Source organism: Vineibacter terrae, from assembly GCF_008039615.1.
In the GTDB taxonomy this organism is placed as follows: domain Bacteria; phylum Pseudomonadota; class Alphaproteobacteria; order Reyranellales; family Reyranellaceae; genus Vineibacter; species Vineibacter terrae.
Genome location: NZ_VDUZ01000020.1, coordinates 1 through 57,452, shown reverse-complemented (window position 1 = coordinate 57,452; position 57,452 = coordinate 1). Strand labels below are relative to the sequence as shown.

46 protein-coding genes and 1 pseudogene (1 of these 47 running past the window's edge) are annotated in these 57,452 nt (G+C 67.6%); 21 read left to right on the top strand and 26 right to left on the bottom strand.

The features are described 5' to 3' along the window. Together FHP25_RS18125 and FHP25_RS18120 are read left to right on the top strand one after the other, a co-directional pair. A protein-coding gene (locus FHP25_RS18125) for a glycosyltransferase family 4 protein (protein ID WP_147848358.1) crosses the window boundary here: on the top strand, positions 1 to 273 show its final stretch. 783 nt of this gene lie to the left of the window's left edge; 273 of the gene's 1,056 nt are visible here — the last part of the coding sequence; its start codon lies off the left edge, out of view; it ends in the stop codon at positions 271 to 273. A gap of 204 nt (positions 274 to 477) precedes the next feature. Then, positions 478 to 1,116 carry a PadR family transcriptional regulator gene (locus tag FHP25_RS18120; RefSeq protein WP_147848436.1) on the top strand — a complete coding sequence of 213 codons (639 nt, stop codon included), beginning with the start codon at positions 478 to 480 and terminating at the stop codon, positions 1,114 to 1,116. Between the two features lie 10 nt (positions 1,117 to 1,126). Here the strand turns inward: FHP25_RS18120 and FHP25_RS18115 are convergent, their stop codons facing one another. From FHP25_RS18115 to FHP25_RS18090, 5 genes are all read right to left on the bottom strand, one after another. Then, positions 1,127 to 1,585: a GNAT family N-acetyltransferase gene (locus tag FHP25_RS18115; RefSeq protein WP_178133609.1), complete on the bottom strand. Its 459-nt coding sequence runs from the start codon at positions 1,583 to 1,585 to the stop codon at positions 1,127 to 1,129. 236 nt (positions 1,586 to 1,821) lie between these two features. Beyond that, positions 1,822 to 2,778, bottom strand: coding sequence for a hypothetical protein (locus FHP25_RS18110; RefSeq protein WP_147848356.1), 957 nt, complete (start codon positions 2,776 to 2,778; stop codon positions 1,822 to 1,824). A gap of 36 nt (positions 2,779 to 2,814) precedes the next feature. Beyond that, a complete protein-coding gene (locus tag FHP25_RS18105) occupies positions 2,815 to 3,855 on the bottom strand; it encodes a hypothetical protein (protein WP_147848355.1) in 1,041 nt (346 codons plus the stop codon). Positions 3,856 to 3,957: 102 nt separating this feature from the next. Further along, positions 3,958 to 4,476 carry a UGSC family (seleno)protein gene (locus FHP25_RS42840; RefSeq protein ID WP_422665406.1) on the bottom strand — a complete coding sequence of 173 codons (519 nt, stop codon included), beginning with the start codon at positions 4,474 to 4,476 and terminating at the stop codon, positions 3,958 to 3,960. Positions 4,477 to 4,922: 446 nt separating this feature from the next. Then, the gene (locus tag FHP25_RS18090) at positions 4,923 to 6,200 is read right to left on the bottom strand and encodes an alpha/beta fold hydrolase (RefSeq protein ID WP_218578432.1); all 1,278 of its coding nucleotides are present in this window, start codon (positions 6,198 to 6,200) and stop codon (positions 4,923 to 4,925) included. On the opposite strand from FHP25_RS18090, the gene FHP25_RS40840 reads away from it, so the two are divergent. Beyond that, the gene (locus FHP25_RS40840; RefSeq protein WP_178133608.1) at positions 6,199 to 6,336 is read left to right on the top strand and encodes a hypothetical protein; all 138 of its coding nucleotides are present in this window, start codon (positions 6,199 to 6,201) and stop codon (positions 6,334 to 6,336) included. The genes FHP25_RS18090 and FHP25_RS40840 overlap by 2 nt on opposite strands. 31 nt (positions 6,337 to 6,367) lie before the next feature. After that, positions 6,368 to 7,225, top strand: a complete 858-nt coding sequence (locus FHP25_RS18085; protein ID WP_147848352.1) for an EamA family transporter — start codon at positions 6,368 to 6,370, stop codon at positions 7,223 to 7,225. A 118-nt stretch (positions 7,226 to 7,343) separates the two neighbouring features. Here FHP25_RS18085 and FHP25_RS18080 read toward each other — a convergent pair whose 3' ends face one another. Continuing rightward, positions 7,344 to 8,810, bottom strand: a complete 1,467-nt coding sequence (locus tag FHP25_RS18080) for an amidohydrolase family protein (protein WP_178133607.1) — start codon at positions 8,808 to 8,810, stop codon at positions 7,344 to 7,346. 342 nt (positions 8,811 to 9,152) lie between these two features. Here FHP25_RS18080 and opgC point away from each other — a divergent pair, with 342 nt between their 5' ends. The 3 genes from opgC (at position 9,153) to FHP25_RS18065 (ending at position 16,272) form a co-directional block, all read left to right on the top strand. Next, positions 9,153 to 11,261, top strand: coding sequence for an OpgC domain-containing protein (gene opgC, locus FHP25_RS18075; protein WP_231712378.1), 2,109 nt, complete (start codon positions 9,153 to 9,155; stop codon positions 11,259 to 11,261). A 731-nt stretch (positions 11,262 to 11,992) separates the two neighbouring features. Beyond that, the gene (locus FHP25_RS18070) at positions 11,993 to 14,488 is read left to right on the top strand and encodes a glycoside hydrolase family 2 protein (RefSeq protein WP_147848349.1); all 2,496 of its coding nucleotides are present in this window, start codon (positions 11,993 to 11,995) and stop codon (positions 14,486 to 14,488) included. Beyond that, positions 14,485 to 16,272, top strand: a complete 1,788-nt coding sequence (locus FHP25_RS18065) for an alpha/beta fold hydrolase (protein WP_147848348.1) — start codon at positions 14,485 to 14,487, stop codon at positions 16,270 to 16,272. Before FHP25_RS18070 ends, FHP25_RS18065 begins: the two co-directional genes overlap by 4 nt. A gap of 174 nt (positions 16,273 to 16,446) precedes the next feature. Here FHP25_RS18065 and FHP25_RS18060 read toward each other — a convergent pair whose 3' ends face one another. Beyond that, on the bottom strand, positions 16,447 to 17,328 hold the full coding sequence (locus FHP25_RS18060; RefSeq protein ID WP_147848347.1) for an alpha/beta fold hydrolase: 882 nt from the start codon (positions 17,326 to 17,328) through the stop codon (positions 16,447 to 16,449). 106 nt (positions 17,329 to 17,434) lie between these two features. On the opposite strand from FHP25_RS18060, the gene FHP25_RS18055 reads away from it, so the two are divergent. Beyond that, positions 17,435 to 18,517, top strand: coding sequence for an alpha-hydroxy acid oxidase (locus FHP25_RS18055; RefSeq protein WP_147848346.1), 1,083 nt, complete (start codon positions 17,435 to 17,437; stop codon positions 18,515 to 18,517). A gap of 57 nt (positions 18,518 to 18,574) precedes the next feature. Then, positions 18,575 to 20,254: a thiamine pyrophosphate-binding protein gene (locus tag FHP25_RS18050; RefSeq protein WP_218578431.1), complete on the top strand. Its 1,680-nt coding sequence runs from the start codon at positions 18,575 to 18,577 to the stop codon at positions 20,252 to 20,254. A 167-nt stretch (positions 20,255 to 20,421) separates the two neighbouring features. On the opposite strand, the gene FHP25_RS18045 is transcribed toward FHP25_RS18050, so the two are convergent. After that, positions 20,422 to 21,480, bottom strand: a complete 1,059-nt coding sequence (locus FHP25_RS18045) for a ketopantoate reductase family protein (protein WP_178133606.1) — start codon at positions 21,478 to 21,480, stop codon at positions 20,422 to 20,424. Between the two features lie 90 nt (positions 21,481 to 21,570). Here FHP25_RS18045 and FHP25_RS18040 point away from each other — a divergent pair, with 90 nt between their 5' ends. After that, a complete protein-coding gene (locus tag FHP25_RS18040) occupies positions 21,571 to 22,419 on the top strand; it encodes a TauD/TfdA dioxygenase family protein (protein ID WP_147848344.1) in 849 nt (282 codons plus the stop codon). A 101-nt stretch (positions 22,420 to 22,520) separates the two neighbouring features. On the opposite strand, the gene FHP25_RS18035 is transcribed toward FHP25_RS18040, so the two are convergent. The 5 genes from FHP25_RS18035 to FHP25_RS18015 form a co-directional block, all read right to left on the bottom strand. Further along, positions 22,521 to 24,482 (bottom strand): alpha/beta hydrolase domain-containing protein, encoded by a 1,962-nt coding sequence (locus tag FHP25_RS18035; RefSeq protein ID WP_147848343.1) that lies wholly within the window; start codon positions 24,480 to 24,482, stop codon positions 22,521 to 22,523. Positions 24,483 to 24,486: 4 nt separating this feature from the next. Then, entirely contained in the window at positions 24,487 to 24,900 is a 414-nt protein-coding gene (locus tag FHP25_RS18030; RefSeq protein ID WP_178133605.1) for a VOC family protein, read from the bottom strand. A 261-nt stretch (positions 24,901 to 25,161) separates the two neighbouring features. Beyond that, complete coding sequence (locus FHP25_RS18025; RefSeq protein WP_178133604.1) at positions 25,162 to 26,355, bottom strand: acyl-CoA dehydrogenase family protein; 1,194 nt, start codon at positions 26,353 to 26,355, stop codon at positions 25,162 to 25,164. Then, positions 26,352 to 27,776, bottom strand: a complete 1,425-nt coding sequence (locus FHP25_RS18020) for an MFS transporter (protein WP_147848340.1) — start codon at positions 27,774 to 27,776, stop codon at positions 26,352 to 26,354. Before FHP25_RS18020 ends, FHP25_RS18025 begins: the two co-directional genes overlap by 4 nt. Before the next feature lie 256 nt (positions 27,777 to 28,032). Further along, positions 28,033 to 28,845 carry an alpha/beta fold hydrolase gene (locus FHP25_RS18015; protein WP_147848339.1) on the bottom strand — a complete coding sequence of 271 codons (813 nt, stop codon included), beginning with the start codon at positions 28,843 to 28,845 and terminating at the stop codon, positions 28,033 to 28,035. A gap of 213 nt (positions 28,846 to 29,058) precedes the next feature. Between FHP25_RS18015 and FHP25_RS18010 the strand changes: the two genes are divergently transcribed. Beyond that, on the top strand, positions 29,059 to 29,922 hold the full coding sequence (locus tag FHP25_RS18010; RefSeq protein WP_147848338.1) for an isocitrate lyase/PEP mutase family protein: 864 nt from the start codon (positions 29,059 to 29,061) through the stop codon (positions 29,920 to 29,922). A gap of 161 nt (positions 29,923 to 30,083) precedes the next feature. Here the strand turns inward: FHP25_RS18010 and FHP25_RS40835 are convergent, their stop codons facing one another. After that, positions 30,084 to 30,356, bottom strand: coding sequence for a hypothetical protein (locus FHP25_RS40835; protein ID WP_178133603.1), 273 nt, complete (start codon positions 30,354 to 30,356; stop codon positions 30,084 to 30,086). Positions 30,357 to 30,379: 23 nt separating this feature from the next. Here FHP25_RS40835 and FHP25_RS18000 point away from each other — a divergent pair, with 23 nt between their 5' ends. After that, entirely contained in the window at positions 30,380 to 31,189 is an 810-nt protein-coding gene (locus tag FHP25_RS18000; protein WP_147848336.1) for an SDR family NAD(P)-dependent oxidoreductase, read from the top strand. 90 nt (positions 31,190 to 31,279) lie between these two features. Here the strand turns inward: FHP25_RS18000 and FHP25_RS17995 are convergent, their stop codons facing one another. Beyond that, positions 31,280 to 31,552 carry a hypothetical protein gene (locus FHP25_RS17995; protein ID WP_147848335.1) on the bottom strand — a complete coding sequence of 91 codons (273 nt, stop codon included), beginning with the start codon at positions 31,550 to 31,552 and terminating at the stop codon, positions 31,280 to 31,282. A 434-nt stretch (positions 31,553 to 31,986) separates the two neighbouring features. Between FHP25_RS17995 and FHP25_RS17990 the strand changes: the two genes are divergently transcribed. Beyond that, positions 31,987 to 32,499 (top strand): hypothetical protein, encoded by a 513-nt coding sequence (locus tag FHP25_RS17990; protein ID WP_147848334.1) that lies wholly within the window; start codon positions 31,987 to 31,989, stop codon positions 32,497 to 32,499. 195 nt (positions 32,500 to 32,694) lie between these two features. After that, on the top strand, positions 32,695 to 33,210 hold the full coding sequence (locus FHP25_RS17985; RefSeq protein ID WP_147848333.1) for a hypothetical protein: 516 nt from the start codon (positions 32,695 to 32,697) through the stop codon (positions 33,208 to 33,210). A 203-nt stretch (positions 33,211 to 33,413) separates the two neighbouring features. On the opposite strand, the gene FHP25_RS17980 is transcribed toward FHP25_RS17985, so the two are convergent. Next, entirely contained in the window at positions 33,414 to 33,746 is a 333-nt protein-coding gene (locus FHP25_RS17980) for a type II toxin-antitoxin system PemK/MazF family toxin (RefSeq protein WP_231712377.1), read from the bottom strand. 346 nt (positions 33,747 to 34,092) lie between these two features. On the opposite strand from FHP25_RS17980, the gene FHP25_RS17970 reads away from it, so the two are divergent. Further along, the gene (locus FHP25_RS17970) at positions 34,093 to 34,491 is read left to right on the top strand and encodes a type II toxin-antitoxin system VapC family toxin (protein ID WP_147848432.1); all 399 of its coding nucleotides are present in this window, start codon (positions 34,093 to 34,095) and stop codon (positions 34,489 to 34,491) included. A gap of 130 nt (positions 34,492 to 34,621) precedes the next feature. Here FHP25_RS17970 and FHP25_RS17965 read toward each other — a convergent pair whose 3' ends face one another. The 7 genes and pseudogenes from FHP25_RS17965 to FHP25_RS17935 form a co-directional block, all read right to left on the bottom strand. Then, positions 34,622 to 35,806, bottom strand: coding sequence for an ATP-binding protein (locus FHP25_RS17965; RefSeq protein ID WP_147848331.1), 1,185 nt, complete (start codon positions 35,804 to 35,806; stop codon positions 34,622 to 34,624). 89 nt (positions 35,807 to 35,895) lie between these two features. Further along, on the bottom strand, positions 35,896 to 38,151 hold the full coding sequence (locus FHP25_RS17960) for a GmrSD restriction endonuclease domain-containing protein (RefSeq protein WP_147848330.1): 2,256 nt from the start codon (positions 38,149 to 38,151) through the stop codon (positions 35,896 to 35,898). 73 nt (positions 38,152 to 38,224) lie between these two features. Continuing rightward, entirely contained in the window at positions 38,225 to 40,123 is a 1,899-nt protein-coding gene (locus tag FHP25_RS17955) for a UvrD-helicase domain-containing protein (RefSeq protein ID WP_231712376.1), read from the bottom strand. A 194-nt stretch (positions 40,124 to 40,317) separates the two neighbouring features. Next, the gene (locus FHP25_RS17950; protein ID WP_147848328.1) at positions 40,318 to 41,658 is read right to left on the bottom strand and encodes a hypothetical protein; all 1,341 of its coding nucleotides are present in this window, start codon (positions 41,656 to 41,658) and stop codon (positions 40,318 to 40,320) included. Positions 41,659 to 41,676: 18 nt separating this feature from the next. After that, positions 41,677 to 44,463 (bottom strand): site-specific DNA-methyltransferase, encoded by a 2,787-nt coding sequence (locus FHP25_RS17945; RefSeq protein ID WP_147848327.1) that lies wholly within the window; start codon positions 44,461 to 44,463, stop codon positions 41,677 to 41,679. A 2-nt stretch (positions 44,464 to 44,465) separates the two neighbouring features. Further along, positions 44,466 to 47,544: pseudogene (locus FHP25_RS17940) on the bottom strand (BPTD_3080 family restriction endonuclease). A gap of 185 nt (positions 47,545 to 47,729) precedes the next feature. Beyond that, positions 47,730 to 48,152 carry a hypothetical protein gene (locus FHP25_RS17935; RefSeq protein ID WP_147848326.1) on the bottom strand — a complete coding sequence of 141 codons (423 nt, stop codon included), beginning with the start codon at positions 48,150 to 48,152 and terminating at the stop codon, positions 47,730 to 47,732. Positions 48,153 to 48,428: 276 nt separating this feature from the next. On the opposite strand from FHP25_RS17935, the gene FHP25_RS17930 reads away from it, so the two are divergent. From FHP25_RS17930 to FHP25_RS17925, 3 genes are read left to right on the top strand one after another with little or no spacing between them, the layout of a single operon-like run. After that, the gene (locus FHP25_RS17930) at positions 48,429 to 49,436 is read left to right on the top strand and encodes a helix-turn-helix transcriptional regulator (RefSeq protein ID WP_147848325.1); all 1,008 of its coding nucleotides are present in this window, start codon (positions 48,429 to 48,431) and stop codon (positions 49,434 to 49,436) included. Then, on the top strand, positions 49,414 to 49,614 hold the full coding sequence (locus FHP25_RS40830; RefSeq protein ID WP_178133602.1) for a hypothetical protein: 201 nt from the start codon (positions 49,414 to 49,416) through the stop codon (positions 49,612 to 49,614). Before FHP25_RS17930 ends, FHP25_RS40830 begins: the two co-directional genes overlap by 23 nt. A gap of 38 nt (positions 49,615 to 49,652) precedes the next feature. Further along, on the top strand, positions 49,653 to 50,957 hold the full coding sequence (locus FHP25_RS17925) for an MFS transporter (protein WP_147848324.1): 1,305 nt from the start codon (positions 49,653 to 49,655) through the stop codon (positions 50,955 to 50,957). Positions 50,958 to 51,402: 445 nt separating this feature from the next. Here the strand turns inward: FHP25_RS17925 and FHP25_RS17920 are convergent, their stop codons facing one another. Then, on the bottom strand, positions 51,403 to 51,936 hold the full coding sequence (locus tag FHP25_RS17920) for a hypothetical protein (protein ID WP_147848323.1): 534 nt from the start codon (positions 51,934 to 51,936) through the stop codon (positions 51,403 to 51,405). Positions 51,937 to 52,382: 446 nt separating this feature from the next. On the opposite strand from FHP25_RS17920, the gene FHP25_RS17915 reads away from it, so the two are divergent. Beyond that, positions 52,383 to 52,742, top strand: coding sequence for a DOPA 4,5-dioxygenase family protein (locus FHP25_RS17915; RefSeq protein WP_147848322.1), 360 nt, complete (start codon positions 52,383 to 52,385; stop codon positions 52,740 to 52,742). A 160-nt stretch (positions 52,743 to 52,902) separates the two neighbouring features. Continuing rightward, entirely contained in the window at positions 52,903 to 53,418 is a 516-nt protein-coding gene (locus tag FHP25_RS17910; protein ID WP_147848321.1) for a CinA family protein, read from the top strand. Positions 53,419 to 53,565: 147 nt separating this feature from the next. Here FHP25_RS17910 and FHP25_RS17905 read toward each other — a convergent pair whose 3' ends face one another. Further along, positions 53,566 to 54,789 (bottom strand): acyl-CoA dehydrogenase family protein, encoded by a 1,224-nt coding sequence (locus tag FHP25_RS17905; RefSeq protein WP_147848320.1) that lies wholly within the window; start codon positions 54,787 to 54,789, stop codon positions 53,566 to 53,568. A gap of 120 nt (positions 54,790 to 54,909) precedes the next feature. Continuing rightward, entirely contained in the window at positions 54,910 to 56,034 is a 1,125-nt protein-coding gene (locus FHP25_RS17900) for an acyl-CoA dehydrogenase family protein (protein ID WP_147848319.1), read from the bottom strand. Between the two features lie 361 nt (positions 56,035 to 56,395). Between FHP25_RS17900 and FHP25_RS17895 the strand changes: the two genes are divergently transcribed. Then, positions 56,396 to 57,397, top strand: coding sequence for a DUF7064 domain-containing protein (locus tag FHP25_RS17895; protein ID WP_218578429.1), 1,002 nt, complete (start codon positions 56,396 to 56,398; stop codon positions 57,395 to 57,397). Positions 57,398 to 57,452: the final 55 nt, after the last annotated feature.

The window sequence follows — 57,452 nt, the reverse complement described above, 5'->3', positions numbered from 1 at the left end:
ATGATCGAGGCGATGGCCTGTGGCGCGCCGGTGATCGCATTCAACCGCGGCTCGGTGCCGGAGATCATCGACGATGGCGTCACCGGCTTCGTGGTCGAGGACGAGGTCGGCGCCGTCGCCGCCGTGCAGCGCCTGCCCACGCTGTCGCGCACCGGCATCAGGCGCCAGTTCGAGCGGCGCTTCACGGCCCGGCGCATGGCCGAGGACTACCTGCATGTCTACGGCGCGCTGGCGCGGCGCGACCATCATCATCTGCGCGTCGTGAAGACCTGAGCTCGGAGCGCGGGCGTCCCCGCCCCTTTCGGACCGCGGGCGTCCTCGCCCGCATTCACGCGCAGCGCGAACCCCGGCAGTCTCGAACCCACCAAGCCCCGCATCGGCGCGACCCGCGCCGATGCGCGCTTCGCACGCGCGCTTCTTGACAGACCCATCGAATGATATATCTTAAGACTTATGTTCTACGAAAGAATCACGATCATGCACCGTCATTGCGACCCCGCCTATGGCGATTTCCACGAACGGTGGCGCGGCTTCGTCGGCCGGCACCGGCACGGCCGCGGCTTTCGCATGTTCGCCGCCGGCTTCGGCGACGACGGCGGCCTGGGCGGCCGCAATTTCCGTACGGGCCGCAAGCTGGGCTCGGGCGACCTGCAGCTGCTGCTCTTGAGCCTGCTGGCCGACCAGCCGCGGCACGGCTACGAGCTCATCAAGGCGCTGGAGGAACGCTCGGCCGGCTTCTACAGCCCCAGCCCCGGCATGGTGTACCCGGCGCTGACCTACCTGGAGGAGGTCGGCCACGTCACGGCCAAAGCCGACGGCACGCGCAAGCGCTACAGCATCACCGACGGCGGTCGCGCCTATCTTGACGACAATCGCGGCCTGGTCGATGCCCTGCTCGGCCAGCTGGCGCATATCGGCAGCCGCATGGAGCGGGTGCGCCGGGCCTTCGCCGGCGACGATGTCGAGGAGGATCCGCGCGGCACCACCAGCGAGCTGCGCAGCGCCCGCCACGACCTGCGCGCGCTGTTGCGCGAGAAGCGCAACGCTCCCGCTGATGAACAGCGTCGCATCGCCGCCATCCTGCGCCGCGCCGCAGACGAGATCAGGGGGCAGTAGCCGCCGTTCGCTATCGCGCCAGCCGCTTGCTCATCAGCTTGCGCGCCGTGGCGCGGTAGCCGCGTCGGCGATAGAGCGCTTCGGCCCGCGCGTTGCCACCTTCGACTTCGAGGTGCAGAGCCTGCACGCCGTGCACGGCGGCGACAGCCTCGAGCAGCGCCATGGCCGCGGTACCCAGCCCCTGGCCGCGTGCCTGCGGCAGCACGTAGAGATCGTCGATGAAGCCATCACGGCCGCCGTGCTCGATGCTGAAGCCGAATGTCAGCACGGCGTAGCCAACGCGCACGGTGCCGAAGCGCAGGAAGAACCCGGCGGCCATCGGATCACCACGGCAAACCGCGCGCACCGCGTCGACGCCGGCATCGCTCAGGCGATGGCCATCCTCGGCGTGAAAGGCGTGCGCCATCACCAGCAGCGCCTCACCGTCATCCGGCGTCACCGGTTCAAGCGTGAGAGCGCTGTGCGTCATGAGCCTCCGGCGAGCATGCCATGGCGCCGCGCGGACGATTGTCATCCCGCGCGCCGGCATGGCGATCATATGGCTGTCATCTCAAGCGCAGCGAGGGCAATCATATGGCTGTCATCCCGAGCGCAGCGAGGGATCTCCTGCGGCAAGGCGCACGGTGTGCCATTCGCGGGAGATCCCTCGCTGCGCTCGGGATGACACACACTTTCGGGATGCCACTCTACGAGCCAAACGCGCGATCACACGAGGCGTGTCGTCGTGCGCGTGCCGCCGGCCCATAGCGGCAGGTAGGTCATCTTGATGCCCGGACCGCCGGTGACGATCACATGGATGTCCTCAGGCGCACGCGCCACCGGGTGCGCGGCGAACAGGTAGCGCTGCATCGCCGCCAGGTCCCAGCCGTGGCGGGTGATCAGCCGCGCCAGTTCGGGCGGCAGCAGCAGCACCTGCTCGCCGCGCGTCGGCTTGCGTGCCGCGCCCGATACGGTGATCGCGGCGTGCATTGCCGTCGCCACCGGCTGCAGGATCGCCTCGGGTGAGGCGCCGTCGCCGGAGGGCAGCACTTCCGCCGTCCCCGACACGCCCAGCACAGTCACCGCGTCGCCGTCGGCCGCGAAGCCGCGGCGCACCGGCAGCGCCGGCACGATCGCATCGTCGTTCTCGGCAAAGCAGAACGTGTACTTGCCTGGCTGGCCCATCGTGGCCATGTCGCCGATCTCCGGCCGGGCACCGCCGACATTGCGCAGCATCAGCGCCAAGGCACGGCCGATCGCGGCATTGGCGCGGTTGCCCGGTCCGAGGCAGTTCGTGCCGGCATTGATGCCGAGCCGGCGCGCGATCGGTCCGTGCACGAGGACGGCAACGGCGGTCGTGCCGGTGGTGGTGAGGACGCCCAGCAGGTTGAAGTCCGGCTCGAGGCACGCCGCGGCAGCGGCCAGCACCACCGGCAGCTCGGCCGGCCGCGCGCCGGCCAGCACGCAGCTGTAGGCCACGGCCGCCGGGGTGAGCTCGCCGAATAGCGGCGGCATCTGCCCGAGGCTTCGCTCAGGCTCGTCGATACCGGCCAGCATGGCCTCGAGCCGGCGGCGCGTGGGGATCACCAGCGGCAGGCCATCGCCCAGGCCCTGCTCCTCCAGCGCCGCCTGCGCCGCGTCCCACGGCGCCGACTCCTCGAACAGCGGCAGTTCGTCGGTCACGTCGCTGGCTCCGTCAGGCGTGGCGGGAAGATCTCCTCAACCGCCGGCGACCCGCACCGATGGCACCGCCGTGCCGCCGAAGGACGGGATCCAGGCCGAATGCTTGCCGGGACCGCCCGCGACCAGGATGTGGATGTCGTCGGGGGTCGGCGCGATCTTGTAGTGGTCGTTCACCGGCACGTGACCGGCTTCGGCGTAGCTCTGCTGGTTCTCCTTCGACACGCGCGAGACGTGCACGCGCGCCTGCTCGAACAGGCGGTCGCGCATGCTCTCGATGGTCCAGCCGTCGCGATGCAGCGTGCCGGCATGTTCGGGGCCCAGCACCACGACATAGGGCCCCTTGCCGTAGATCGTGTTGGCGCCCGACTGCGCGATCGTGTTCTCGATCGTGGTCATGATGCCGTCGCCCGACGTGCTGCCGTGGTCGTTGATGTTGTGCGGCGCCTCGCCCGCCATCGCCGTCACCACGCTGTCGCCCGTCGCGAAGCCGCGGCGCACATGGTACGGAGTCCACGGGCTCTCCTCCTCGTTCTCGCCGAAGCAATAGGCGTACTTCGCCGGCGAGCCGTGCGTGGCGCGGTCCATCTCGCCCGGCCGCGCGCCGCCGACATTGAGCAGGATCAGCTGCAGGGCGCGGCCGATCGTGGCGTTGGCGCGCCAGCCCTGCCCGAAGCAGTTGCTGGAGCAGTTGATGTCCAGCGCCTTGCGGATCGGGCCGCTCACCAGCAGCATCGGCGCGCAGGGATGGGTGGTCGCCAGCGTGCCGTGCAGGTTGTAGTCGGGCGTCAGCACGGCGCGCAGCGCGGCCAGCACGACCGGAAGGTATTCCGGCTTGCAGCCCGCCATCACCGCGTTGGCGGCCAGGCTCTTGAGCGTCGGCACCACCTGGCGTGGCGATATCGGCGCGAACGGCTGGTTGTCGCCGCGGCAGACCGCGACGAACTTCTCGACCGCAGCCTCGGTCGGGACGGCCAGCGGCATGCCGTCGCCCCAGCCCTGCTTCAGCGCATACTCGTTCCAGGCTTCGCCATCGCCGTCGGGAATGTCGAGCAGCTCGGTCTCGGGCGTATCGGTCATGTCAAGGTTCCGCGGATTCATCGCTGTGGATGCGTCTTCGAATGAGCCAAGGCATGGCTCATTCGACAGTGTGTCGTGCCACCGATGTCACGGCGAAGGCGCTCACAGGCTTGTGGCTTCGGTCAGACCGGCCGTCGCGGTGGCGATGCGCTCGGCCAGCTCCTGTGCGTTCAGCCCGCCGATCGGGTGCTTCACCACGATCAGACGCGGCTCGATCTTGCGGGCCTTGGCCTGGGCCAGCACCAGCGGACGGAATGTCTCGGTGGCGATCACGTAGGCCGCCACGCCGCGCTTCTGCAATTCAACGAAGTCGTGGAAACTCCACGATGAGCAGGACCCTCAATCGGCTATCGCCAGGAGGGCACCCTTGTACTTGCCGGCGACCGCGTCGATCAGCTCGGCCGGCGCCGGCTGGCTGGCGCTGTTCTTATGCACGAACTCGATATTGTCGACGCTGCGGATATCGGCCAGCCGGGCGCGGATGCCTTCCAGCAGCTCGCGCGCATTGGGCTTGGAGTTCGAGAACATGGCGACCGCATCGGTGCGCCAGTCGACCGGCTTGACGGCGACGGCCTCGCCGCCCGCTGCGGACACGCCGAATGTCGGATTGACGATGCGCATGAGCACCTCCTGGCTTGCCTTCAATCCCTCCGCCGCGGCGCGCCCGCCGTCGGCGATCTGCGACGAGGCCCCGCCCGCACGTCGCCCGCGGCGCAGCCGGGCAGCCCCGGATCTTCAATCCACCATGATCTGACCATCGCCGTCGAGGTCAAGCAACCCGCGCGCAGGGCTGACCGCCGGAATCCGCTGCGCATGGACGCGCACGGCACGCGCCGACGGGACATCACGGCCGCCGTCGCGCCCGCTCCCGCTCGCCGAACCGCAGGTCGCCCGACCCGAGCCGGTCGATGCACAGACACGTTCTACCGATAGCTGATGCTAGCGCGGGGAACCGCAGGTCGCTGATACATCCGTCATCCCGAGCGCAGCGAGGGATCTCCCGCGTGGGAAGCACAGTGCGCCACTCGCAGGAGATCCCTCGCTACGCTCGGGATGACAGTCGCGACTCACCTTCCACCGATAGCCGGTACTGGGCGCGCCTTGATGGCTTCGAGGATGGGCAACAGATGGCGCACGAAGGCGTCGGGGTTCTCCGACATCGGGAAATGTCCGACGCCTTGCATCCCCGTCCATGTCGATCCAGCGATCGCCGCATGCGCGGCCTGGCCATGCTCCATCGAGCCGCTCCAGTCGTATTCGCCGTTGAGGATGTGCACGGCGGTCCGGCCGGTATCGATGCTCGCCGCCTCGGCACGCAGGTCATAGTCGACCAGGTAGTAGTGCAGATCCCCGAGGAAGGCCGGCGGCCACCCGGCCGCATAGACGTGGCTGGTTTCCTTGCGGTAGGCCTCGGGCGACGTCGGACTCATCAGCGAGTCCATCATGCGCGCCTTGTACTCGTTGCTGACCTGCGGATGCCACAGCGCGCTGAGCGCCTCGACGTCGGCGTCGACCTTCAAGGCGCCTTCCACCGCGATCACGGCGCGGAACACGTCGGGGTGATGCCGCGCCAGGTCCAGCGCCAGAAGGCCGCCGACCGAGCACCCCATGAAGACGGGACGATCGAGCTTGAGAGCCGACGCCAGCGTGACCGGCACGGCGCGCAGAAACGCGGCTGTCAGGCGGTACTCGGTTGCCCACCATTTGGGGCCGACGGGCGGCAGCGACTTGCCGTGGAACGGCAGGTCGTAGGCGATGAGCCGGAAGTGATCGGTGACCTCGGGCCGCTCGAACAGGTGGCGCCACTGCGAGCCGTGACAGCCGGCCGTATGCTGCAGCAGGAGCGGGATGCCGGCGCCTGCCTCCTCGAAGTAGACGCGGTGGTCCATGCCGTCGAGCTGCAGGTGGATGTAACGCCCGACCGGACTGTCGAAGCGGCCGGCAGCAGCCGGCGGCGGCATCGCTTGCGACGGCGCCGGGGGCCGCAGCAGCTCAATGGCGCGCATCACCGCCGGGTAGTATTGCGCATACACGACCGGGTCGCCCTCTAGCGCCATCTGGCCCGCCATGACCAGGGGTGCGATGTCATTGCCGAAGCGCGGCGGTGTAGCCGCCAGCAGCGCGTCCCACGTCTGCTGCGGCGCGGCGAGGCCGATCACGCCTGCCGCGTCCTGGTCGGGATCGGCAGCGCGCGGCATGCCGTTGGCAAGCGTCATGCCGAGCAGCGTCCCGCCCATGCGCAGCCGCATGCCGCCGTTCCAGAAGCGGGCGGCGAGACGGAACTCCCCGTCGGCAGCACACAGAGTCGCAAGATGCTCAGATGTTCGAGCCGGATGCGCGGACATGAATGTCTCCCGTGTCACTGGCCAAGTCGCCATCGACTCGACGATAGTGCATCGCGCACGGCGCTACGAGCAGCGCCCCGGATTCATCACATACGTGATCGCCGGCGCCAGGCGCGGTCGCGAGCGCGCGCGGTAGCGCGCAACCGGCAGGGTCTGTACGGTGCCTCATGCTCGGCGTGCTGCTCGCGTTGCTCGCCGCCGCCGTTTACGGTGCCGGCGACTTCGTCGGCGGCTTGGCGGCGCGGCGCATCTCCGTTCTTTTCGTGGTCGGGATCGGCCAGGTCGCCGGCCTGGCCGCGTTGCTGCTGCTGGCGCTGCTGCTGCCGGCGCCCGGCATGCGCACCGCCGACATGCTGTGGGGCGCCGCCAGCGGCGTCTCGACGATGGTGGGCATCACGCTGCTCTACCAGGCGCTGGCCACCGGCCGCATGAGCGTGGCGGCGCCGGTCACGGCCCTGTCGGCGCTGTCGCTGCCGGTGCTGTTCGCCTATGCCGGTGGCGACTGGCCCGGCTGGATGCCGACGCTCGGGATCGCATTGGCTGCGATCGCCGTGGCGCTGATCAGCCGCGAGGCGGACCGCGCCGGCGTCGCTTCCGGCTCGGCGCGGCGCGCGCTCGGCCTGGCGCTGGCGGCGGGGCTGGGGATCGGCGTCTTCTACGTCACGATGAAGCAGACCCACAGCGATTCAGGCCTGTGGCCACTGGTGGCGGCGCGAGCTTCGTCGACAGCCCTCTTCGCGATCGTGGCGCTGGGTATGCTCGCGCACATCGGGCGTGCGACGCTGCCGGCCACCACACTGTGGGCCTGGGCGATGCTGTCGGGCCTGCTCGACAGCGCCGCCAACGCGCTCTACCTGCTGTCGAGCCGGGCGGCGCCGCTGGCGGTCGTGGCGACGCTGACGTCGCTCTACCCGGCCAGCACCGTGGTGCTGGCCCGGGTGCTGCTGCACGAGCGCCTGCGGCCGGCGCAGCTTGCCGGCCTGCTGGTCGCAACGGTGGCCGTCGTTCTGATCGTGCAGGGGTGACAAGATTTTCGGACCGCGCGCGTCCACGCGCGCATCGACGCTTTAGCGTCGACAACCTTTCGCTCTCCGCTTCGCTGCGCGCGCGTGCGCGCGTGGACGCGCGCGGTCCAAAGCCAAGCTACTCCGCCGCGGCGCGGGCCGGGGCGACGCTGAGCACCGCTGCCGCCGCGGCGGCCACGACCGTGCCCTCGAAGAAGCGCGGGTTCTGCGTGCCCCACAATCGCACGGCATTGGCGAACGTGAAGTCGCGGAAATCGTCCCGGCTGAAGAGCCCGTCTTCGACCATCTCATAGGCTTGCGGCACAGGATTGAGCATATCCGGCACGTCGAAATGCCCGATATCCGAACTGAAGATCGCGTTGAGACGGGCGCCGAACGGATTGGCCGGTCCAAACGCATTCGCGTTCATCCTGTCGTCGGCCTCGCAACCGAAGTAGTACGGCCTGGCATAGAGCTCGATCCAGTCTTCCTTGCGGGTGATGCCGCAAGCGGCGTAGTCGTCCAGCACGGGAACGCCGCCGGTGAGCTCGTCTTCCTCGCGGCTGGGCCAGCCATCGCGCCGCGCCAGCTCGGCGGCCATGTCTTCGTAGCCGTGCTGATCGACGAGGCTCTTGAGCAGAACGCGATCGAGCTTCGCGGGATCCATATAGGCGAGGCCTTCGCGGCCACGCCGCTCCCAATGCTCGATCAGATCGGCGAAGAGCTGGCAGCCCCAGCCGACGCCGCCTTCGAGAAACGCAAAGCGCAGATCGGGGAAGCGCCGCGTGACGCCGCCGAGGAACAGCGCCTTGGCCAGCGCATGCCCCGCGGAGGCAAAATGGCCGATATGATTGAACGTGAAGTTGCTGGGCGAGTTGCGCAGGCCGAAGCCGCGGCCGCCCGCGTGAAAGGTCGGCGCAATGCCGTGCTCGCGGCATTTCTGCCAAACGGCATCATAGTCGTGATCGCTGTCGAGACCCAGCATCTCATAGGTCACGGTGAAGCGCGCGAGCGCCGGATCGATGCCCTGGGCTGCCGGGAGCTGGCGGGCAAAGGCGCCGCCGAACATGCCGACCTTGGCGCCGAGCTGATTCGTCGCGTAGTCGATCTCGTCGATGGCCTCGTCGGGCGTATGCATCGGGATGATCGCCGCCGCGGTCAGCCGGTCGCCGAGCTTCTCGAAATACTCGGCGGTGACGATGTTGAAGGCCCGGACCACGGCGCGCCTGGTCTCATCGTCGGCGATGCGCGGGATGCCAAGGCCGGCGGTCGGATAGATGACGCCGAAATCGATGCCGATCTCGTCGAGCCGCTCGTGCAGCATGCGCGGCATCATCGCCGTGGCACGATCACGCGTGTTGGTGGACTGGCGGGTCCAATATCCCTCCATTGCCACGCCGCGCCGCTTTCGCTCGACGATGGAGACGCTGAGCGCATCGGAAATCCGCCGCTGCGTCGCCAGGAAGCCGTCCGCCGCCTTGTCGCCGCCAACCTGGCGCATTCTCTCGGCGAAGACCGGGGTGTATTCGACCCAGTGGCCGTCGGCATCGATGATGGGATGATCAAGGCCGGCGCGGATTTCGATGGCACTGCGACGAGGGCTCATGCTCGCCTCCAATTTGCCGATGGCAGGGGTCAGGAGAGGCATCGCGCACGCTACATTTGCGCCGAAGCGTAGCCCTCACGGTACGCGCGCACAACGACTGCGCCCACCGGTCGCGGCGGTGCTGGCCTGCATTTTCCGCGCAGCATCCGTCGCCCGCGCGGCCAACCGGAACACCGATGCCGCCCGGCATCACCACATCGGTGAACAGGCAGATCGATGGGCTGGCTGCCGGCGATCGCGACCGCTTGTGCAGGAGCGGTGAAGGTCGCCACATCGTGTAGCCGCGTCAGGCGAGCGTGACGTATGCTGCGACGATCGAGGCTCGATACGTATGAGGGCGGGTTGACGTGGATCCGTGAATTCCTCGCGGGGCTGACGCGGGTCGACGCGGCGACGGCGGGCGGCGTGCGCCACACGCGCGACCTGCGGCTGGATTTCTTCCGCGGGCTGGCGCTGTGGTTCATCTTCCTCGACCACATCCCCGACAACATCGTGAGCTGGCTGACCGTCCGCAACTACGGCTTCAGCGACGCCACCGAGATCTTCGTCTTCATCTCCGGCTACACCGCGGTGATCGCCTATTCCGGGATCATGCGCCAGGGCGGCTGGGTGCGCGCCGCCGCCCGGATCCTTGGCCGCGTCTGGCAGCTCTATGTCGCGCACATGATGCTGTTCGTGGTGCTGACGGCGTCCGTCGCCTGGACGGCGGTCTCGCACAGCAAGGGTGACACGTTCCTGGAGCACATGAACCTCACCGGGCTGGGGCAGACGCCTTACGAGACCCTGGTGCAGGCGGCGCTGCTGAAGTTCCGGCCCCTCAACCTCGATGTCCTGCCTCTCTACATCGTGCTGCTGTCGAGCTTCCCGCTGATGCTGCCGCTGGTCGTGCGGCGGCCCTGGGCGGCGCTGTCGGCGTCGCTCGCGGTCTATGTCCTGGCCCGGGTGATGGACTGGAACCTGCCGGGCCATCCCGAGGGCAACACCTGGTTCTTCAATCCCTTCGCGTGGCAGCTCGTGTTCTATGCTGGCGCCACCCTCGCCAGCACGGGCCATATCATCGAGCGGCTGCACCCGGCGCGGCACCTGCTCGACGGGCTGGCCATCGCCTATCTCGCGGCGGCCGCCTTCGTGACCCTGGGCTGGTACTATCCGCCGCTGGAGGCCCTGCTGCCCGACGCGATCGGGCGCCTGATCTATCCGATCGACAAGACCAGCGTCGATCCGCTGCGGCTGATCCATTTCCTGGCGGTGGCCTATCTCGTGGCGCGCCTGACTCCGGCCGATTCACCCTTCCTGCAGCGCTGGTACGCATTGCCGCTGCGGCGCTGCGGCGAATTCTCCCTGGCCATCTTCTGCCTCGGGACGTTCCTGTCCTTCGTCGGCTACGTGGTCGTGGCCACCTATGCGGACGTTGTATCCTGGCCCAAGGCGCTCGACATGGCCGTCAGCATCGCCGGACTCGCCATCATGGTGGGAGCAGCGTATTTTGCACATTGGTACAAGAGCAGTGACAAGAGCAGCGCCAAGAGTAGCGTCAAGCGTTCCGACACAATCCGCCGCCCTTCATCCGCTCCGGCGTCCGAAGGCGCTGCACCAGAGACCGTTGCGCCAGAGACCGATGTGCCCAATCTCCGCCCTGCCGAGCCGGCCCAGAGCGATGTGATGGATCTCCCGGCTGCCGCCGGCCGCCGCCGCGGTGTCCTGACCTTGGCCCTGACGCTGGGGCTTGCCGCCCTGCTTCTGGCGCTGGCGGCGCCGGGTCCTGCCCTGGCCGGCCCGGAGAAATGCCCCGCCGCCCGCGAGAACCTGGTGCTCGGCACCACCCTGCCTCGGGTGAAGCTAGCGATCCGGGAGCGCAAGAAGGTGGTGATCGTGGCGCTGGGCTCCTCGTCGACCCAGGGCCATGGCGCGACGGCGGAGGTCAACACCTATCCGCGGCAAATGGAGATCTCGCTGGCACGCCAGTTCGTCGACGTGCGCCTGAAGTTCGCGATCTTCAACAAGGGCATCGGCGGACAGGACGTCACCGAGATGCTCGAGCGCCTGGATCGGGACGTCATCGCGCGCGACCCCGATCTCGTGATCTGGCAGGCCGGCACCAATGCCGCGCTGAAGGGCATGCCGCTGGATGTCTTCAAGCTCAAGCTCTCCGCCGGCGTGGAGCGCGTCAAGAAGGCCGGCGCCGACGTGGTGCTGATGACGCCGCAATACGTCCCGGCGGTGATCGCGCTGTCGAACGAGGACGACTACATCGGCGCCATGGAAACGATCGCGCGCGACCAGGGCGTCGGCGTCTTCAAGCGCTTCCAGATCATGCGCGACTGGGTGACCGGCGAGCACATGCCCTACGCCCAGTTCATGATCTCCGACGGCCTGCACCTCAACGATTTCGGCCAGCGCTGCATGGGCAAGCTGCTGGCCAAGGCGATCGAGGAAACGATTCGCGACTGAGCAGGCATCCATGACTGCGTCATACTGACGCAGAACCGACGCCCGAGCCTGCCAGCGGCTGCTGCTGAGCGCAGACTCCAGTCTGGTCGGGCCGGCGGCGCTACTTCCTTTTTTTCCAAGCCGTTTTACGCGGCCTTCTTAAACCGCGAAGGCGGTGCTGCCGTATGCATGGAGCGATTGATCGCTCTAGGGCTAGCCTGACGGCCGTCGGATCTTGGAGTTGCCCGATTGCGAGCATTCATTCGGAAAATCAGTGCCCTAGGGCCGATCAGATCACTATGCCTGCGCATATAAAATTCTCAATATGTAGTGAACGGCCAAATTTTGACTCTTTTTCACGCTTAACGTAGGAAATGATTTGCGTTCAGAAACAACGGGTAAGGAGGCTCTATGGGGATGGTGCCTTCTGTATCCGCTGAACGTGAACAAGGCCTGTGCCCCGAATGCGGCACGTGTCTAACGGGGTCAACCGGGAAGGAATAGCTGTCCGTTTCGAGCGCGGAGGGGCCTGTCCGCCTTGGCCGCGCATGAGGGATTTCAAGCACAGTCGGTCACTGTCCAACCGCTGAGTGCCTGTCGGTGCCGCGGTGTGAGGTCGATATGCTTGTCCCGACCATCGAAACTCAGGATTCCGTCCGGGAAGGTGAGGTAAGGTGCGTGGAAAGCCTGTTCAGTTGACGGTAGCGGCGGTCCGGGGCACTGCCGACACCGGAGCATGCTGAGGCCGCGCCATGGCGCGGATTCTTTCCGTCACGGGGCAGCGGGTCGCTGCGCTCGACAGCGGCTGGGAGCTGACCGCGACCGCGCCTGGCGCGGTGTCGGCGCCGGCAGACCTGCCGCAGGCTGGTGCCTGGATCCCTGCTCCGGTGCCGGGCACCGCGGCGCAGGCCCTGCGCAACGCCGGCCAGTGGACGTTTGCCGCGCCACAGCCTCTGCATGACCGCGATTTCTGGTATCGCACCCGCTTCAGCGCCGAAGGCGCGCACACGCTGCGACTGCATGGACTGGCGACCCTGGCCGAGGTCTGGCTCAACGGCGAGCAGCTCCTGTGCTCCGACAACATGTTCCATGCCCATGACGTCGCGGCCCGGCTGCGCGGCGACAACGAGCTGTGCCTGTCCTTCCGGGCCCTGCACCCGGCGCTGGCGAAGAAGAAGGGCCGTGCCCGCTGGCGTCCCCGCCTGATCGAGCCCGGCACCCTGCGCTTCGCCCGCACCACCCTGCTGGGCCACATGGCCGGCTGGTGTCCACCGGTGCATGCCGTCGGCCCCTGGCGGCCGGTCGAGCTGGTGGCTGCCGATGGCCCCCTGCGTGTCGCGCGCGCCGACCTGCGCACCGGGGTGGACGGCACCACCGGCGTCCTGGGCGTGACGCTGAGCGTCGACGGGCCGGGCGCGGCACGCCAGCCGGCATCGTTCGTCACGGTCGGCGACGTGCGCGTGCCGCTGGCCTGGCGCGACGCGAACACCCTGCACGCCGAGGCGCGCCTGGACGATGTCGCGCTCTGGTGGCCGCATACCCATGGCACGCCGGCCAGGCACGCCGTGCGCGCATCGGTGGGCGATGTCGCGATCGACCTGGGCCAGGTCGGCTTCCGCACCATCGCGGTCGACCACGGTCCGGACGGCCAGGGCTTCGCGCTGGTGGTCAACGGCGTGCGCGTCTTCTGCCGCGGCGCCTGCTGGAGCAGCGCCGACCTCGTGTCGCTGCCCGGCACGCGCGAGGCCTACCGGCCGTGGCTGCAGCGCATGCGCGATGCCGGCATGAACATGGTGCGGGTCGGCGGCACCATGGTCTACGAAAGCGACGACTTCTTCGGCTTGTGCGACGAGCTGGGCCTGCTCGTGTGGCAGGATTTCATGTTCGCCAACCTCGACTATCCGGCCAACGATCGGGCGTTTGCCGACAGCGTCGCGCGCGAGGCCGACCAGCTGCTGGACCGCACGCAGGCCAGCCCGTCCCTGGCCGTGCTGTGCGGCGGCAGCGAGGTGGCGCAGCAGGCCGCCATGCTGGGCCTGCCGCGCTCCGCCTGGAGCGGCAAGCTGTTCGACGAGATCCTGCCGGCAGCGGCGCACGCGGCGCGTCCCGACGTGCCCTATGTCGCGAACTCGCCGACCGGCGGGCCGCTGCCTTTCACGGCCAACAGCGGCGTGTCGCACTACTACGGCGTCGGCGCCTACCTGCGGCCGCTCGAGGATGCGCGCCGGGCCGAGGTGCGCTTCACCTCCGAATGCCTGGCGTTCGCCAACGTGCCGGAAGCGGCCACGGTGGCGCATGTGCTGGACGCCGGCGAGGCGCCGCCCACCCATCCTAAATGGAAGGCGCGCGTGCCGCGCGATGCCGGCGCGCCGTGGGACTTCGAGGACGTGCGCGACCACTATCTGCGCCTGCTCTACGGCGTCGATCCGCTGGCGCTGCGCTACGGCGACCCCGACCGCTATCTGCGCCTGTCGCGGGCCGTCACCGGCGAGGTGATGGAAACGGTCTTCGCCGAGTGGCGCCGCGGCCGGTCGAGCTGCGCCGGCGGCCTGGTGTGGATGCTGCAGGATCTGTGGCCGGGCGCCGGCTGGGGCGTGATCGACGCCCTGGGGGTGCCCAAGGCAGCCTGGCATGCCCTGCGGCGCGCCTTCCGGCCGGTCCAGGTGAGCCTCATCGACGAGGGCGTCAACGGGCTTGCCGTGCACGTGCTGAACGAGACCGCGGCCACGCTGTCGGCGACGCTGTCGATCGTCTGCCTGCGCGACGGCGCGGTGCCGGTGCTGAAGGCCGAACGCCGGCTCGACCTGGCGCCGCGGTCGGCGCAGGAGATCGCCGCCGCGGCGCTGGCCGACAGCTTCCTCGACATCACCTATGCCTATCGCTTCGGGCCGCCGTCGCACGACGTGACGGTGGCGGCGCTGGTCGATGACCACGGCGTGCGCCTCGCCGAGGCCTTCCACTTCCCGCAGGGTCGCGGCAGCGCCCGCTTCGAGCTTGGTCTGTCGGCCACGCTCGAGGCGCGCGGCGACGGCGGCTGGGACCTGCGGCTGCGCGCCCAGCGCTGCGCCCAGTCCGTGCATGTCGAGGATGAGCAGTTTCGCGCCGACGACGAGTGGTTCCACCTCGCTCCGGGGATCGAGCGGGTGGTGCGGCTGGTCGCGCGCCAGGCGTCGTCGGGTGCCGTTCCCGACGGCGACGTCCAAGCCTTGAACGGCCTGTCTCCCGTGCGGATCAGGAGATCGTCATGACGCCGATCGTGTTTGGCGGCTGCTTCGGCTGGCTGCACCCCGCGGCGGGGAACCGCGGGGTGGTGCTGTGCGCCGCGCATGGCTACGAGGAGCTGTGCGTGCACCGCCAGTGGGGCGCTTTGGCCGAACGGCTGGCGGCGGCCGGCATGCCGACGCTGCGCTTCGACTATCGCGGCACGGGCGACTCCGCCGGCCACGACGAGGAGCCGCAGCGGCTGCGCGCCTGGATCGACAGCGTGCACGCCGCCGTGCGCTGGATGCGCGAGCAGGTCGGCGTGAGCGAGGTGGCGCTGGTCGGCCTGCGCCTGGGCGGTGCGATCGCGACCCTGGCCGCCAAGGAGCTGGGCGACATCGACATGCTGGCGCTGCTGGCGCCGACGATCTCGGGCCGCGGCTACACCCGCGAGATGAAGGCGCTGGCGGCCTTCTCGCCCATGCCCGAGAACGCGCCGGCCCCCCAATCGCCGGACGATATCGAGGCCGGCGGGTTCGTGCTGACGGCCGAGACGGTCGAGGCCCTCAAGCGGGTCGACCTGCGCCAGCTCGACGGCCGGCCGGCGCAGCGGGTGCTGCTGCTGACGCCGGCGGACGGGCCGTTCGAGAAGCGCCTGGCGCAGCATCTGCGCGAGCAGGGCGCCGAGGTCGAGGCCGGGCCGTTCGACGGCTTCGAGGAGTTCATCTGCGAGGTGCATTACGGCCAGCGCACGCCCGAAGCGGCCTTCGCCACCCTCACGGCATGGCTGCGCTGCGGCGCGCCGGCGGCCGCGGTGGCGCACGAGCCGCGGCCGATCGTGCGCCTGGAGCTGCTGGAGGGGGCCGAGACGCCGACCTTCTTCGGGGATGAGGCACGCCTGTTCGGCATCTGCTGCGAGCCGCGGCCGGAGGTCGCCGACCGGGCGGCGCCGGCGGTGATCTTCATCAACACCGGCCACCACCGCCATATCGGCGCCAACCGCATGGCCGTGACCCTGAGCCGGCGGCTGGCGGCGCACGGCATCACCTCGATGCGCATCGACATCGCCGGCCTGGGCGACAGCCCGGCCTGGCAAGGCCGGCCCGAGAACAAGCTGTACGACAAGGCCGCCTGCGGCGACGTGCGCGCCGCGATGGATTGCCTCGAGGCGCAGGGCCACCGCGAATGCGTGCTGATCGGGCTGTGCTCGGGGGCGTACGTGTCGTTCTACACGGCCGTGCAGGACACCCGCGTCATCAGCCAGGTGATGATCAACCTGCAGCGCTTCATCTGGCGCGAGGGCGAATCGCTCACCGTCGCGACGCGCACCGCCCGCACGCAGGTCCGCGACCTGGGCAACGAGGTCACCGGTGCCCTGCGCCGGCCCGACATCCTGCTGCGCCTGCTCAAGGGCCGCCGGCGGGAATGGAGCATCGTCTGGGGCATGGCGCGGCGCATGACCGACCTGGTGCGCGCCCGCTTCGGCCGCACGACGCACACGCTGTTCGGCGTCGAAGGCGAGGTGGCGCGCTCGTTCCGGCTGCTCTCGCAGCTGGGCACCGACACGCTGCTCGTCTACTGCGAGGGCGACCCCGGCCTGGTCGAGCTCGAGGTGCACAACCTGCACCGCGACGGCAATCGTATCGCCGGCCTCGACAGGGTCGCAGTCGAGATGATCGACGGCGCCGACCACACCCTGACCATGCGCTGGGCCCGCGAGCACCTGGCGGGCATCATCGAGGCCCATCTCGTGAGCCGCCGACGGCCGGCCGCGCTGCCGGCGCCGAGCACCCCGCGGGCGGCGAACTGGAAGGCCGTCGAGGCGGCTTAGTACCGGCTACCGGCGAACGGCAAGGCATGACTGTCATCCCGAGCGCAGCGAGGGATCTCCCGCGAATGGCGCACCGTGCGCCCTGCCGCAGGAGATCCCTCGCTGCGCTCGGGATGACAGGTGTACGACGCCGTCGCGGGCGCGGCGCGGGTGCATCGCGGCGCCTGCGATCCCTCAGATGAACCCGCGCAGCTCCGCGAGGAAGCCGTCGAGCCGGTCGTGGTGCACCCAATGGCCGGCGCCCTCGAACGACACGACCTTGGCGCCGGCCTTGGCGAAGTGCCGGATGCGGCCGTCATCGAGCGGGTTCGACGCCCAGCTCTCCTTGCCGTAGATCAGCAGGGTCGGGCACGAGATGCGCGACCACAGCTGCTCGACATCCTCGTTGGTCATGTCGTAGGGCGCCCAGGCGCGCACATAATTGTCGAACTTCCAGCTGTAGGTGCCGTCCTCGTTCTGGTTCACGCCGTGCTGGGTGAGGTGGCGCGCCTGCTCGGGCGACAGGTGCTTGTTCTCCTCCTGCATGCGCTTGAAGGCATCCTCGATCGAGGCGTAGCGCCGCGGCAGGCGGCCCGACAGCCCGCGCTGCTCGTCGATCCATTGGCGCATGCGGCTGTCGATCGTCTTCTTTGCGCGCTCGGCCTGCATCTTGGGCGACGGGCCCAGCCCCTCGATGGCGACCAGCTTGCGCACCTGCTCGGGATAGATGCCGGCATAGCGCAGCGAAATGTTTCCGCCCAGCGAATGGGCCACGATGGTGACCGGCGCCAGCCCCTGCTGGTGGATGAGCTGGGCCAGATCGTAGATGTAGCCGGCCATCGAGTAGTTGCCGTCCGGCGACCACTGGCTGTCGCCATGGCCGCGCAGGTCGGGGGCGATGACATGCCAGTCGCGACGCAGGTCGGCCGCCACCCAGTCCCAGTTGCGGCAATGGTCGCGGCCGCCATGCACCAGCAGCAGCGGCGGCGCCTCGGGGTTGCCCCAGTCGACATAGTGCAGCCGCAGGCGCTGCGAGAAATAGATGCGCGAGGTGGGGCCCGGGGTCGTCGCTGTCATGCCTGCCGCTCGTCGATGGTCGCTGAACGCCCTTCCATATCAGGATTCCGCGCGCCCGCCATCATGGTAAGGTCCGCCGGTCGCCGGTCAGGAAGGGAAGATCACGATGAGTAGTGGCCTCGATGAGGAGTTCCAGAACCTGCACGAGTTCGTCAAGGCGGCGCGCGGCAGGCTGCCGCCGCGCATCTGGGACTACCTGGTCGGCGCCGCCGAGACCGAGACCACGATGAAGCGCAACCGCCAGAGCCTGGACTCGCTTGCCTTCCGCCCCCGGGTGCTGCGCGACGTCTCGACCTTCGACGCCGCGACCACCTTCCTGGGCAAGACGCTGCGCCTGCCGGTGATGCTGGCGCCCATCGGCTCGCTCGAATCCTTCGACCCCGGCGCCGGCGCCACCGTGGCCCGCGGCGCCGAGCGCTTCGGCGTACCCATGCTGCTGAGCTCGGTGACGACCTTGGAGATCGAGTCGGTGGGCAAGGCGGCCGGCGGCTTCAAGATCTTCCAGCTCTACGTGCGCGGCGACGACGCCTGGATCGACGAGCGCGTGAAGCGCGCGGTGGATTCCGGCTACGACGCCTTCTGCATCACCGTCGACACCGCCGTCTACAGCCGCCGCGAGCGCGACATCGCGCGCCGCTTCGTGAAGCCGTGGCGGCAGAACCTCAGCGGCACCAACCACCAGGCGGCGCTCAGCTGGAAGAACATCGAGCACTTCAAGAAGACGCACCGCATCCCGCTGATGCTCAAGGGCATCGCCACCGCAGAAGACGCCGAGATCGCCTGCCAGCACGGCGTCGACGTGATCTATGTGTCCAATCATGGCGGCCGCCAGCTCGACCATGGCCGCGGCATCATGGAGGTGCTGCCCGAGGTGCTGGCGGCGGTGAAGGGCCGCGCTCGCGTCGTGGTCGACGGCGGCTTCAGCCGCGGCACCGACGTGGTGAAGGCGATCGCGCTGGGCGCCGACGCCGTCGGCATCGGCCGCCTGTTCTGCTACGGCCTGGCCGCCGCCGGCGAAGCAGGCATCGTGCGCGTGCTGGAACTGCTGGAGGACGAGATCCGCAGCTGCCTGGGCCTGCTCGGCGTCACGCGCCTGGCCGAAATCGACAAATCCTACCTGCACGCCGCCGCCCCGGTCGCGCCGCCGCACGTCCACAGCGCCTTCCCGCTGCTGGGCGAGGGATATTGATGGATCTCCTCTCCGCCCGCGCAGCGGGCGGAGAGGGTCTAGAACGGAGGAACACCAGTGCCTGACGCGAGGACTTCCAACACCATCACCGGCCGCAGCGCCTTCCTGTCCCTGATGAAGGACGAGGGTGTCACGCGCATGTTCGGCAACCCCGGCACGACCGAGCTGCCGATCATGCATGCGCTCACCGAGCAGCGCGACATCGGCTACGTGCTGGGCCTGCAGGAGGCGGTGGTGATCGCCATGGCCGACGGCTTCGCGCGCGCCTCCGGCCAGCTGGTGTCGTGCAACGTCCATGTCGCGCCCGGCCTGGGCAACGCCATCGGCTCGATCTACACGGCGCAGATGTCGGGCACGCCGATGATCGTGACCGCCGGCCAGCAGGAGCAGGGCCACGGGCTCACCGAGCCGCTGCTCTACGCGCCGCTGGTGCCGATCGCGCAGCCGGTCGTGAAATGGGCCACCGAGGTCAACCGCATCGAGGACCTGCCGCGCATCCTGCGCCGTGCCGCCAAGGTGGCGCTGACGCCGCCCACCGGCCCGGTGTTCATCTCGCTGCCCGGCGACATCCTCAACAACGAGGCGGCGCTCGACCTCGGCGCGCCGACCCGCGTCGACACCCGCACGCGCCCGTCCGACGCCGCGCTCGAAGCCTGCGCCAGGCGCATGCTGGCGGCCAGGCGCCCGCTGATCATGGCCGGCACCGAGATCGTGACGTCCGATGCGCTGGCCGAGGCGGCGCGGCTGGCCGAAATCCTGGGCGCCCCGGTCTACCAGCAGTCGGTGCAGACCGGCGCGCACTTCCTGTCGGCGCATCCTGCCTTCCTGGGCGCCCTCAGCCGCGACCAGGCGCAGGTGCGGCGCGTGCTGGAGCCCTACGACCTGCTGATCAGCGTCGGCGCCGAGCTGCTGCAGATGTCGGTCTACAGCGAGGTCGAGCCGCTGCCGCCGCATACGCGCGTCATCCAGATCGGCCAGCGCGACTGGGAGATGGGCAAGAACTTCCCGGCCGAGATCGCCCTGCGCGCCGACGTGAAGGAGACCCTGGCGGCGCTGAACCCGCTGCTCGAGCGCCTGGGCGGCCAGGCCCGCGCCACCGCCGCCAAGGCGACGCTGGCCGAGCTGGCCGACCGCAACTGGTCGGCGCAGCGCGCCAAGAAGGCCGAGGCGGCGCGGGCGCGCGGCGGATCGCAGCCCATCGACCCCGACTGGCTGATGCTGCGGCTCAGCGACGGCCTGCCCGACGACGCCATCATCGTCGACGAGGGCCTCACCTCGGCGCGCAGCCTCATCGCCTTCTGGCCGTTCCGCGACCGCTACAGCTATTTCGGCAATGTCAGCGGCGGCATCGGCTGGGGCATCGCGGCCGCGGTCGGCGTGCAGATGGCGCAGAAGCAGCGCCGCGTCGCGGCCGTGATCGGCGATGGCAGCATGATGTACTGCGTGCAGGCGCTGTGGAGCGCGGCGCACTACAAGCTGCCGGTGATCTTCGTGATCGCCAACAACGGCGGCTACCGCATCCTCAAGCAGCGGCTGAAGGCCTTCCACGGCAACGACACGCCCATCGGCATGGATTTCCGCGACCCGCCGATCGACGTCGCCGGCCTGGCCCGCGCCTATGGCGTGACCGCGCACCGCGTCGAGACTGCCGCGCAGTTCGACGCCGCGCTGAAGGCCGCCCTCGCCGACGCGTCAGGCCCGATCCTGCTCGACGTCGTCGTGCAAGGCGGAACGTGATTGAAGCCCTCTCCCGCAGGCGGGAGAGGGAGGGGCCCGTGGCGCGCAGCGCCATGGGAGGGTGAGGGCCCAAGGTCGAGGTCTGCCGATGGGGACCTCGTCCTTGGCCCCTCATCCGGCCGCCGCTTCGCAGCGGCCACCTTCTCCCGCCAGCGGGAGAAGGGAAATCACCCGCCCAGGGTCGCCGGGCCGGGCTTGACCTCGCCGCGCTCGACGCGCTTGACCACGTCGGTGAGCGTCACGTGCGAGGGCGCCGCCACGCCGATGTGCTGCCCGCGCTCGGCGATGTAGCCGTTCATGAACTCGATCTCGGTGCGGCGGCCCTTGATGATGTCCTGCGCCATCGACGGGCGCTGGATGTCGGCGCGCGGGTTCACATTCGAGCCCGGCTGCATCAGCTTCTCGATCTCGTCCAGCGCCGCCTTGTCGCCCTCGGCCGCCAGCGCCAGCCGCTCGGGATCGAACTTGCTGATCTTCTCGATCTGGTAGCCCAACGCCTGGCCGACGCGCACTGCCTCGCCGCCGAGCTTGATCGAGAAGCGGCGGATCGCATCGTTGCGGTCGCAGTCGCCGCTGGAGAGCCCGGTCGCGGCCGAGACGCCGTTGCGCATGCCGTTCTGGCACAGCTTGGACCAGCGCTCGCCCCACAGGTTCGACGTGGTCTTGGCGCTGTCGATCAGCGCGAACATCTCGCGCAATTCCTCGATGCGCCTGGTGATGCGGCCATGCACCTCGCCGACGCGGAACACGGTGTGCTTGTCGCCGCCCTTGGCGATGGTGCGGCGGATGCGGGCGGCCTCGTGCATGTCGACCGAGATCAGCGAGGCGATGGTGCCCACCGTCTTGCCCCAGCCCACCACGCCCGCGATGCGCTCCTCGTTGAGGCAGTTCTGCAGCGACACGACATAGCCGTCAGGCGCCAGGTACGGCCGGATCAGCATGGTCGCCCACTCGGTGTCGTAGGACTTCACCGCCACGAAGGCGATATCGATCGGCTTCTGCTTGCTGAGGTCCTGCACCTCGGTCAGGTGCATGGTGCGCGCCTTGGTGACGGTGAAGCGCTCCTCGGGCGTGACGCCGTCGAGCTCCAGGCCGCGGGCGCGGATGGTCTCGATGTTCTGCGGCCACATGTCGATCAGCGTGACGTCGAGCCCGTTATGGGCGAGGTAGCCGCCGACATAGCCGCCCAGCGCGCCGGCGCCGACCACCGCAATCCGTTTCCGCATGGCTTCCTCCCGCCTCCGGCTGTTCCGTCTGCTTGCGAATCGGCCAACCATAGACAGGAAGCGGGCGCGAGAGAAACGCGGAGACGGCAGATGAGCTACGACAGGATCGAGGTGCGGCCGCTGGCCGGCGCGCTCGGTGCCGAGATCAGGGGCGTCGACCTGCGGCGCATGGACAACCAGACCTGGTCGGAAGTGCACCAGGCGTTCCTCGAGTTCCAGGTCGTGGCCATCCGCGACCAGCAGCTTTCGCCTGACGACATCATGAGCGTGGGCCGCCGCTTCGGCGAGCCCAACCACTATCCCTTCGTGCAGGGCATGGACGGCTACCCCTTCATCTTCGAGGTGATCAAGGAGCCGCAGGAGACGCGCAATTTCGGTGGCGGCTGGCACTCCGACACCACCTACCTGGCGCAGCCGCCGCTGGCCACCCTGCTCTACGCGATCGAGACGCCGGCCAAGGGCGGCGACACGCTGTACTGCAACACCGCGGCCGCCTACGACGCGCTCTCCGACGCGATGAAGGACATGCTGGGCCGCCTCAAGGGCGTCAACAGCGCCGGCCTGAAGCACTCCGGCGGCCGCGCCGCGCACCACAAGAAGATCGGCGGCATGAAGATCCAGGGCACCGACGACGCCGACTCCTACGAGGCCGTGCACCCGATCGTGCGCACCTGTCCCGATACCGGCCGCAAGTCGCTCTATGCCAGCCGCGCCCACACCGTCCGCTTCGAGGGCATGACCGAGGACGAAAGCCGGCCGCTGATCGAGTGGCTGCAGCACCACCAGACGCGGCCCGAGTTCACCTGCCGCGTGCGCTGGGAGCCCGGCACCATGACGGTGTGGGACAACCGCTGCACCCAGCACAGCGCCGTCAACGACTACAACGGCGAGCGCCGCCACATGCGCCGCATCACGGTGGGCCCGCAGACGCCGGCGTAGTGCCGCTGTAAGGAACCTTCATGGTGAGCTTGTCGAACCATGAAGGCCTCACCGCGGTGGTGCGACAGCTTCATGGTTCGACAAGCTCACCATGAAGCGGACTACGGCCCTGGCGCCACCCGCACCTCCGCCTTGGCGCGTGCGATGTAGGCGGCGGCGTCCTCTTCCAGCAGCAGGCGGTCGCGCACCAGCGTCGCCGCGACCTGCTCCACCCGCGCCACATAGGCGGCCCGGTCGCGGTAGCGCTCGGCGATCGCCGGCCGCGGATCGCCGCTCCTGTCGCGCTCGGCCTTCGTCGCGGCGAAGGCGATGAAGCTGCCGTCGCGGTCGGCCAGCTCGCCCTCGGGATAGGGCGCCTTGTACAGGTTCCAGCCGGTATAGGTGCCCAGCGGCACGGCGATGTCGGGCAGGCGGATGCCGCCAACCTCGTTGCCGTCTGAATCGACCTTGGGCACCAGCACGCGATAGGCGTCCGCAGCCGGCTGCGGATCGACCCAGTCGCCCGGCGGGCTCACCGTGTTGGCGGCGCGCGCCACGGCAACGCCGGGGATGTCAGGGAAGCCCGCCGCCCCGGCCGCCACCAGCGTGCCCTCGGCGATCGTGGGCATGCGGCTGGGCGGCGGCAGGCGGCCCGTCACCACCCACGCGTCGAGCGCCACCAGCAGCGCGCGCAGCGCCGGCATCGGGTTGTGCGGGTTGCGCGGGTTGACGGCCGGCCCGCGATCGCTGGCCAGGCCGGCGCGCCCGCCATGCTGCGTGCCGGCGATCAGGTAGACACGCGCGGTGGCGGGCAGCGCCACGTCGCGCGTCCCCATCGGATCCGTGTGCAGCAGCGAGGCGCCCTTCTGCCAGTACTCGGTCGAGGTGTTGGTCTCGATCAGCAGCGGGTCGAAGCCGTCATCGCGCAGCAGCGCGCCCGTGGTCTCGGTGATCGGGTCGGTCAGCGTCGCGGCCGAGAACGGGAAGGCGTTCTCGGGGTAGTCGTGGTCCTCGTGCTGCGTGCTGGTGCGGAAGGGCTGCGCGAAGGGCGCGTTGAAGAACACGCGGCCGATGCCGGCGATATGCGACAGCACACCGTCGAACACGCGCCGCCCCTGCTCGTCCCTGTTGAAGCCCTGGGAAATGTGGTCGCGCAGGTAGCGGCCGGACTGCGAGATCCCGATCGCCAGCGCATGCGTCATCTGCCGCCCGGTGAGCGCCAGCGCCGCCGGGTCATGGCGCAGGAAGCTCACGACATCGCGCGTGGCGGCGAACCCCAGCCCCATCACCTTGGCGTTGGTCGCCCTGTAGCGCAGCTCGTAGAGCGCACCCGGCGCCGGCGTGCTGCCCGCCGGCAGCAGCCGGATGGAACGCGCGTCGACGAACGCCCAGCCCGCCGGCGGCACCGCCTGCCGCGGCTCGGCCTGGCGCTGCCGCACCGTGAGCTGCGCCTGCGCCGGGTCCAGGCTCGCGGCCTGGTGCGACAGGCGCAACGTGTCGACCGGCGCGCCGCGCGTGCCCGACACCAGCTCGTCGCGGATCACGGCGACGATCGGCTGCCCGCCCTCGGCGGCCACGGGCGCGTCGAGCGCCAGCCCGCCATTGGCGCGCGGTGCGTCCGGGTCCCAGCCCGACCACACCAGCGTGAAGCCCAGCCGCAGCGGCAGCGCGTCGCCCAGCTCGGCCGGCGTGTCGGGGTTGTTGTTGCCGGCGGCGCCGTCCATCAGCGTGCCGAACAGCATCTTGCGGCCGCGGTTGTTGACCTCGTAGAGGATGCGGCCGTTGCCCTTGGCCGGATCGGCCGGGCGCAGGATGAAGATGTCGGTCTGGTACGCGACATTGCCGCGGGCATTGCGCGGCGCCTTGTCGATATTGGCGATGCCGCGATTGGCCGGGTCCCGCGGGTCGACCTCGCCGCGGGCGATGCCGACCAGCCGCACATAGCCGCCGGCATCGCCGAACGCCGCGCCGCCGGCCAGCGGCTCGCTGCGCAGGATCTCGATCTCGGTGATCACGGCCGCCGCCGGCGCGACAGCGAGCGACGCGCCCAGCATGCCGGCAAGGACCGCACGGGGCCAGCCCATGGCATCACGTCCCGGTTTCCTCGGGCGGGAAGTTGATCTCGACGCCGACGCCGTCGGGGTCGTGCAGGAAGAGCTGGGTGGCGCCCAGCCGCGGCAGCACCTGCTCGCGGAACGGCACGTCGTGCTGCCTGATGCGCGCGCGCACGCCGGCCAGCCCGGTGGCGGCGAACGCGATGTGGTCCAGCCGGCCGGTATGCTCCAGCTTCATCCCGGGCGGCCGCACGGTGATGCCGGCGCGCGGCGCGCGCGGTCCCAGCAGGTGCACGGTGGCGACGCCGCCCGAGTACAGCCAGTAGCCGGGGAAGCCAAGCGGCGGCCGCTCGCCCACATCAAGCCCCAGCACGTCGACATAGAAGTCCTTGGTCGCCTCGAGGTCGGCCGGCTCGATGGTGTAGTGCTGCAAAATGCCGAGTCCCATGGTCGTGCCTCCGTGTTCGTCCAGCGATGAAGATTCACCACGGAGGCACAGAGGACACAGAGGAACACACCCTTTGCGCGCCGCAGGTGATTGGGTGGCCTTCATGGTGAGCTCGTCGAACCATGAAGGCGCCGCACGGGCAGCAGTGCGACGCTTCATGGTTCGACAAGCTCACCATGAAGCGCATCCTACATTGGGTGCGGCCAACGGCTGCGCTGCGTTCTCTGTGTCCTCCGTGTCTCTGTGGTGAATCTTCTCTTCTCAAACGAACGTCAGGTCCGGATCGCCGCCCAGGATGTAGGCGCCGACGGTCTCGAAATGCGACAGCCGGCCCTGCAGCTGCTGCGTCACGGTGTGGATGTCGCGGAAGCGGCGTTCCATCGGGTGGCTGTCGAAGATCGCCGAGGCGCCGGCGGCGTTGTAGGCGAAGTCGACCGCGTCGCGCGCCTGGTGGATGGCGTGCGTCGAGGCCATGCGCACGGTGATGCGCTGGTCGATCGTGAACCTGCCGCCGGCGCGCAGCGCCTGCCAGATCTCGTCGTAGGCATGCAGCAGGTAGAGCCGTGCCGCGCGCACCCGCACCTCGGCCTGCGCCATGTTGGACTGCACCACGGCGTTGTCACGGATCGGGCTCCTCATGCCGCGCGGCACCTTGTTGCGCGCCATGTCGATGAAGGCGTCGAGCACGGCGCGGGCGATGCCCAGCGCCACGCCGGAGAAGGCGAGCTCGTACATCGCCATCGCCGACAGCCGGAACAGCGGCCCGTCCTCGCGGCACTCGCGCTCGAAATCGCGCGTCACCGAGTGGTCGTGGCGCACGAAATGATCGTCGAGGCTGAAGGCGTCGCTGGCCGTGCCGCGCAGGCCGATCACGTTCCAGATGTCGGTCCAGGCGACCTCGCCGGCCGGCACCAGCATGGTGCGCTCGATCGGCTGCCCGTCGGGGTCGCGCCGGCGCGTGCCGTCCGCTTCGTAGACCGGGCAATGCGCGCCCAGCCATGTGGCGTGCCGGCAGCCGCTGGCGAAGCTCCAGGTGCCGGTGACACGGTAGCCGCCCTCGACCGCGACCGCCTTGACCTTCGGCCCCGGTCCCCAGGCCAGCACCGCCTGCGGATCGCTGCCGAACATCTTCCACGCCACCGGCGGATCGAGATAGGCCGCGTGCATGGCGCAGCCGGCCGCCTGGCCCAGGCACCAGGCGACGCTGGCATCGGCCTTGGCGATGGTCTCGATGACCCGGAAGTAGGTCTGCGGGTCGAGCTCGGCGCCCTTCTGCGACCGGGGCAGCAGCAGGCGGAACATCCCCGCGGCATGCAGGTCGGCCAGCAGCGCCGGCGGCAGCCGCCGGAAGCGCTCGATGTCGTCGGCCAGGGCCTCGATCTTGGGCGCCAGCGCCTCGGCCCGCGCCACGTAGTCGATCCCGGTATCGGCCCGCTCCAGGCTGTCGAGAGTCACCGCTGGATCCTCCCTGCTTCTACCCCCTCGCCCACCCCGGCACGCAGCGGTGTCGGCGCGGTCAGCGAGCGGTCGATGTCCTCGATCGAGCGGCCCTTGGTCTCGATCCCGAGGAAAAGATAGACCGCGCCGGCCATCGCGAACCAGCTCCCCAGATAGATGAACGCCGGCACGATGTTGGCGACCGGCGCGCCCGGCTTCAAGACGTCCGAGGCGCCGATGATCAGCGCCAGGCCCAGCGGCCCGATGATCTTGCCGATGCCGCCGAAGCCGTAGGCCGAGCCCATTCCCGACGTGCGCAGATGCGCCGGCCACACCTCGGCGGCGTAGGGCCCCACGACCGCGAAGCCGCCGTCGGCGAAGAAGGCGGCCACGATCAGCAGCAGCCAGTAGACCGAGATGCCGGCCAGGAACGCATCGTGGAAGACGCCGGCCAGCACCAGCATCGCCGCGGCGCCGAAGCCCAGCAGGCCGCCCGACACCCGCCGGCCCAGCCGCTCGGAGAAGTACGAGAAGCAGATGCGGCCGATCATGCCGCCGACGGTGATGGCGAACACCATCTTCGCCGCCTCGGTGGGCGGGATCTTCAGCAGCGCCACGAACAGCGTCGGCGCCCACAGCGTGACGCCATAGACCCCGGTCTGGGCCCCGAGATTGCCCAGCCACGACACGACCAGGCTGCGCGGGTGCTGGAACAGCTCGAGCCACGAGGTCTGGCGCTCGCCGGCATCCCGGGCGGTGGGCAGCGGCAGGGTTCGCGGCTCGACCTGCAGCGCCCAGGCCAGCGATGCGCGCGCCTCCTCGTAGCGGCCCATGCGCGCCAGCCAGCGCGGCGATTCGGGCACCCAGATGCGCACCAGCAGGGTCAGGAACGCCGGCAGCACGCCGATCGCGAACAGCCCCTGCCAGCCGATCCGCGGTGTCAGGTAGCCCGCCATCAGGGCGCCGATGCCGACGCCGATGGGGATGAACACCGTGACCAGCCCGCTCACGAAGCCGCGCTTGGACGAGGGCACGAACTCCTGCACCAGGGGCAGGTCGACGCAGTACAGCCCGCCGACGCCGAAGCCGACGAAGAAGCGCATCACCGTCAGGTAGACCCAGCCGTTGTCCGGCGTGAAGTAGAGCAGGCCGGTGGCCAGCGAGAAGTTCAGCACCGTGGCGATGAACACCTTGCGCCGGCCGATCTTGTCGGCCACCCAGCCCCAGATCGCGGCGCCCAGCATGGCGCCGATGCCCGACGACAGCAGGATCACCGCCGACTGGCCGTAGGTGAGCTGCCACGGCCCGATGATGAAGGCGAGCACGAAGCCGATCAGGAAGTAGTCGAAGAACTCCAGCGCCCCGCCGATGATGGCGGCGACCACGATCTTCTTCTGGTTGGCGCTGAGATGCGTCTGCCGGTCCAGGACCTCGAACATCGGCCGCTCCCGTCAGGTTTCCTCTGACAGGCGCGCCGGCATCATTCAGCGCGCGCCGATGTCCGCCCGTCGCACCGACGGTAGCGCCGCCGCGCCGCGCCGATCAGCCGCCCCGGCGCAACACAGTCATGCGCGTCATTCCCAGCCTGTCATACCTGCCCCGTCATCCCGAGCGCAGCGAGGGATCTCCCGCGAATGGCGCATCGTGCGTCTTGCCGCAGGAGATCCCTCGCTGCGCTCGGGATGACAGTGGGCGTCACTGATCCGTTTCGGCGCGCCAGCGGGCCTCGACCGGCTTCTCGCCGCCCACCGCCGGCAGCGTCTCCAGGAAGTCCATCACCGCGGCGTTGAAGGCGTTGGGCTTGTGCAGGTTGGCGGCATGGCCGGCGCCCTCGATCACGGCCTTGGTCGACATCGGGATCTTCTTGGCCATGTAGTCGGTGGCGGCGAGGAAGGGCTTGTCCTCCGATCCCACCAGCACCAGCGCCCGCACGTCGATGGTCTCCAGCGAGCGGATCACGCGGTCGTCGGCCTGGGCCAGCATGCCGCGCGCCGCGCCGGCCAGCCCGTCGGCCGAGCGGTGCTTGCCCAGCCGCACCTCGTCGCTGCTGCCCAGCGCCGACAGGCCGCGCGCCTCGAGGTCGCGGGCGCGCTTGTGCGCCGTCTCGTTCCAGCCCTGGCGCGCGGTGTCGCTCTTGAAGCCCGGGCCGGTGTCGAACAGCATCAGCGCCCGGGTCATCCCGGGATGCGTGGCATGGAAGGCGAGCGACATGTAGCCGCCCAGCGACAGGCCCGCGATCACCGCCTTGTCCTCGCCACAGGCCTGCAGGATCGCCGCCATGTCAGCGACCGTCAGCGCCTCGGAATAGGCCGCCGGGTCGGCCGGGTAGTCCGACTCGCCGTGCCCGCGCATATCCCAGACGATGACGCGCCAGCGGTCCTTCAGCGCCGCGATCTGGCCGTCCCACATGCGGCAGGTGGCGCTGTAGCCGTGGCTCAGCAGCACCGCCGGCCCGGCACCATGCACCTCGTAGTGGATCTGAACGCCATCACGGTCGAGCTTGGGCATCGGGGCAGTCCCTCTCTGCTGAATCTTTCGGACCGCGCGCGTCCACGCGCGCTCATGATCCGGCGCGGCGCGCCGATACGGCCTGAACGATAGACGACCGTGCCCGCCGGCGTCACGCCACACCTTCCGCATGGCAGCATGACGAAGCGCAGGTGCATGTCAGGCGCATCCTGGCCTAAGCTCCGCGTCCGCGCACAAGAGGGAGACCCGCCCATGGACTGGACCGACCGCCGCAAGCGCTTCCGCGCCGTCCTGGCGGGCGCGCGCTGCGTGCATCCCGGCTCGGTGTTCGATCCGCTGTCGGCGCGCATCGCCGAGGATCTCGGCTTCGAGGTCGGCATGTTCGCGGGCTCGGTGGCGTCGCTGGCGGTGCTGGGCGCCCCCGACCTGATCGTGCTCACCCTGTCGGAATTCGCCGACCAGGCCTATCGCATCAACCGCGCCGGCAAGCTGCCGCTGCTGGTCGACGCCGACCACGGCTACGGCAACGCGCTCAACGTCAAGCGCACGGTCGAGGAGCTTGAGACCGCGGGCGTCGCGGCGCTGACCATCGAGGACACCGTGCTGCCGCGCCCCTATGGCGAGGACAAGCCGGCGCTGGTGCCGATCGACGAGGGCATCGGCAAGATGAAGGCGGCGCTGGCCGGCCGCCAGGACCCGCACCTCGTCGTCGTCGGCCGCACCAGCGCGCTGGCCGTCACCTCGGTCGAGGACACCATCGCGCGCGCCCGCGCCTACGAGGCCGCCGGCGTCGATGCCATGTTCCTGGTCGGGGCCCGCACCCGGGCGCAGGTCGAGGCCATCTCCGGCGCGATCAGGATCCCGCTGATCCTGGGCGGCGTCGGCCCCGAGCTCACCGACCTCGACTGGCTCGCCGCCCACGATGTGCGCATCAGCCTGCAGGGCCACCAGCCGATCATGGCCGCGGTGCAGGCCGTGCACGACACGCTCAAGGCGCTGCGCGCCGGCACGCCGCCGGCGAAGCTGGCCAACATCGCGTCATCAGACCTGATGAAGCGCGTCACCCGCGACGCGGACTATGCGCGGTGGACGAAAGAGTTCCTCGGAGTGGGCTAAGGCCGTGGAAGAAGAAGAAGATTCACCACAGAGGCACAGCGCAGCCGTTGGCCGCAACCAAATGCGGGGAAAGCGCTTCATGGTGAGCTTGTCGAACCATGAAGCGGCGCACCACTGCCCGTGCGACGCCTTCATGGTTCGACTCGGTGAATGCTTCGCATTCACCTGTGCTCACCATGAAGGCTACAAAAATCACCGCGGCTCGCGAAGATTCTTGAAGTCAGTAGTACAGAGGACACAGAGAGACACAGAGAACAGTCGTTGCGCACGACCGGCGTGCGCCCTCGCCATCCTCTGTGTTCCTCTGTGTCCTCTGTGCCTCTGTGGTGAATCTTCCTCTTCTTCCTCTTCTTCCTCTTCTTCCTCTTCTTCCTCTTCTTCCTCTTCTTCCTCTTCTTCCTCTTCTTCCTCTTCTTCCTCTTTTTCTTCTTCATCATTTCTCTAGGGAGAGAAGCATATGGGACAGCTCGACAACCGCGTGGCCATCGTCACCGGCGGCGCCTCCGGCATCGGCGCCGCCTGCGCCGAGACCCTGGCGCGCGAGGGCGCCAGGGTGGTGGCCACCGACATCGACGATGCGGGCGGCCGCGACCTGGTGGCGCGCATCAGGGCGGCCGGCGGCGAGGCCCTCTTCCTGCACCAGGACGTCACCGACGAGGCGCGCTGGCCCGAGATCATCGCCGAGACCGAGGCCAAGTATGGCCGGCTCGACATCATGGTGGCCAATGCCGGCATCGGCGTCTCGGCCCGCACCATCGTCGACATGACCATGGCCGACTGGCGGCGCCAGACCGCGATCAACATCGACGGCGTCTTCCTGTCGGTGAAGCATTGCATCCCGGCGATGCGCCGCGCCGGCAACGGCGGCTCGATCGTCATGATCTCGTCGGTGGCCGGCCTGCGCGGCTCGCCGACCCTGGCCGGCTATTCCGCCACCAAGGGCGCCGTGCGCCTGTTCGCGAAGTCGATCGCGATGGAATGCGCCGGGGCCGGCGACGGCATCCGCGTGAACTCGGTGCATCCCGGCATCATCGACACGCCGATCTGGGGCAAGATCCCGGTCAACGCCCAGGCCACCGGCCGCAACGCCCCGCCCGACCCGCACGAGCTGGCCAGGACGGGCGCCCCGCTGGGCCGCGCCGGCACGCCCTACGACATCGCCAACGGCGTGCTGTTCCTGGCGTCGGACGCATCGAGCTACATGACCGGCGCCGAGCTGGTGATCGACGGCGGCATCACCGCCGGCACCGTCGCGCGGCGGATCTAGGTCTTGGTTCTCCCTTCCCGCCTGCGGGCGAGGAAGAAGCCCATCGTGCGCCGCACGATGGGCAGGTGAGGGCCCAGGGAAAGCCTCGCATCAGCCGCCGGACGCTTCGCGTCCGGCGATGGCCATCGACACCAGGCACGCGACCCCGAGAGCCGCGATCATGTTGCCGATACCTGCAAGGGCGGGTGCGATCGCGGTCGAGACCCCGCCCGCAATGACGCCGGCGACGAGGGCGCAGATCCAGGCAGTGGCGTCGGGATGCGCTGCGGCTGCCGCGCTCGGGTGCGGCGGCAATGACGGCGGCGACGCGATCGAACCGTGGGATGACTCGGGCACCAGGCGCAACTCGGAAGCGAAGCTCATGGACGCCTCCCGGAGTTAAGTGCACGGCCGCCATGTACATGAGTGGTCGCTCACTGTCAAGAGCGTCAACGCGAAGGGTGATCACGAAACAGCGACGCCGATTTCCAGGCATCACAAGCGCTTGAGAGAACGGCGCGCGGCGGCTCACGAAGAAGCGAGCCGGCACGCGATGCGCGCACGCACGCGCATCGCGATGTGCCGCGCGCCAGGCCGGCGGGGCCGCTGATACGCGGCATCGTCGCGCGAACGCGCCGCGCCGCCGACGGCACGCGCGCGTGAGCGAGATGCCGGCAAAGAATTCCTTATCGAAACGATCAGAAGATGAAATTGGGCGCCGGACCCGCATGCCGTCATTGTGCGCCGCCCGATGCACCCGGTGCGGGCGTGGTGCGATGGGGCAGCAAAGAGATCGATACGCCGCAAGGAGACTGGCTGTGAAGCGCATGGGGATCGCCAGGGCCGTGATGCTGCTGTCGCTGGGCATGAATCTCGGCATCGCCGCGGCCTGGGCCCAGAAATGGATGGCGCATTGGCCGACCGAGTCGGACTCTCGCCTCGAGACGCGCGGCAGCCCCGAGCCGGCCGCGCCGGAAGCGCCGACGCCTCTCGGCATGGTCCGCTACGACGCCGGGCGCGTGACGCTGGACGACACCACCTTCGTGGCGATCACCACGGAGGTGGCCCTTCCCGCCCTGCTGGCGGCGCTCGGCAACGGCTACGGCGGCACGCTGCCGGATGACGGCATCCTGCGCGACGAGCGGCGCCTGGCCGCCGCGGACGCACCGGCAGGCGGCATCGTGCTCGACAAGGACGGCCGCGTCGTCAGCGCGCTGTTCGCCTGGCGCGGCAGCGTGCTGAACCAGCTGCTCTGCATCGGTCCGAAGGGCACCGGCGCGTCGGCCGGCGTGCGCCGCCTGATGTCGTCCTTCGCGCCGGTCGGAGGGTGACACCCGACAGTCCGAGCCGGACCGCGCAGCTCCTGCCGCGCTCTTCCGCCGGCAAGCCCATGAGCGCGCCGGGAGGCGCGCGGTCCATGCGGAACCGTCGTGAGCCCGTCTCACCTTCAGGATTGGAATAACGACGCCCCCTCGCTGTCTGTGCTCGCGATCCGCGCTGTCGGCGCATCAAGAAGGAGAACCGTCATGTCCCGCATCGTCTGCTTCGCCGTCGGGCTGACCGTCGCCCTGGCGACCTGGGCCGGCAGCGCGGCGGCCCAGCAATGGCAGGAGTACAAGCCGGCGGGCGCCGGCTATCGCGTCGAGATGCCGGGCAAGCCGGCGGTGACGGAGCGCGAGCAGCAGACACCGGCCGGGACGGTGAAGTTCTCCTTCGCGCGCCTGGCGCAGGGCCAGCGCGGCCTGCTGGCCAGCCACGCCGTCTACCAGGCCGGCGCCCTGCCCGCCGACCCGGAGCAGGCGCTGGACAACGCCCGCGACGGCGCCACCAAGGGCGGCAAGCTGAGCAGCGAGAAGCGGCTGAAGGTCGACGGCGCCCCGGCGCGCCGCATCGTGCTGGAGAACAGCGGCCAGGTCGTGAACCTGCTGGTCGTGATGAAAGGCAACACGCTCTACCAGCTGCTCTACCATCAGCCGCAAGGCGGCGAGCCCACGCCCGACATGGAGCGCTTCCTGTCGTCGTTCGCGCTGGTGAAAGGTTGAGACCGCGTCCTCCCCACGCAGTCGGGCGAGGCCCGTCTTCAGCGACGTCGAAGGATGGCCAAGGCCGGAGAGAGCCTACGCGGTCTCTGACTCCGAGTGGAGAGGGCCTGTCCTCAGGCTTCTCCCCGAACACCGCATGCGCTACCCGCTACCTGACGCCGCTTTCGATGAAGGCGGCGCACCATTGCCTCGCCCTCGCAATGTCAGTCGGCAAGGCCCATGACGAAGGCGAGCGCGATGTTGAGCCGTCCGATGTCCGCGGCCTCCAGATGCCCGATGACACGCCCGATTCGGCCGCGGCGGACCGTGACGGGCTTGTCGGCCATCACTTGGGAACGCACCCGCAGCCCGTTGGTGTCGCTAGGATCGATCGTGACGCGAAAGTCCACAGCGTCGACGACCTCGGATGTCATCCGGCAAATCACAACCGAAGCATGCGTTTCGGGAAACGCATCGGTCTGAACGATCACCGCTGGTCGAGGCCTGCCGAAGTCGCCCGCCGCCGCGACGGTGACGACGTCACCGCGTCTCATCATTTCCCGGGCTATCGAGCTCGGAAACTGCTTCGATCCAGGTCAGCGCATCATCTTCACTGTCTCTGGTGAGACGCGCGACCTGGGCGGCCAGGCGCCGCCGGACAGACCGCAAACGCGGATCGGGGACCACAAGCCGCAATTCGCGCAGCCCCTGTTCTCGCCGTCGCTGGCGCATCGCCCTCATGCGTTCCGCCGGTGCGGGCACCTCAGCCTCCCTGCGAACCGCAACCGCGCAACTGTAACGCGCTACGCGCTTCCATGCAATGATCCGGCCAGCCGAGGCAGATCGGCCCTGCGGGAGGAGGCAGAACAGGATCATGGCGCTGACCCGCGGTGAGTGATGAGCGTGACGCTCGTCGACACGAATGTCCTGCTGGACCTTGCCACCGACGATCCCGAATGGGCCGACTGGTCGGTGAGGCAGCTGGATGCGGCGGCCATCAGGGGCACGCTGGCCATCAACGATGTGGTCTACGCCGAGCTGTCGGTGCGTTTCGCAACGATCGAAAGCCTCGACGCTCTGCTCGGCGAAGCCGGCATCGCCATGGCGCCGATGCCGCGCCCGGCCCTCTTCCTCGCCGGCAAGGTGTTCCAGCGCTATCGGGCCGACGGCGGCACCCGCACCGGCGTGCTGCCGGATGTCTTCATCGGCGCCCATGCGACCGCTGCCGGCTTCCCGTTGCTGACCCGCGACGCTCGACGGTATCAAAGCTACTTCCCGACGATCGGCCTGGTCACACCGTAGGGCGCGACCACCTGGTCTCTTCCTGGCCGCAGTGAGGGTTCTCCTGCGAGAAGACGCACCATCCGCATCCGGCAATCGCAGGCACATCACGGCCGTCGACACCTACGTCGATCGTCTTCCCCGTCTGCCTCTACCGGCCGAACACCGGCATGACACGGCGCATGAAACCATCGAACAGGGGGACGCTGAACGCCGTGTCGCCGTGCGCCGGGCTGTAGATCATGCCCTTGTTGATCAGGGCGGCGCGTGTCGGGCCAAGAGTCGTCACTTTCTTCCCCAACATGTCAGCGATGTCGCCCGAGCGGTGCGGTCCGGCGCCGAGTTCAGCCATGGCACGCAAATAGCGCTTCTCGGCAGGCGTCAGTCGATCGAAGCGCACCCGGAAGAAGCTGGCGTCGAGTTCTGCCAGGGCCGTGCTGGTCGCCGTTCGTGCATCAGCCAGCGTGATCGGCGTCCTTGCCGCAGCGGTCCACGCGTGCTTGCCCCACTCCTGGAGAAAATACGGATATCCATGGGTCTGCCGCAGGATATCCGCCAGCGCTGCCTCTTCGTAGAACACGCCGCGCGCGTTGGCCGGCACGTTCAAGGCACGGCGTGCCGCGGGGTCGTCCAGCGCGCCCACTTGCGGAAACTCGAACAGCCGTTCCGCGTAGGATTTCGCCTCGCCCATGCGGCCGCGCAGCTGCGGCAGGCCGGCACCGAACAGAGCGACAGGAAGCTGCGACTGCGCGCAGCGATGAAGCGCATGAATCAGGGCCGCCAGTTCCGGCTCCCGTACGTACTGCAGCTCGTCGATAAACAGCACGAATGACGTGCGGCCTGCCTTGGCGGCCATCCCGATCGTCTCGAGAAGATCCGCAAGGTCGGTTTGCAGGTCGCCGGTATCGGCGACCCCCTTCTCGATATCAAGGTCGAGGCCAACTTCGACGTCGCCGTACTTGATCTTCGCCGCCTTGAGAAAGCCCGCAAGCACGCCCAGCAGCCGGTTCCCGGCGGCCGCTGCGGCCTCCAGGCGGTCGAGCCTGACCAGCGCTGCCCGCAACGCCGGCGCCAGCATGGCCGGCAGCGAGCGGTCCTCGGGCGCCTCGATGCGCGTGCACACGGCTTTCTTGGCTTCGGCGTCCTGCCGCATCCGGTTCAGCAGCACCGTTTTCCCGACTCCGCGCAGGCCGACGAGAATCAGGCTCCGTGCATGCAAACCCTTTCCGATGCGGTCGACGGCGATGGATGCCTGTTCCAGGACGTCATCGCGTCCAGCAAGTTCTGGCGGCGGTGAGCCGGCGCCTGGGGCGTAGGGATTTTCCCGTGGGTCCATTTTGATCGATCTTAGAGGACTTTATTGAATTTAGAGCAGTTTATGTGATTACCATAAACCGTCCTAAATTTGATCAAATTCGAGACACCTCAAGCCGCAAACCGCTGCGCCACGAAGTTCTGCGTTTGGCTGGGCGAGAGCTCAGACGTCGCTGCGCCGGTTCGGATGTAGAATCTTTCCACGCTTCCGTCCCTGACGAACACCGGCACCCTGCCCGGAAGGCATTCGACCACCATAACCCGCGTGTCCTGGTAGTCATCAAACCGCGGATGCACGTACAGCATTGACGGCGAGCCGATCCTCTCCTTGACCAGGTTCGTGAGGTGCAGGTTCATCCTGTCTTCGTTCGGGAACTTGTCCGCATCAATCCCGACCGGATTTCCATCGTCCGCGACGCCCACCACGAGCGTCCCTCCCTGGGTATTCAGGAAGGCGGCAATCGTCTTCAGGACGGCGAGCTCCATCTTCGGATCCTTGTCCCCGGTATGCAGGTTCGTCCGCAGCGTGGATTTGAATTCGATGGTCACGCCCTCCCCATCCTTGACGAAGCTTTCTACCGGCGGGACCGCCACCTTCCCGGCCTCGGTGGGCAACTCGCCGGCCAGCCGCTTGTAGGCATCCCGGATCACGCCTGCCATCAGCTCCCGCCGCTTGCGGAGAAAGTCGTGATAGGTCATGGCCTCCCAGCTCTCCGGCAAAGCGTGCCAGTAGTACAGCCGCGCCAGGTCCTTGCCGTTGACCCGTTCACGCAGCACCGGAAGATAAGCTGACGGTGCCGCGTCGCTGATATCGCTATCGTCCCCCCATTCGATCATCGTGAAATTGGCGATCTGATTCACATCGCGCAGATCGACGATACCCAGGGACCTCAGGTGTGCTTTCGGGAAGAGGTGGTGCCGCTCCAGAGCCGATCGGTTCGATCTGGTTGCCGGGTCCATCAGCTCGGCCACCTTCAGCCTGGAGAAGAGCACCCGCGCGTCGTGCAAGTTGAGGGCCGCAAAATAGGCGAACATCGAAGGGCTGTTGGCCGCAGCCGTCGCCAGGTCGCTGGGCAGCGTGATGGACCAGTAGTCGTTGGTCAGCGTGGCGCCACAGATATCCTCCAGAACCGAAACGAACACATCTGCGTCGTTGACCACCCGCAAACGCGCCAGATCGAACTCCATCTTGGATTCCGGGGAGCTGCTGTATCGGCCCGTGAGCGCCGTCATGAAGAACCACTGGGCGATCAGCTGCCGCAGCTTTGGCTCGGCGACACCATACTCCGTCCGCCCCAGCAGATAGAGAATGTAGGCGAACAGGAGGTTGTTCTTCGAGCTGATCATCCTGTCCGAACGGAAGCCGGCCAGGAGGATGGCCTTCAGAAAATCGTGCCAGTACGTCAGGTTCAGGACCCGGCTCTGCGCCTGCTTCAGGACCTCGAACTGCCGCTCGCGGCGCTCGGCGCTGAACTGCCCGCTATCCAGGTCCTTGCCGCGCAGGATCGAGTAGACGTACTGCAGCCGCGCCCTGCGGAACCCCAGACCGACGCATACCCGCAGCAATTGGTCCGGGTCAGGTTGGATGAAGTGGTTGAACGGGGATGGCCCCATGCCGGGTTTCCGGGCCTGGCGGCAGAAATCCTCGAGCTGCGCCCGCCCCTCGTCCCAGAACACCGACATCAGGGTCAGAATGAAGTCCGCCTGGTTGAGCGTCTTGCCTTCGCTGTTGATGCGCACGAAGACTTCAGAGACCTGCTCCTCGTCGATTCCCGCCGACAGCGCCAGGGTCGTGAAGGGGAAGTTCAGCAGGTTCTGCAGCTTCGTGAACGCCTTGCGGATGCGGGTCCGCTCCTCCGGAGTGATGTCCCGAACCGTCTTGAGCCCGTCGAGATACTCGTCGACCAACTCGAAAAGGTCGACGTTCTTGGACCACAGGATCGATATGTTCGAAATGAACGACTTGTCCTTCCTGATCGCTGCGTCCGAAACTTCGAACCGCTCCAGCAGCGGGTTGAAGGCGATCTCGATCAGCTCCGAATCGTAGTTCTCGCGAACCACCGGCACGCCCTTGATGACCGCATAGAGCGACGTCAGCCGCTGCTGCCCGTCGACGATGAGCATCTGCGGGACTTTCTGCTTGCCGTCCGTCCCGATGGTCTTGCTGCCGTCCACGTTGGCGTTCTCCCAGAAGAGCAGGTAGCCCACCGGAAAACCGCGGTACATGGAGTCGAAGAGGTTGCGAACCTTAGCGTTCTTCCAGACGAACGGGCGCTGGATGTCCGGCAGGCCGACCGACCCCAGCTGGATGGAATCCATCAACGCCCCCAGGGTGAAATCCACCTTTGTGAATACCGTCTGGCTCATGCGGTCCCCCAACTTGGCAGTTACAAGTAGCGCGTCACGCCGTTCAACGATGTGCTTCCCGATTCGCGCATCATCACCGGCTCTCGACCAGATCCCCCAAAAACTCCGACGCCGGCTCCACGCCCGTCACCAGCAGATGATCCCGCGCCCGCGTGCACGCGACGTAGAGAAGGTGACGCTCCGTGTCGTAGACCTCCTTCAGGTCGGCGTCGTCGCCGACGGTCTCGACGCGCTCCTGCAGGGGAATGACCTCGTCGTCGCATGCCATCACCACCACGGCGCGGAACTCCAGCCCCTTGGCCAGATGCATGGTGCCGATCGACACGTGACCGCTCGTGGTCTCGACCTCCTCGTCAAGAACCCGGAAAGCCATGGCCGCCGCCTTGACCGCGGCTTGGGCGCGGTCCAGCTCCGCCGCGGAGCGGACGAACACACCGAACTCGTGCGGCAACACGCCGGCCTTTGCCTGCTCGGCCATCCACGCGCCGACAGCCTCGGCTTCCGCGTCTTCGCTCGCCAGCGTGCGAACCGTCGGCATCGGGCCATTGAACACCGATACCGTGTCGCTGCGGTCCTCGGTATTGCCGTCCACATCGGTCATGTCAGGACCCAGCAGTCGGTCGGCATGCGTGCGAATCTGGTGCGAGGTGCGGTAGTTGACGCGCAAGGTGCGCGAACGCCCCCTGATGTCGACGCCCAGCCCCTTCCAGGAGAACGGCTGCTGGAAGATGCGCTGCCCGAGGTCACCCGCAAAGAAGAGGGCGTTGGACCGGCCGCCGCCCAGCGCTGCCAGGAAACGCAGATGCGCGATGCCGACGTCCTGCGCCTCGTCCACGATGGCGAAGTCGAACACCACCTTTTTCGCCCCGGCGAGCGCGATCGCGAGGTTGGTGAACATTTCGGCCTGCGTGACCAGCTGGCGAGCCTTCAGTCCCTCGCGCATCCGCTCGAAGATCGACCACAGCAATCGGCGCTGCGCCTCCGCCAGCCGCGTCTTGCGGCCCAGCCGCGCGACATCGCGATAGGCATCCCAGGTTCCCAGCTGCCGGGCGTCCACCACCTGCTCCCACTCCGTGATCAGGAACTGAGCGCTGAACTTGTGTCCCGCCACCGCGCGCGCCGCCTCCTGCACCAGCTCCCGGATCACCTCGGGGCTGGCCAGCATCACCGCGCCGACATGCGCCTTGTAGAGCCGCAATCCGATGGCGCTCAGCGAATGGACGTCGATGCGTTCCGCTAGGCGTGGCTCGTTGCCGAGCAGCCGCTTCAGCTTGTGCCGCAGCGCGTTTGCCAGCGTGTCTGAGAAAGTCGTCAGCAGCACGCGGGCGTCGGTATGCCTGCGCGCAAGCCAGACGGCCCTGTGCAAGGCCACAATCGTCTTTCCCGTGCCGGCCGAACCGCAGACGCGGGCCGCGCCAGCGAAATCGCGCTCGACGAGCTGACGCTGGTCGGGGTGAAGGAAGACCGTCCACTTGTCCCAGGGGAAGTCAAGCGCGCGCTCCAGCTCCTCCACGTTCTTCATGACACGGAAGCGGCGCTGTGCGTCCGGGTGCTCGAAGGGACTTGCCGCCGCGACGACCAGCTGCGGCGCGCGCGGCCTACCGCCGGTCGCCAACTCGAGCAGCGCTTCGGCCGCTTCGGCGGGCAGGTGGTCCGCAAGGACCAGGAGCGTGTCCTCAGTGGCGGCCTTGACGTCGGCCAGCCATTCGGCGGGGACGCCATAGCCCAGCAGCTCGTCGTCGGAGCGACCCGCGAAGATCGGCTTCGAGATGGCCGCCGGTTTCGATGTGCCGGGAGAGTCCCCCGACACATAGACCGGAACAACGACCTCCTGCACCGTCTCGCGGATCTCGACCATCTGCGCGGCGCCCGTGCGCGGATGCGTCTCCAGCTTGCGGCGCTCGGCCCAGGTATACGCCTTGTCGTGATGATCGACATAGCAGAGCAGGAGGCTGCCCTCGCTGCGGTGCACGATCAGCCTGATGTCGCTGCCGACCCGGACCGACCAGAAGTTCCTGTCCTTCGCCTTGTCGAGCCTGTGGAAACGCAGGCCGGGGCTGGCGGGATTCACCTGCAGGTCGAACGCCGTCGTTTTGACGGCCTTCTGCTCCTCGCCGGTCAGGCGCGCCAGGCTGTCGGTGAAGGTATCGGCGATGCGGAACTCCATCAGCGCGCCTTATTGCTCTTGCCCGACTTGTCCCGGCGCCTCCTCCGCAGGGACACGAGCACAAATGATCCCGAGTCTGGAGCGGCAAGGCTGAGCGCCACTTCATCTTTTTCCCGCGCTGAACCGCCTCGATGGACCAACCCCTTGACCAACCTCCATGCTCGCGGTGCCCTGTCGCCGCCGCGCATCTCTTTCAGCACGACCTCACTGCGGGACTTGCCAGGAAGCTCGAGTAGTCCCGCCGAGACCGAATCCTGTGTTTCATCGGCTCCCGGAATACGAAGTGTCTCCTCTGCGGAGAATTCCGGATCCCACCCCACTCTCTCGCGTTCAAATTGATATTCGAACGCCTCCACGCTGCGTGCTCCCACCTCGGCTCTCACTTGCTGCATACCTTCCGGAGTATCGGGACGAAGGATTCCACCCGGAACGCGCTGAAGAGTGGGTCTCGGCGCTCCGTCGACGCGCCAGTCTGCATCGAGTTCCCGATTCCCCTGCTTGTTCTCTGCTCCAAGTGTCCTGCACAAGTAAGTGGCGTCTGCCTTCAGTGCACCCGTCAATGCCTGCCACGGATCCGCTGGCAAGGTCTCAAACAGGAACAAATGAGTTTCGGTCTTGAGCGTCTCGATCTGTTCGATACCTGCCGGAATCTCGAAATAAAGATGATCACCCTCCTTCGGACGATCATTCTTGGCCGCGGCTACGAAGAGTAGAATGGTTCGGATCGTAGTCCAATCCTGGGGGATGCCAACCTCGGCCCGTAGCCCTTCAAGGAACTCGCGCATCCACCAAGCATAGGCATCCTTCATTCCAGGTGAATAGGTAGCAGCCTCTCTCCGCGCAGCCTCAATGTGCGAGCGCACCTTGTCGAACTCCGGGGCGTTCATTGGACCTTCGAGCATGATGCTCGCCTCACCATTCAGTCCACCCATCGCATAGGCCGTGAGGTTGTGAGAGCCGATCAACGCACAAGCACTCGAATCAGGGAGCTCCATGTAATATATTTTGCTGTGCAACATCGGACGGTAACGGGCAAAAGGGTTCCTCTTGCCCCTGGTCTCTGAAGTATGTCCAAGGTGAACGTAGAGGCGATTGTTCGGGACACCCGCGTTGACCAAGTCGTCCATCACGCCAAAGGCGCCATAAGTTGCCGCGCCGACTACCAGTGTCGTGAGAGTTGAGGGGCGATCTTCAATTGGCTCTGCGATTGCAGCCAAGCCACCCTCCGTCGCAAAGCCGGTGATAATCCTTGTCGATATGGACTTGCTCAACCGATCAACAATAAGCGACGCGATCGCGTGCCGCGGAAGCCTGAAGAGTACTGTCGGCGAGAGTGTCATGTGTGCATCGTTAATTTCTTATACCCTGAATACCTTCATCACCTCGTCGCCGAGGTGGTTGATCACCTTGACGGCGATGCGCCCGTTCTTCGGCCTGTCGAACGGGCGGGAGGTGTCGCTGTTCAGCGTGGCCCAGGCCTCCGGGTCGATCTCGGCCTTGAGCGTCGTCTTGAGCGCGCCGTAGGGGTCATTGGCGCCCAGGAAATAGGCGTGGCGGACGAAGAAGCTTTCCTCGTTGTAGTCGGTGTCGATGAACCAGCAGGCGATGCCGTCGGCGCCGTCGCTGACGACCTCGCCCGTCTGCGGCTTGAACACGTCGACGCCATTCACCTTCACCCGCACGCGGCCATCCTTCTCGGGCAGGATGTCGATGTCCGGCTCGCCGAAGATCACGAACAGGTTGCCCTTGCCGGTGTTCTTCAGGTCCTCGGCCATGTGCAGGTCGGCGTTCATGCGCGCCTTGAGCACCGGCAATCGGCCCAGCTTGTTGAACTCCGTCGTGTGCGCCTCGTAGTTGAAGGCGCAGGCGATCAGCACATCGAACCCGGCATCGCCGGCCTCACGCGCCGCCTTCACCAGGTCGGCGCGCTGTACGGTGCCAAACTCGGGGCCGATGAAGATAGCAGCGCGCTTCTCCGCCTCGCCCTCCATGTAGCGGCCCTCGGCGCAGACCAGGCCGTCGCCGGGCCAGAGCGACAGCGCGGTGAACGTGATGCGGTCCGCCTTGTGCGCCTGCTGCACGCCCGCGGTCTTCAGGTTGTCGAGGATCATCTGCGGGAAGGTCTGCTTGGCGCCGTACTCGGTGCCGGGCTCCCGCATGCCGTCGATCAGCTCGTCGTCCTCGTCGACGCCCAGCACGCGGTGTGGGCTGAGGCTCTCCACGGTGAACGGACCGGCGACCCGCACCTTCCGCCGATCCTCGTAGGGCTTGTCGTAGAGATACTCGAACTCGGCCTTGGCGGCGATGGACGCGTCGATCTCCTTCTGCCGCGCGATGCGCGCCTGCCACCATTCGGTGTGCAGCGCCTTCGCACCTTGCGGCCACGCCTTGTCCGCCTCGCGCGGGATCTCCCATTCACGCAACTGCTGACCAAGCGCGGCATTCAGCTTCTCGCGCAGCGGCTCCAGCGTCTGCTGCCACTTCTCCCAGATGACATCGATCTCAGCGTTGTTGGCGATCGACTTCAGCGTAATGTGCGGCACGCGCTCATAGACGAAGCCCTGGCGGATATCCCCGCGCACAGGCAGGGAACTCGGCGCCGTGCGGGTGACTTCAGCTTCCTTGATCTGGCCGTCTCGGGAATCAGCCAACATGTAGAAGGGATAGCGCGCACCCATGACACGCGCGCGGGCTAATGCCAACGCCACGCGCGACGTATCGACCGTGATCCACCGCCGGCCCCATTGCTCGCTGACGTTGGCGGTGGTGCCGGAACCACACGTTGGGTCGAGCACTAGGTCGCCGGGATCGGTAGTCATGAGAATGCAACGCTCGATGACTCTTGTCGCAGTTTGTACCACGTAGATCTTTGCGTCACCAAAGCCGCTCTGCCTTGTGTCACTCCATACGTCGTTGCGTGGTTTGCAAGGAAAGTCATCGAGATAACGAATGAACGTAAGAGTCCTACCAATGCCCAGGAGACGACTAGCCGCCGCTGCTCTTGTGAGGCCAATATAGTCAGTCCGAAACGTCCCGCCGCCAGGCATGTACGACACACCCTGGAAGTCGAAGACCCTCAAGTCTGCTCCCTGCGCTGGTCGCTGATTCGTTATTGGATTGGGCCGATAGACTCGGCCCCCTTTCGGAAGAGGCTGGCTACCTGAGATTTCCGCTGGTGAAAGCTGTCGAGACAAACCGTCAGGTAAAGCAATGAATCGCAAATTTGAGTCTTCAGCGGGGGTTCGAGTTTCATAGGTGGGGCGATACTTGGCGACATCTCGATTTTTCGCGAACCAGAGCAGGACATCGTATGTGTTGTCGAGAATCTGGCTCGCCTTTCCCGTAGTCTTGTAGAAAATTATTTGGCGGCAGAAATTGTCCTCACCAAACACTTCGTCCATCATCGCCCGGACGCGGTGAACGTTTTCATCTCCAATCTGTACGAAGATCGAACCTGAATCAGTTAGCAAATCTCGGGCAACGGTAAGGCGATCACGCAGATACGTCAGATAGCTATGGATGCCGTCGCGCCAGGTATCGCGAAACGCATTAACCTGCTCTGGCTCGCGCGTAATATGGCCGGCGTTACCGTCTTTGACGTCTCGGCCAGTCGTCGACCACTGAAAATTGCTGTTGAACTTGATCCCATAGGGCGGATCGAAATAGATGCACTGCACCTTGCCGCGCAGGCCCTCGCGCTCGGCGAGACTGGCCATCACCTGCAGTGAATCGCCCAGGATCATGCGGTTCGACCAGTTCTGGTCGTGCTGGTAGAACTCGGTCTTGTCGGCGTTCTTGGGGATGCCGTTGAAATCGGCGAACAGGTCCGGAGCGATTGCGCCGGCCTCGTGCGCGCGTTCCCTCGTGGTGCGCAGCAGATCGTCGATCAGAGCCTTGGGATGGACCTTCTCCTGGATGTAGAGCGGCGGGGCGTGAACGACGAGGTCGCTCCAATCCTGCTGGTCCTTGCCGCGCCAGACGAGCTGCGGGTCGAGGTCGGTGTTACGCGGATACCGCACCGTGCGCGGCGATTCCTGCTCCTTCTGGATCACCGACTGGTACTCGGCCGTGGGGATGTTCTTCCGCCTGGCGTCGTCGTGCCGGAGGGTTTCGACCGTCCGTGATGCTGCGGGCTTTTTCGCCATGTCTATCCGTTCCCGTTCGCCGGCCGTGCGGTCGCGGCGTCGATCATCCTGCCGAAAGCGCCTTCGACCTGGGCCTTGAAATCGGCCTCGATGCTGTAGACCTCGGTGAGCTCGGCGAAGGCCCAGCGGCCGTAGGTGCCAAGATGGTTCACGCCGGGCACCCAGTAGGTGTCCATCGTATCCTTCTTCGCCTTCGCATCGTCGCCGCGATACCCCTTGATCTCCACGACAAGGTTCAGCCGGTCGTCGGAGCCACGTCCGTCATCGACCAGAACGATGAAATCGGGGCGGTACTTCCGCATCTCGGTCCCGTAGCGATAGGGCACCTCGAAGCCGAGATTGTGGTTCTTGGTGTAGGCGATCACCCTGGGGTGACTCTCCGCGACGCGGCAGAACTCCGCCTCCCAGTCGCTGTCGAGGATCACCCAGTTCACATGGTTTTTCGGCGGCGGTCCCATTGTGTCCCAGCGCTCTGTCTTCGACGTGCTGAACCGGACATGCTTCGTGGAGCCGGTCGAATTGTAGGGATCGAGCAGCGCCTTGATAGGGTGCTCGCCGAGGAACTGGCGGGTGATCGCGGCCGTGATGCGGTCGCACGCCAGGTCGGCAAGCTTCTTGTACTTCAGCTGGGCGGGATTAGGTGCCGCCCTTGCAGACGAGGTAGCCGTCCAGCCATTGCTTGGCAACGCGCTTGAGCTGTCCGAACAGGTGCAGCTTCGGCCCTTCACCCGGGTCGCGCCACTTGTGCAGCACCAGATGCGAGGTGAGCTCGTAGAGCACCTGCGAGGGCCGGACGTCGCCGGTGTGGACGAGGTTCAGGTTCACCACCTCGCCGATGATGCCCGAATTCTGCGTCTCCGTGGCGCCGACAAGGTCGGGCGTCAGCTCCAGGATCGAATCCTCGTTGAAATCGGCCGTGATGCGTTCCGTAGGCAATTCGACACGATAGCCCTCGACTCGCGGGAAGCGGATCTCCAGCGCATCACGGTCGGGACGGACGGCCGCCACATGGACGGTTTCGCGTGGCGCTTGCGGCGGCGCGACCACCGGCTTGGCGGTGAAGTCGAACGGGATGCCCAGGATGTCGGCGTACTCGACGTTGAAGCGTTCCTCGGCGTTGAGCTCATAGGACTGGCGCCGTAGGGCGCGGCCGATCACCTGCTCGCACAGCAGCTGGGTGCCGAAGGCGCGCACGCCCAGCACGTGGGTGACGGTGTTGGCGTCCCAGCCTTCGGTGAGCATGGAGACAGAGACGACACAGCGGATGCCGGCGCCCAGCTGCCCCGGCTTGCCGACGGTGTTCATCACCTCGCGCAGCAGCTCCTGGTCGGTGATGGTCTCGCCCGCCGCGCGATCTCCCGTGCGTTCGACGATCTCGCGCCGGAAGCGGTCGATCTCGTCGGCGGCCATGCGCCGGAAATTGTCGTCGAGCGCGTCGCCGGCCTCGAGCTGCTCGCTGTCGATCAGCAGCGTGTTGGGCCGCGGCAGCGGATTGCCGGTCACGTCGTCGAAATTGCGGAACAGCGCGAACCGGCCGTTCTGCAGCGTCGTCGTGCCGTCTTCGTTGATGCGGTGGAATCCGGAGATGAAATCGTAGACCAGCTTCGAGATCGCCGTGTTCTGGCAGACGATGATGAAGCAGGGCGGCACCCCGATGCCGGCATCCCGCCAGAGCTGCCAGGTCTTCTCGTAATGCCCGTACAGCGCTTCCAGGGCGGTCTGCAGCGGCGTGGGCAGGTCCAGGGGATTGAGATTGTCGGATTTGCCGCGACCCTTCCTCGGCATGTGCTTGCCGATATGGTCCCAGAGATTCCGGAACATCGGCATCTCGGCGCCGGGGATGTTGTCGGCCACCGGCACGCGCGGCAGCTTGACGATGCCGCACTCGATGGCGTCCATCAGCGAGAAGTCGCTCATCGTCCAGGGGAACAGCGTGCCCTCGGCATAGCCGGAGCCGCGTAGGAAGAAGGGCGTGGCCGACAGGTCGACGACCCGGCTGAGACCGATCTTGCGGTTCACGGCCTCCAGGCCCGAGATCCACAGGCGGGCTGCCTCGTTGTTCTTCTCCGCCTCGCTCTTCTCCTCGCCTTTCAGCTCGGCGTCGTCGGCCTCCTTCGGCTTCTGCCGGTAGCAGTGGTGTGCCTCGTCGTTGATGGCGAGCACGTTCTTCATGCCCATCAGGTCGGGCATGACGCGCTGGAGCATCTGGCCTTCCGTCTCCTGCGTCTTCAGGTCCTCCCCGGTCCGCCCCCGCAAGAGCTGGCGCCCGCCCTTCGACAGCTCGATGCGCTCGCGCAGCTTGAAGGCATGGTAGTTGGTGATGACGATCTTGGCGCGCTTCACGTCGTCGAGCATGTCGTTGGGGACAAGCTCGCGGCTGGCATAGTAGCTGTCAGGGTCGTTGGGCAGCAGGACGCGCAGGCGGTCCTTGATCGTCAGGCCGGGGGCGCAGATCAGAAAGCCGCGCGTGAACTGCCGGCTCCCCGGATGCCGCGCGGCGTTCACCGTCTGCCAGGCGATCAGCATGGCCATCACGGTGGTCTTGCCCGCGCCCGTCGCCAGCTTCAGCGCCAGCCGCATCAGCTCCGGGTTGGCGTCCTTGCTGGCGGCGGCGAGGCGATCGAGATGGCGCCGACCAGCCGGCGAGCGCGGTGCGACCTCGGTCAGCCAGATCACGGTCTCCACGGCTTCGATCTGGCAGAAGAAGGGGCGCACGCCGCTGAACGGGTGATGCCGCCAGTGCTGCAGCAGACGCGCCGTCTCGGGCGTGACCTGCCAATGGGCTGCGTTGGGCAGCGCGCGCCACGCGTCCACCTGGAAGCGGACCTCGTTGATGATCGACGTCGGGTCGTACTGCTGTTCGGCGGTCGACAGGCCCTTGCCTTCGTTGAAGACGAAGCCCTCCTGCGCCGCGGCTGATTTGCGCTTCTTCGGCTTGGGGATTGGCGTGACGAATTTCGCCCCGCGCCGGTTCTCGATGATCTTCTGCGTCGGCTGGCCGGACTCGTCCAGTTCCCAGTGCCGGGACGGGTAGGCGTACGGTGAGTTGAGGATCGGCTGGTCGAAGAACGGGTTGGACATACTCAACACCTGTGGCCGCTGCTGGCCGCAGCCTTATTGTAGCATAGGCATGCACTCATTCCACCCCACAACCTTCTTCATCCTGTCAGATCATCGCAAGGATGATCAGGGCGACGACACAAAGCCCGATTTCCAGCAGCGCGAAGAGCAGAATCCACAAACGACCCATCGCGGCGCATCCTACCCTACTGCGCCCCGGCATTGCTCGGCGTCACGGGGGTTGACACTTCCACCGGAGCCGATGGCGGTGGTGGAAGGGCCACGCACTGCCTCATCTTCATCGACTGGTCGACCGCCTCATATTCGCCCTTCAGCCGCCCCAGCTCCTCCTTGCGGTCCTTGGTGGCGGCCAGCCCGAACAGCGCCGGCCACAGCAGGATCAGGCCGACCGTCATGAACGCCGCGTCGGCGTTGGCGTTCTCGCGCTGCAGGCCCGACACGCGCTGTACCTCGGCGCTCAGGCGCTTGTGCTCCTCGCCCAGCTGGGCGCATGTCCAGCTCTGGTAGGTGGCCGGGCTGACGTAGCGCGCGTCGATCGATGACGGCGAGCTGGCGCAGCCGGCCTGGACCAGGCACAGGCCCAGCCGTGCCCATTTGCTTGCTTGCATGGATGCCCCCTTGTCGCCGTCCCCACGGCGCATGACGTGCGGCCCTCATCCGCACGCAGCGAACTTGCCATCAGGGGGTTGCAGTTCCGGCTACCTGTTTGCGCGTGATGGTGTAGGTTCAGCGAAAGAAATTCCTCCCCAACGAAGTTGGGGAGGTGCCCCGAAGGGGCGGAGGGGAGGCGACGTGGTCTCGGTAATCAGCACCACGTGGCGTCCCCCTCCGCCCTTCGGCCACCTCCCCCAACTTTGTTGGGGGAGGGTTGTTGGGGGAACCACATGCGCTACGCCAATGCCGACCAGGTGATGCACCTGGCGCTGGAGATGCAGGGCTCGCGGCTGGGGCTGAGCCTGGCCGACATCGAGGACAAGTTCCGGGTCAGCCGCAGCACGGCGCGGCGCATGCGCGATGCCGTGGCGCGGCTCTACCCGCAGATCGAGAAGCGCATCGATGACGAGCAGCGCCCGCGCTGGCGCATCCCGGCCGGCGGCACGGTGACACCGGGCGCCATCAGCGCCGAGGAGATCGCCGATCTGGAGGCCACCGCCCGCCTGCTGCGTCAGCACAATCTGCGCCGTCGCGCGTCGTCGCTGGAGGCGCTCGCCGCCAAGCTGCGCGCGGCGCTGCCGTCCAAGGCGCAGCTGCAGCTCGAGCCCGATGTCGAGGCGCTGCTGCAGGCCGAGGGGCTGGCGATGCGCCCCGGGCCGCGGCCGCTGATCCGCACCGACGTCATCGACACCATCCGGCTCGCCATCAAGCAGGGCCGCATGATCTACCTCGCCTATCGCTCGCGCGGCAGCGGCCGCGCCTCGGGCCGCATGCTGGAGCCCTACGGCTTCCTGCTGGGCAACCGGCACTATCTCGTGGGCATGGCGCCGGACCGGCATCCCGGCGATGCACGGCTGTTCGCGCTCTCCAACATCGGCAAGGTCAAGGTGCTCGACCGCCCGTTCCAGCGCGACCCTGATTTCTCGCTGGAGCAGTTCGCGCGCCGCGCCTTCGGCGTCTTCCAGGAAGAGCCGCGCGACATCGCCTGGCGCTTCACGCCCGAGGCCGCGGCGGCGGCGCGCGAGTATCTCTTCCATCCCACGCAGGCGCTGGAGCCGCAGCCCGACGGATCGCTGGTCGTGCGCTTCCGCGCCGGCGGCCTGCTGGAGATGTGCTGGCATCTCTACAGCTGGGGCGCCTCGGTCGAGGTGCTCGCGCCACCCGAGCTGAAGCAGCTGATGAAAGGCGCCGCACGCCATCGGCGCTTCGTGGTCGATGGCGCTGCTGTGTCGTCGTGATGATGATGATGATGATGATGATGATGATGATGATGATGATGATGATGATGATGATGATGATGATGATGATGATGCAACACGCTTTGTCAGCTTCCTGACCGCCCCTGCGTTTTCGACAAGCCACCATCCCTCTGGCGCCTGCTTCACCGCCACCGCGCCGCGGGGTCATTGTTCCTGAAAGCTGTTCGACCGTAGCGGCATCAGGAGGGAACGCCAATGACAGCGGACGTCGAAGACAATGTCATGCGCAAGATCGCGTGGCGCTTGCTGCCCTTTCTCAGCCTCGGCTACCTGATCAACGCGCTCGACCGCTTCAACGTCTCGATCGCGGCGCTGACCATGAACCAGGAGCTCGGCCTGTCGGCGACGACCTACGGCCTGGCGGCCGGCGCCTTCTTCTGGAGCTACGTGCTGTTCCAGTTCCCGGCCAACGCCATCCTCACGCGCCTGGGCGCGCGGCGCTGGCTCACCATCATCATGTTCGTCTGGGGCGCCTGCTCGGCCGGCACCGCCTTCGTCACCGACGCCACCAGCTTCGTGATCATGCGCTTCCTGCTGGGCATCGCCGAAGCGGGCTTCTTCCCCGGCGTCGCCTGGTTCATGACGCGCTGGTTCCCCACCGGCCATCGCAGCAAGGCGATGGGCGTCTTCTATGCCTTCGGCGCCGCCGCCAACGTGATCGGCGGCCCGATCTCCGGCAACCTGCTGCGCCTGCACGGCTGGCACGGGCTCTCGGGCTGGCAGTGGATGTTCCTGATCGAAGGCATTCCCGCCTGCCTGCTGGCGCTGGCCTGCCCGCTGGTGATCCGCGACCGGCCGCAGGACGCGGCGTGGCTCAGCCGCGGCCAGCAGGACTGGCTGCGCTCCCGGCTCGAGAGCGACAACGCCCAGCTCAAGAGCCGGAAGCTGGGCCTGGGCAAGGCCATCGTCATGCCCGCCATGCTGCTGCTGATCCTGGGCTATGCCCTGATCGCGTTCGGCGTCTACGGCACCAGCTTCTTCATGCCGCTGATGATGAAGACCATGGGCTACGGCGACCTCACCGTCGCCTACCTCACCGCCATCCCCGGCGTGTTCGGCGTCATCGGCATGATCCTGCTGTCGCGCAGCTCGGACCGCACCGGCGAGCGCGTCTGGCATGCCGCGGGGCCGTGCCTGCTGGCCGCGATCGGGCTGGTCGGCGCCGGCCTCACGCTCGCCGTCAATCCGGTGGCCGCGATCGCCAGCTTCTGCCTGGCCGCGTTCGGCATCGCCGCCGCGCTGCCCTGCTTCTGGAACCTGCCCACCGAGTGGCTGGGGCCGGCCGCCGTCGCTGGCGGCATCGCCATCATCAACTCGATCGGCAACATCTCGGGCTATGTCGGGCCGCAGGCGGTGGGCGTGCTGCACGACCTCACCGGCGCCTACGGCATCCCGCTGGTCGTGATCGGCGTGGTGATGGCCATCGCCGCCGCCTGCCTCGTGCTGGCCTCGCGCGCCGCGACCGAACCAACCGCGCAACCCGCAGGCGCCGCCCGCTGAGGCGGCGCCTGTTGCCGTTCACCCCTCGCCCCGCGGCAGCGGGGAGAGGGAGGGGTACGCGCGATCAGTCCCCGCTCGTGCCGCATGGCTTGATCGTTCCGCCCCCTCACCTTCCCATGCCTTCGGCATGGGCCCCTTCCTCTCCCCGCTCGCGGCAGGGCATTCGCATATGGATGGGAGCCGTCGGTCTTCGACTACCTTCCCCCGCTCGCGGGGGAAGGTGGCGCGAAGCGCCGGATGGGGGATGCTTCAACGCAAATGGTGCATCCCATCGAGCATCCGCGTCGTTGCAACGCCCCCCATCCGCCCTTCGGGCACCTTCCCCCGCAAGCGGGGGAAGGTAGAGGGCATCGTTGAGATTCCGCGGCCCGACGCCATATGCGAATGCCCTGCCGCTCGTGGGGAGAGGAGGCAGCAACCCGGCGCTGTGGCCCAGCTCAGGTCGTCAGAGGTAGCCGGGATAGTGCTGCCGCAGCAGGCCCTGCACGCGCTGGACCTCGGCCTGTCCCTGCACCTTGGCGATCACGTTGTCGATGATCTGGCGCAGTGTCTGGTTGGACGAGAAGTTCGCGCCGTGGGTCGAATGCGTCTTGTCCTGGACGCGCAGCACGCGCACCACGTCGGCGCGCACGTCAGGCGCCTCCTTGTTGGTATAGACTGTCGCGAGGTTGGTGTACTGCGGTCCGGTCGGTGCGGTGACGACCAGCGGCTGGAATGTGGCGGTCATGAACTCGCCGATCTTGCCCTCGGGCCAGGGGATGAAGCTCTGCTTGAATTCGTAGTGGATCACCCGGGCGACGTCCTTCTTCTCGTTGCTCGTCCCCGCCGTGTCCTTGCCGTTGGTCTCGAGCCAGGTGTTCAGATCGCCGACCAGCTTCCCGAAATTGGTCGTGTCCATCTGGGTCTTCTTGTTCTTGTACTTGGTATTGTTTTGCATGGCCTTCAGGCCACTGCGGATGTCCTCGATGCTCACACCCATGACCTTCCTCCACCGATAGCGGCGCCGGATCCGGCGGGCTGTTGAACACAACCACCACGCTAGCACACGGCATTGGCCGCGCCACCAATGGCCCACGTTCCTCAGGGAAATCGCATCACGATGCCTGAAGCGGCATCCGAGCCCGATGAGACATCATTTTCCTTGTTCTTTGGATGAGAATTTAATATACTCATGCGAACATGCCGGCCTGCCGCCATCGCTTGTGCGGCGCGCCGGCGCTGCTGCTTCCAGCACCGCGGAGGCCCGCATGCCCACCATCGAAACCGCGCAAACTGCGCAACACCGCACCGGCAATAAAGGCCCTGGGCAAGTCCCTGCGATCTCACGAGAATCGGCGATGGCACCAATAACTGAAACGGCGCAGGCGGTTGCGCGGCATGACACGAGGATGCGGCAGGCGCAAATGCGGAAAATGAGGAAATGACATGAAGCACACCGACACGTCCGTCATCGAGAGCTGGCATGCGCATGTCTACTTCGACGCCGCCAGCCGCGACGCGGCCTGGTCGCTGCGCGAGGCGATCATGCAGCGCTTCGACGGCGCCATGGAGATGGGCCGCTTCCACGAGCGGCCGGTGGGCCCGCACCCGCGCTGGAGCTACCAGGTCGCGTTCAAGCCGGACCGCTTCAGCGAGATCGTCGCCTGGCTGGCGCTCAACCGCGGCGAACTGGTGGTGTTCACGCATCCCAACACCGGCGACGCGCTGGTCGACCACCGCGACCGCGCCATCTGGATGGGCGCCTGGCTCGAGCTCAACCTCGACGCCCTGCGCGACGCGGCATGAGCTTACTCATCCCTCCCCCACGCGCAGCGTGGGGGAGGTGGCCGAAGGCCGGAGGGGGAGCGCTCGTGGTGCCGATGACTTGGACCTCGTCGCCTCCCCTCCGCCCCTTCGGGGCACCTCCCCAGCGAAGCTGGGGAGGGAAGAAGAAGGAGTCCTAGTAATGCAAACCCTCCTCCCCCAGGCCGAACGCATCGGCGCGCTGCTGAAGGCGCGCGGCGAGACGATCGCGGTCTGCGAGTCTTCCATCGGCGGCCTGCTGTCGGCGGCGCTACTGGCCGTGCCGGGCGCGTCGGCGTATTTCGTCAGCGGCGCCGTGGTCTACACCCGCACCGGCGGCGACGTGCTGCTGGCGATCCCGCCCGAGGCGCGCCAGGGCCTGCGCGCCTCGACCGAGCCCTATGCGCTCTTGATGGCGCGCACCATCCGCACGCGCCTGGGCGCCACCTGGGGCCTGGCCGAGACCGGCGCCAGCGGCCCGTCAGGCAACCGCTACGGCGACGCCGCCGGCCATGCCTGCATCGCGATCACGGGTCCGGTCGAGAAGGCGATCACGCTCGAGACCGGCAGCCCCGACCGCGTCGCCAACATGCGCGCGTTCGCCGCCGCGGCGCTGGGATTGCTGGAGCAATCCCTCTCCGCCCGCGCCACGGGGGGAGAGGGCGGGGCCCGCGCGTAAGCGCGGGAGGGTGAGGTGGGTGTCGAAGCAGGTCAGGCTCAGGGTGATGGGCCCGCATTCGTCCTGCGACCCACCTCACCCTCCCATGCCTTCTGCATGGGTCCCTCCCTCTCCCCCCGCGACGCGGGCGGAGAGGGCTCCTCGCGCCTACTTCTTCCCGAGCTCGTTGAAGGCCACGTCCTTATCGACGCGGATGTCCTGCGGCAGGCCCAGCACGCGCTCGGCCACGATGTTGCGCAGGATCTCGTCAGTGCCGCCGGCGATGCGGAAGCCGGCGCCGAACATCCATTGCTGCTGGAAGGCGCCGGCGCCGGGCACGTCCCTGGTCATGATGCCGGCCTGGCCCATCAGCTCCATCGCGAAAGCGCCCAGGTCCTGCATCTTGGGCGCCGCCACGATCTTGGCGATCGACGATTCAGGCCCCGGCTGCTGGCCCTTGGACAGCGACGTGAGCGTGCGGAACTTGGTGTACTTCAGGCCCTGCGACTGCACGTACCATTCGGCGATCTTGCCGCGCACCGAGGCGTTGCGGATCGCCGGCCCGTCCTCCAGCTCGGTGTCGCGCGCCAGCTCCAGCAGCTCGTCGACGTCGACGCCGCCGGCCGGCGTGCCCACCGCCAGGCGCTCGTTCATCAGCGTGGTCAGCGCCACTTTCCAGCCCTGGCCGACCTCGCCGACGCGCTGGCTGTCGGGCACGCGCACATTGGTGAAGAACACCTCGTTGAAGTTGGCGGCGCCGGAGATCTGCTTGATCGGCCGCGCCTCGACCCCGGGGCTCTTCATGTCGATGTAGAACATGGTGAGCCCCTGGTGCTTGGGCACGCCGGGGTCGGTGCGGGTGATGATGATGCCGTAGTCGCTGTAATGCGCCCCCGAGGTCCACACCTTCTGGCCGTTGATCACCCAGCCGTCGCCGTCGCGCTCGGCGCGGGTGCGGATGCCGGCGACGTCGGAGCCGGCCGCCGGCTCCGAAAACAGCTGGCACCATACCTCCTCGCCATGCAGCGCCGGCTTCACATAGCGGCCCAGCACCTCCGGCCCGCAATAGGCCATCAGGGTGGGAATGCACATGCCCAGCCCGATGTCGAAGAAGCCCAGCGGCACCAGGTAGTTCGCCTCCTCCTGGCTGTAGATCACCTGCTGGATCGGCGTGCCGCCCAGGCCGCCATATTCCTTGGGCCAGGTGATGCGGGCGTAGCCGGCCTGCGCCTTCTTGTCCTGCCAGACCTTGGCCTTCTTCAGCAGCTCCGGGTCATCGACACGGGCGCGGATCGAGGTCTTGTCGTCGCTCTTGCGCGTGGCGTTGGCGTCGAGCCAGGTCCGCACCTGCTGGCGGAACGCGGCTTCTTCCGGGGTATCGTTGAAGTCCATGGGTGTATCCTTTGCCGAACGATCAAACTGTCATCCCGAGCGAAGCGAGGGATCTCCTTCAAATGGCGCACGGTGCGCCTTTCCCGGGAGATCCCTCGCTACGCTCGGGATGACGGGTTGCTAAGCCGCGTTCTTGCGCTCCAGCCGGGTCACCAGCTTCTCCTTCCACGCCGTCGGGCCGCCGATGGCCAGCGCCAGCAGCCGCGAGCGGCGGTAGTGGAACTGCGTGTCGGCCTCCCACGTGAAGCCGATCCCGCCATGGGTCTGGATGTTCTCCTGGGCGGCGAAGTCGTAGGCGTCGGTGGCCGCCACGCGCGCCGCGGCGGCGGCGATCGGCAGGTCGGCGCCGCCCTCGGCGTACATCATCGCGCCATAGTAGGCGTTGGAGCGCGCCAGCTCGGTCTTGACGTAGACATCGGCCAGCTTGTGCTTGATCGCCTGGTAGGAGCCGATGACGCGGCCGAACGCCTGGCGCTGCAGGGCGTAGTCGCGGCCCATCCACATCGCCGCCTCGGCGCCGCCGATCTGCTCGAAGGCGAACAGCACCGCCGCGCCGTCATAGAGCTCGTTCAGCAGCTGCACGCCCTTGCCCTTGCCGCCCAGCAGCTCGGCCTTGGCGTCGCTGAACGTGATCTGCGCATGCTTGCGCGCCGGATCGACGGTGGCCACGCGCGTGCGCGCCACGCCGCCGTTGGTGAGATCCACCAGGGCCAGCGACAGCGACCGCGCGCCGGTGCCGCCGCTGTTCACCAGCACGACGGCGACCGTCGCGGCTTCGCCATCCGCCACCGGAACCTTGATGCCGTTGAGCTTGCCGTCGGCGAAGCTCACGCGCACCGATTTCGGCGTCGGCGCCTGCGGCCCTTCCGACGTCGCCAGCGTGCCGATGGCCGAGCCGTCGGCGAGCCTGGGCAGCCACGCCTTCTTCTGCGCCTCGCTGCCCCAGCGCTTGATCGCCTCGGTGACGAGATAGACCGACGAGGAGAACGGCACCGGCGCGCAGGCGCGGCCCAGCTCCTCGGCGATCACGCACAGCTCCAGCGGGCCCAGCCCGGTGCCGCCATAGGCCTCGGGAATCGCGGTGCCCATCAGGCCCAGCTCCGCCATGCCGGCCCACACCTCGGCGGCGTGCGTCTCGTCGCCGTCGAGCACGCGGCGCACCACCTTCATCGGGCACTTGTCGGCAAGGAACTTGCGCACCTGCTCCTTGAGCATCTTCTGGTCGTCAGAGAAATCAAAGTTCATGGCATGGTCCTGCGAGGAGAACAGCTGCCCCTACGATGGCCCAGATGGGCCGACATGCCTAGGGATCAGGGGACCCGTCTTCCGTCATGCGGTCATGCCGCACTGCGAACATTTCGTATTCCCTTCTCCCCGCGCAAGGTTGTCCGGGGAAACGGCGGGCTCGGCGCCAAAAGCCTTCATGGTGAGCCTGTCGAACCATGAAGGCGTCGTACAGCGGTCAGTGCGCCGCGCCTCATGGTTCGACAAGCTCACCATGAAGCGCTGTGGCGAACGGGAAAAGGGAACACGCTCTCGTGGCGGCGAAGAATGCCTGCTACGTTCGGCGCAACAGATCGTCACAACAATCGCCCGGAGGATTCCTGTGGACGCGTTCCGCCTCGAGCCCAAGGACGAGCATCCGCATCAGCCCGATGCCTCGGTGAACTTCAACGAAAGCGTCTACACCAACGCCTTCGATCCGGCGCAGCGCGTCGGCGGCTGGATGCGCCTGGGCAACCGTGTCAACGAAGGCTACGCCGAGCTGTCGGTATGCCTCTATTTGCCCGACGGCCGCGTCGCCTGCCAGTTCCTGCGCCCCGCCATCGCGAAGAACGACCGCTTCGACGCCGGTGGCCTGCGCTATGACGTCGTCGAGCCGTTCCGCCGCGTCGACATGCGCTATGACGGCGAGCTGATGCTGCTCGACGATCCCGAGCTGCTGCGCACGCCCGAGGCGATGTTCGCGCGCGCGAAGAAGGTGTCGGGCTCGGTGCGCTGGGAGCACACCGGCCATGCGCCCATGCATGGCGGCGAGCCGACCTCGGCCGACGTGCCCACCATGTACGGCCGCGACTTCTCGCGCGGCCACTTCAACCAGCATACCCGCGCGAAGGGCGTGATCACGGTGGGCGAGCAGTCGTGGACCATCGACGGCGCCGGCTGGCGCGATCATTCCTGGGGGCCGCGCTACTGGCAGGTGATCCACTATTACCGCCTGTTCATCGCCAACTTCGACGACGGCCGCGCCCTGATGCTGCTGAAGATCGCTGACCGCAGCGGCCATGCGCGCCGCGTCGGCGTGCTGCTGGTCGACGGACGCTACGAGGACATCGTCGACCTCGACGTGGTCACCGACTGGTCGGCGCGGCAGGATCCGGCCCGCATCAGGCTGGGCGTGCGCACGGCGCGGCGCGCGGCGCAGATCGAGGGCGAGATCATCACCGTGGCGCCGCTGCGCAACCGGCGCCGCGTCGATGACGAGACCCTGGTGTCGCGCATCGCCGAAGGCTTCACGCGCTTCACCTGGGACGGCGCCGTCGGCTACGGCATGACCGAGTACATCGAGCGCATCGAGGACGGCCACCCGGTGGGATACCCGCTGTGATGGTTTTCGGACCGCGCGCGTCCACGCGCGCTCATGAATGCGCGCGTGGACGCGC

Coding starts and splice junctions, on each gene's coding strand:
- FHP25_RS18060 (WP_147848347.1), bottom strand. CDS start 17,328: ATGACAGCGACGACCCCGGGCCCCACCTCGCGCATCTATTTCTCGCAG.
- FHP25_RS18045 (WP_178133606.1), bottom strand. CDS start 21,480: ATGCGGAAACGGATTGCGGTGGTCGGCGCCGGCGCGCTGGGCGGCTAT.
- FHP25_RS18040 (WP_147848344.1), top strand. CDS start 21,571: ATGAGCTACGACAGGATCGAGGTGCGGCCGCTGGCCGGCGCGCTCGGT.
- FHP25_RS18020 (WP_147848340.1), bottom strand. CDS start 27,776: ATGTTCGAGGTCCTGGACCGGCAGACGCATCTCAGCGCCAACCAGAAG.
- FHP25_RS17985 (WP_147848333.1), top strand. CDS start 32,695: ATGTCCCGCATCGTCTGCTTCGCCGTCGGGCTGACCGTCGCCCTGGCG.
- FHP25_RS40830 (WP_178133602.1), top strand. CDS start 49,414: ATGGCGCTGCTGTGTCGTCGTGATGATGATGATGATGATGATGATGAT.
- FHP25_RS18105 (WP_147848355.1), bottom strand. CDS start 3,855: ATGACCGATACGCCCGAGACCGAGCTGCTCGACATTCCCGACGGCGAT.
- FHP25_RS18000 (WP_147848336.1), top strand. CDS start 30,380: ATGGGACAGCTCGACAACCGCGTGGCCATCGTCACCGGCGGCGCCTCC.
- FHP25_RS18065 (WP_147848348.1), top strand. CDS start 14,485: ATGACGCCGATCGTGTTTGGCGGCTGCTTCGGCTGGCTGCACCCCGCG.
- FHP25_RS40840 (WP_178133608.1), top strand. CDS start 6,199: ATGAATGTCTCCCGTGTCACTGGCCAAGTCGCCATCGACTCGACGATA.
- FHP25_RS17965 (WP_147848331.1), bottom strand. CDS start 35,806: ATGGACCCACGGGAAAATCCCTACGCCCCAGGCGCCGGCTCACCGCCG.
- FHP25_RS40835 (WP_178133603.1), bottom strand. CDS start 30,356: ATGAAGAAGAAAAAGAGGAAGAAGAGGAAGAAGAGGAAGAAGAGGAAG.
- FHP25_RS18010 (WP_147848338.1), top strand. CDS start 29,059: ATGGACTGGACCGACCGCCGCAAGCGCTTCCGCGCCGTCCTGGCGGGC.
- FHP25_RS17900 (WP_147848319.1), bottom strand. CDS start 56,034: ATGAACTTTGATTTCTCTGACGACCAGAAGATGCTCAAGGAGCAGGTG.
- FHP25_RS17910 (WP_147848321.1), top strand. CDS start 52,903: ATGCAAACCCTCCTCCCCCAGGCCGAACGCATCGGCGCGCTGCTGAAG.
- FHP25_RS18015 (WP_147848339.1), bottom strand. CDS start 28,845: ATGCCCAAGCTCGACCGTGATGGCGTTCAGATCCACTACGAGGTGCAT.
- FHP25_RS17935 (WP_147848326.1), bottom strand. CDS start 48,152: ATGCAAGCAAGCAAATGGGCACGGCTGGGCCTGTGCCTGGTCCAGGCC.
- FHP25_RS18085 (WP_147848352.1), top strand. CDS start 6,368: ATGCTCGGCGTGCTGCTCGCGTTGCTCGCCGCCGCCGTTTACGGTGCC.
- FHP25_RS18120 (WP_147848436.1), top strand. CDS start 478: ATGCACCGTCATTGCGACCCCGCCTATGGCGATTTCCACGAACGGTGG.
- FHP25_RS17925 (WP_147848324.1), top strand. CDS start 49,653: ATGACAGCGGACGTCGAAGACAATGTCATGCGCAAGATCGCGTGGCGC.
- FHP25_RS17995 (WP_147848335.1), bottom strand. CDS start 31,552: ATGAGCTTCGCTTCCGAGTTGCGCCTGGTGCCCGAGTCATCCCACGGT.
- FHP25_RS18115 (WP_178133609.1), bottom strand. CDS start 1,585: ATGACGCACAGCGCTCTCACGCTTGAACCGGTGACGCCGGATGACGGT.
- FHP25_RS18090 (WP_218578432.1), bottom strand. CDS start 6,200: ATGTCCGCGCATCCGGCTCGAACATCTGAGCATCTTGCGACTCTGTGT.
- FHP25_RS17980 (WP_231712377.1), bottom strand. CDS start 33,746: ATGATGAGACGCGGTGACGTCGTCACCGTCGCGGCGGCGGGCGACTTC.
- FHP25_RS17915 (WP_147848322.1), top strand. CDS start 52,383: ATGAAGCACACCGACACGTCCGTCATCGAGAGCTGGCATGCGCATGTC.
- FHP25_RS18055 (WP_147848346.1), top strand. CDS start 17,435: ATGAGTAGTGGCCTCGATGAGGAGTTCCAGAACCTGCACGAGTTCGTC.
- FHP25_RS17905 (WP_147848320.1), bottom strand. CDS start 54,789: ATGGACTTCAACGATACCCCGGAAGAAGCCGCGTTCCGCCAGCAGGTG.
- FHP25_RS17945 (WP_147848327.1), bottom strand. CDS start 44,463: ATGGCGAAAAAGCCCGCAGCATCACGGACGGTCGAAACCCTCCGGCAC.
- FHP25_RS17950 (WP_147848328.1), bottom strand. CDS start 41,658: ATGACACTCTCGCCGACAGTACTCTTCAGGCTTCCGCGGCACGCGATC.
- FHP25_RS17920 (WP_147848323.1), bottom strand. CDS start 51,936: ATGGGTGTGAGCATCGAGGACATCCGCAGTGGCCTGAAGGCCATGCAA.
- FHP25_RS18070 (WP_147848349.1), top strand. CDS start 11,993: ATGGCGCGGATTCTTTCCGTCACGGGGCAGCGGGTCGCTGCGCTCGAC.
- FHP25_RS18035 (WP_147848343.1), bottom strand. CDS start 24,482: ATGGGCTGGCCCCGTGCGGTCCTTGCCGGCATGCTGGGCGCGTCGCTC.
- FHP25_RS18080 (WP_178133607.1), bottom strand. CDS start 8,810: ATGAGCCCTCGTCGCAGTGCCATCGAAATCCGCGCCGGCCTTGATCAT.
- FHP25_RS18030 (WP_178133605.1), bottom strand. CDS start 24,900: ATGGGACTCGGCATTTTGCAGCACTACACCATCGAGCCGGCCGACCTC.
- FHP25_RS17930 (WP_147848325.1), top strand. CDS start 48,429: ATGCGCTACGCCAATGCCGACCAGGTGATGCACCTGGCGCTGGAGATG.
- FHP25_RS17960 (WP_147848330.1), bottom strand. CDS start 38,151: ATGAGCCAGACGGTATTCACAAAGGTGGATTTCACCCTGGGGGCGTTG.